Consider the following 56,307-nt stretch of genomic DNA (forward strand, 5'->3'; position numbering starts at 1 on the left):
TGCGCCGGGTCGGTCCAGCGCACATCCACGTTTCCTTCGCTGCTCAGCGCGCGTGGCGCTTGAGGGTCGGTGACATTACGCACGCGGGCCTGCACACCGGTCGCCGCGAGCAGTCCTGCCAGCAACAGGCTGGCGCCGTAAAGGCTGGAACGTTTCATGGAAAGTCTCCAAGCGGAAGGTACATGGCGTACCGGGTGTTCCAGCAGTGTGGGGGTGCGCTGGATCGCCCGCAACGCGGCAGCAACCGGGCATGCATCGGTGTTGCGCGCGGTTAATCCACGACCGCGCCGCCATGACGGCGGGTTCACTGCGCCTGCGCCCGCGCTTCACGGCGCGGACCGGATGATCGCCAGCATGGACACCCACTCTTTCCGCACAAAGTCAGCTTCCTCGGCGCCGGCACACATGCCGTCGGATGTGCGCCTGCAGTTCATCGACTGGGCAAAGCAGCACGGCCACAACCCGTCCACCGGTGCCGCCGCGTTCGTCGCGTTGCAAAGCGATGTGGATCTGGATCTGGCAACCCGCGGGATGCGTCTGGAGCCGGGTGCCGACCCACGGGATGCACTGCGTGAGCATCTGGCGGCGTTGGCCCGGCAGGGTGATGTGGCGGTGCAGTTCCCGCCGGTCTATGCCTACACCTCGGCCAATGGGCTCGACTATCGCTACTCGTTGATGCTGGTCATCGCCGAGGATTGCGTCGAGTGGACCGGGCGGGTCTGGCAGGATCTGGATTACCAGGGAATGCTGACCGGTCGCGGCCAGGGCCCGCGTGCCAATTACACCCAACTGGCGCGCATGGCGCTGGAACACGAGCTGGATCAGGAGCGTCCCCGTTATGTCCAGGCCTGAACTCGAACTGCAACTGCCGCTCGACGCCCAGGTCGCTTCCGGCGTGGACGGTTTCAGCCTGCGCTGTCGCAGCGAATGCGCCGAGCTCGGGCTATCGCGCGTGCGCTTGTTGTTGCTGGATGCCGACCATGCGCGCTCGACCGCCTGGCGCGAAGAAGCCCAACGCTGGATGGATGAGCAGCTGCGGCGCGAGGGGCAATGGGTCCTGCGCGGCGTGATTGCCGGCATCGTGTTGCTGGCCGCCGCTATCGCGCTGTCTGCGGCCTTGCTGTGGTGAGGCGATTCGGGATTGTGGGTGAATCGTGAATCCGGTCAGTTGCCCGTGCACCCGCTGACGACATCGGGCGTGTTTTCATCTGCCCGTCATCCGCATCGGCATCACCCGTGGACCCCGATTTGAGCACTTCCAGTCCCAGCCCTGAATTGGCCGCCGGCCTGCCTGCCGCCATCGCCGAGCCGTTCCTGGATCCTGCGATGTACCACGAGATCTTCCATAACGTGGACGCGGGGTTCTGCGTCATCGACATGGTGTTCGATGGCGACAAAGCCGTCGATTACGTGATTCGCTCGACCAATGGCGCGTTCGAGCGCTACACCGGTCTGACCAACGCGGTGAACGTCTCCGTGCGCGGCATGCTCGCCGAGCATGAGCAGGAGTGGTTCGACCGCTACGGACACGTTGCCCGCACCGGCAACCGTATCCATTTCGAAATGCAGGCCAAGGCGTTGCGGCGCTGGTATTCGGTGGACGCGTTCCGGGTCGGGCAACCGGAGCAGGCGCGGGTGGCGGTGCTGTTCATGGACATCACCGAACGCAAACGCGTCGAGCGCGAGCTGGCCGAGAGCGAGGCGCGCTTCAGCGCACTGGCCGATGGCTTGCCGATGCCGGTCTGGGTGCTGGACGCACAAGGCGTGGTGCGTTTCGTCAACAGCGCTTACGGCGAATTTTTCGGTATCGATATTTCCAGCGGCACGGTCTCGGCGTGGAGCGAATTGCTGCATCCGGACGATCTGTCGATCTTCCAGTTCGAACTGGCCGCTTCCCTGGAAGAACAGCGCGCGTTGCATGCGCTGGTACGTGCGCGCCGCCACGATGGCCAGTGGCGCTGGATCGAAATGGCCGCCACGCCGCGGTATTCGGCCGATGGTCGCTTCATCGGTCTTGCCGGCAGCAGTCCGGATGTCACCGAACAGCGCGAAATCGAATTGGCGCGCGAACAATTGCTCGAGTCCGAGCGCACTGCGCGCAACGAGGCCGAGAGCATGGCGCGGTTCAAGGACGAGTTCCTGGCCACGCTGTCGCACGAATTGCGCACGCCATTGACCACGATTCTGGGCTGGAGCGAACTGCTGCTGCAGCGGGTCGAAGAAGGCCAACCCACCTACAAGGGCCTGTCGGTGATCGCCAGTAGCGCACGCGCGCAAAAGCGGTTGATCTCGGACATGCTCGATCTCAGCAGCATGCTGCTGGGCAAGGTGCAGCTGGAGGTCGAATCGCTGGATCTGGCCGAGCAGGTGCGCGAAGCCCTGACTACCCAGGAGCTGGCTGCCGAAGGCAAGGACCAGGTCCTGGAAGTGCACGTGCCGGACACCTCGTGCCTGGTACTCGGCGATGCCACGCGGCTGCAGCAAGTGTTGTGGAATCTGCTCTCCAACGCGATCAAGTTCACGCCGGCGCATGGCCGCATCGACGTCACCATCGAGCGCGACGACGGCCATCTGCTGGTGTCGGTACGCGACTCCGGCGACGGCATCGCCGCCGAATTCCTGCCGCATCTGTTCGGGCGCTTCCGCCAGGCGGACGGCACCACCACGCGCCAGCACGGCGGTCTGGGCCTGGGCCTGGCGATCGTGCAGCAATTGGTGGAAATGCATGGCGGCCAGGTGGGCGCCACCAGTGGCGGGCGCGGCAAGGGCGCCACGTTTACCGTGCGCCTGCCCGAGCATATTCCCGATCAGGCAAAACGGCCGCGGCGCGAGCTGCGCCGGCGGCTGATGTCCGAGCAGATCATCGAAGCTCGCGCGCTCAATGGCCTGCGCCTGCTGGCAGTGGAAGATCAGCCGGACATGCTCGATTACCTGCGCCGCCTGCTGGAAGAGCAGGGCGCCGAAGTGGTCACTGCCGGCAGCGCCACCGATGCACTGGCCCTGATCGATCATCGCGGTTACGCACGCTTCGATCTGATGCTCACCGACATCGGCATGCCGGGCATGGATGGCTACGGACTGATCCGCACCGTGCGCGAAAACCTGGGGCTGGATGCCAGTGCATTGCCGGCGGTGGCAGTGACCGCACTGGCGCGCGACGACGATCGCAAGCGCGCGTTGGACTCCGGTTTTCAGGAGCATCTGGCCAAGCCGTACAGCGTCGCGCAACTCGTCACCGCCGTGCGCGCGGCGCGCGAATCGGTGGAGTGACCCACGCGCGGCATCCATGTCGCGCGATCATGCGTAGCCAGGCGATTGCATGCGCAAGACGCTGTTTTGTGCGTCTTTCACAGCCAGTGGCCTAGCGTGGCAACTCCTTCTTCGGAGATGCCACGATGTCCAAATACGCCCCGCACGTTTATTCGGAACAGGTACAGATCGCAACGCTCGAACACTGGGTGTCGCTGCTCGGTGGTCAGGAGCGTGTGCAGATCGAACTGGACGATGGCAGCATCATCAGCGGCACGGTTGCCGTACGCCCGACCATCCAGACCTATCTGGACGCTCAGCAGCGCGAAGGCATCAACGGCCAGTTGCGCCTGGATCATCTGGATGCGGCGCAGGAACCGCAGTGGATCTGGATGGATCGCATCGTGGCGGTGCACCCGCTACCAGTGGGCGCCGCTCCGCAACCTAGGCCCTGACGCCTGCATTGACGATGTGTTTACTTCTCGACGTGGTGTTGACGGCATGATGGCCGACTGTCGCAACTGTTCAGGATTGCCCCCGCAATGAATGCACCCTCGTTGAAGCTCGCTCGTTGGCCGCTGTCGTTACTGACTGTCGCCGTTCTCGTCGCCTGCGGCGATACCGCCACGCTTGCCATCGAACAGGGAACCGGACCCAACCCGCAATTGCCCGAGCCGGTCAAACGCCTGATCCCCACCGTCAAGGTGGCGCCGGTCAAACGCTGGACCGAGAACGCCAAGCCGATCGCTGCCGACGATCTGCAGGTCGCCGCGTTCGCACGCGATCTCGACCACCCGCGTTGGGTCTATGTGCTGCCGAACGGCGATGTGCTGGTGGCCGAAACTGCAGAACCGCCCAAGCCGGACGATGCCGAAGGCGGTGGCGGGATCCGCAAGAAAGTGCAAGGCGCGATGATGAGCAAGGCTGGCGCCGTGGTGCCCAGCGCCAATCGCATCACGCTGCTGCGCGATGTTGATGGCGACGGTGTGGCCGAGGTGCGCACGCAGTTTGTCAGCGGTCTGTTTTCGCCGTTCGGCATGGCCTTGGTCGGCGATCGTTTCTATGTCGCCAATGCCGATGCGCTGGTGAGCTTTCCGTACAAGGCCGGCGATACGCATATCACCGCCAAGCCGACCTTCGTGGCCAATCTGCCTGGCGGTCTGAATCATCATTGGACCAAGTCGCTGCTGGCCAGCGCCGATGGCAGCAAGCTGTATGTAGGCGTGGGCTCCAACAGCAATGTGGCCGAAAACGGCATGGAAGCCGAGCTCAACCGCGCTGCGATTCTGGAGATAGACCCGACCACCGGCAGCAGCCGCGTGTTCGCCAGCGGGCTGCGCAATCCGGTCGGCACCGCGTGGGAGCCGCAGGGCAAATCGTTGTGGGTGGTGGTGAACGAGCGCGATGAAATCGGCAGCGATCTGGTGCCTGATTATCTGACCTCGGTGCGCGATGGCGGCTTTTACGGCTGGCCTTACAGCTATTACGGCCAGCACGTGGACGAGCGGGTCAAGCCGCAGAATGCCGAACTGGTGGCCAAGGCGATCAAGCCCGATTACGCACTCGGGCCGCATACCGCCTCGCTCGGTCTGAGCTTTGCCAGCGGTACGTTGCTCCCCGAGCGCTTCCGCCAGGGCGCTTTCATCGGCCAGCATGGCTCCTGGAATCGCGATCCGCCCAGCGGCTACAAGGTGCTGTTCGTACCGTTTGTCGACGGCAAGCCTAACGGCACGCCGATCACCGTGCTGGACGGTTTTCTCGACGCCGAAGGCAATGCACAGGGCCGTCCGGTCGGTGTGGCGCCCGACAATAGCGGCGCGCTGCTGGTGTCCGACGATGTGGGCAATGTGATCTGGCGGGTGACTCCGAAGGCACGCTGATCCCAATGCGCTGATCCAGGCGTTCAAAAAGAAAACCGGGCCCAGGCCCGGTTTTTTTCATGCGCGTTCTCACTCAACACAATCAGACTCAAACACAATCAGGTCGCTTGAGCGCAATTAGCGCGGCGCCTCCGGAGACGCACTGAAGCGACGCGCGTAGCCACGCTCCTCGGTGATCCGGCTGATGTCATCGTCGGCCATTTCCGGTGCGCCATAGACCGCATAGGCCAAGCTGCCATCGTCGCGTTCGCCCACCTGATGCAGGCGATAACGCGGCCTGCCGGCGCCGGTGTTTTCGGGGTAATGCATCGGTGGTGGGGTGTCGTCCAGATCCATTTCGCTGTTGTCGACAACTCCACCTACGAATAAGGCTCGCATCGCGTCTCTCCGGTGTGGGCGTGCTTTCAGCCTAGGCGTGCAGATGTTGCGTGCGCATCAATAGTCCGTATAGACATTGGAAGGTATGCCGTTGCCAGGTCACGCAATTGGAATCGGCTTGGAGTGGCTGACAGAACTACTTCACTCTGGTCGATTGCAAAGCGGAGGATTTGGCATTCCCTGCAGAGCGGCTGATCTGCGGTTTTGCTGCAGGGCCCTTGCCCGCCCACCATCGCGGGACACGCTGCAAGTACATCCTTGTAAGCCCTTACGCGGCATCCATGCCGCGTAAGGTCCCGCGACGGTGAGCGGGCAAGGACCAGTTGGGATGGTCGGTGTGTGGTCTTAAGCAAAGCCGGCGAGTCGATTGCGGGGCGGCTGATCTGCGGGTTTGCTGCAAGGCCCTTGCCGGCCCACCATCGGGGGACACGCCGCAAGTACGTCCATGTAGGCTCTTACGCGGCATCCATGCCGCGTAAGGTCCCGCGACGGTGGGCGGGCAAGGACCACTCGAGTTGTTCGGTGTGCAGGTTTTCAACAAAACAGCCGACTCACTTTCTGGTGCGGTGTCCTCACCGCTTGCGGGACCGTGTGGCGGCATGGATGCCGCCACCGAGCCCCCAGGGTGAAGTGACCCCCAAAAGCTGGACAGTTGGGCGATCAGGCGACCAGCTTGCTCTGCTCCCGGTATTTTACCGGACTCAGGCCCTTCAATTTGAGCTTGATCCGGTCTTCGTTGTAGTACCTGATGTACTCCACCAGCCCGGCTTCCAGACTTTCGACGCTGTCAAAGCTGTTTAGATAAAAGAATTCGGACTTCAGCGTCCCGAAGAAGCTCTCCATGGCCGCATTGTCCAAGCAGTTGCCGCGTCGGGACATGCTTTGTTTCAGAGAGTGCTTTTCGAGTTGATGCCGGTAGTTCTCGTGCTGGTAGTGCCATCCCTGGTCAGAGTGGATCATCGGCCGAGCGTCGGGCGAAAGTTTTTTGATTGCCTGATCCAGCATCTGGCCCACCAGGTCGAATACCGGTCGGCGTTTCATCTGATAGGCCACGATTTCGCCGTTGTACAGATCCATGATCGGTGAAAGATAGAGCTTCATGCCCTGCACCTTGAACTCGGTGACATCGGTCACCCACTTCTGGTTGGGCATCTGAGCTTCAAACTGGCGGCTCAGTTCGTTGGCTACGATGACATTGGCTGCGCCCTTGAATGCGCGATAGCGCTTGATGCGCACCCGCGATCGCAGCCCCAGTCCGGCCATCAGGCGCTGCACCCGCTTGTGGTTGATCCTCTCACCCTGATTGGCCAGTTCCAGTGCGATGCGGCGGTAGCCATAGCGCCCTTGGTTTTCATCGTAAATCGCGCGGATGCGCTCACACAGGTCGATCTCACCTTCATCGGGACGGGCCAGGGCACGAATCTGGTAATAGAACGTGCTGCGCGATAGCTCGGCCGCCTTGAGCAAAAGCGGCAGTGCGTAGGTCTGCCTCAATCCGTGGACGGCTTGCGCTTTGCGCGCTGCGCCGCCTGCTCTTCCTGGATCAAGGCATCGAGTTTTTTTAAGTAGGCCGTCTCCGCACGCAGGTAGGCCACTTCCTTAAGCAGCTCATCGCGGCTCATGTCCTCGGCGGGCTTGGACGAGCGTTTTTTTTTCATCGGCTTCTGGGGCGGCGATAACGCTTGGGCGGCGCCGTCAGCATACAGCCGTTGCCAATGCGCTACCGCACCGGCGCTGCCTATCTGGAAGTAGGTCGTGGCCTCGCGCGCAGACATCCCCTCTTGGCGCATCTTTTCAAGAACTTCCAGCTTGAACGCAAGATCATAGGAGCGGGCCTTGCGGTGAAACCCGCGCCAACCGTGCAACTGATAGGTCGCTGCCCAACGCCTGACCGTGGAGAACTCCAGACCATGACGGCGAGCCACCGCCTTGACCGAGATGGAGGTCTTGCAGGCCTCCTTGGCGACCTGAAGTTTGAAGCGAGCGTCATATCTGTGCATGAAATCCTCGGAGTTGGACGGAGTGTCCAACTTCCGGGGGTCACTTCAGGGACGGGTTTACGGCGTGTCCCGCGGGCGGTGAGGGCACCGCGCCCGCGACCACCAGGCTTGATCAAGCGGCGGCGCCGGGTAGCCGGCAGCGGTCCCTTACAATGGCCGCCTGTTCCCGACCCGATGATCCGATGGCTGGCCCGCACGACGCCCCGCTTCAAACCCTATTCCTGCCCTTCGCCCAGGGCGTGCTGCCGTGGCCCAACGGCCCGGTGTTGTTCCTGCGCGCGCGGGATGGTTTTGCGCTCAGTGAGCATGCCGCTGCCGATACGCTGACCTGCGAGCAGAGCTTTCGGCCGTTCGCCGAGGCGTTGGAGCGCAGCGGCTGGAACGTGCGCGAAGAGAGCGAGATCGAAGCCGACAGCACCCGCTACGCTCTGGTGCTGGTGCTGCCGCCGCGTCAGCGCGAGGAAGCGCGTGCACTGTTTGCGCGCGCCGTGGCGCTGACCGCGCCGGGTGGCCGCGTGGTGGCCTGCCAGTCCAACAACGAGGGCGCGCGTTCGGGCGAAGCCGATCTGCGCCAGCTCACCGGTCTGGCCGGCAGCCTGACCAAGCACCATTGCCGCACCTACTGGAGCGCCCCGTTGCCCGCCGACACCGATGTGCAGCTGCAGGCGCGCTGGGCCGCGCTGGATGCGCCGCGCACCATTCTGGACGGGCGCTTCGTCAGCCGCCCGGGCGTGTTCGCCTGGGACCGCATCGATCCTGCCTCTGCGCTGTTGGTCGAGCATCTGCCGACCACCCTGGCCGGGCACGGCGCCGATCTGGGTGCGGGCTTTGGCTATCTGTCGGCCGAAGTGCTGGCGCGTTGCCCCAAGGTCACCGCGCTGGATCTGTACGAGGCCGAGGCGCGCGCACTCACCCTGGCGCAGCGCAATCTGCAGGGCATCGCGCATCCGGCGCAGCTGCAGTACCACTGGCACGACGTCACCGCCGGCCTGGTGGGGCAGTACGACTTCATCGTCAGCAATCCGCCGTTCCACACGCCCTCGCGTGCCGATCGCCCGGATATCGGGCAGCGCTTCATCTCGGTGGCCGCGCAGGCACTGCGCCCGGGCGGGCAGTTGTTGCTGGTCGCCAACCGGCATCTGCCTTACGAATACGTGCTCAACGAAAGCTTCGGGCAGGTACGCGTGGCTGCCGAACGCCACGGTTTCAAGCTGATCTCGGCCATCCGCGGCCGTGGAGCGCGCGCATGAAGCTGGTCAAGCACATCGCCAATCTCGGTTATGGCAGCCGCAAGCAGGTGACCCAGCTGTTTCGCCAGGGCGCGGTCACCGATGTCCAGGGCGAGGTGCTGTATGCCGACGACCAGGTGGAGCACGACGCGATCCGCATCGATGGCGAACCGCTGGATCCGCCGCCGGGTTTCAGCCTGTTGCTGCACAAACCCAGCGGCTACACCTGCTCGACCAAGGACACCGGCCGGTTGATCTATGAGCTGCTGCCGCTGCGCTTCCGTTCGCGTGCGCCGGTGCTTGCGCCGGTGGGGCGGCTGGATCGCGAAACCAGCGGCATGCTGCTGATGACCGACGACGGCGCGTTGCTGCACCGGATCATTTCGCCCAAGTCCGCATTGGACAAGGTCTACGACGTCACTCTGGCCGAAGACTTGCGTGGCGACGAAGCCGCGCTGTTTTCCAGCGGCACGTTGCTGCTGGAAGGCGAAACCAAACCATTGCTGCCGGCCGAACTGGATGTGCTCGGCCCTCGAGAAGCGCGCTTGACCTTGCACGAGGGCCGCTACCACCAGGTGCGGCGCATGTTTGCCGCCGCCGGCAATCATGTGGTGGCGCTGCACCGCAGCCGCATTGGCGGGCTGTCGCTGGACGGTCTGCCGTCCGGGCAATGGCGCACGCTGGAAGCGCCCGATCTTGAGGTGTTGTTCGGCCGCAGCGAGCAGGCATGATCCATGCCCCACAGGTCCCGCAAGCAGTGAGAACACCGTACCCGCCAACGTGTTGGTGTGCTGACGGGAACCAGGAAGACGGCCGCGCCCGCCTGGCGGTGCACGTCGTTTTGTCGCCCCGCTCCAAGTAGCTAACCTGCGACAGACTTTAGACGTACTGCATCTTGCGCGACATGCCGCCATCGACGACGAAGTCCTGCCCGGTCACAAAGCCGGACAGCTGCGGCGACAGCAGATACACCGCCAGCTGTGCGATGTCTTCCGGCGTGCCCACCCGGCCGGCCGGGTGCTGGGCATGGTCGCGACGCGACAGTTTGGGCGTGCGCCTGCGCTGCGGTGCACGCCAGGCATCGGTGCTGATCCAGCCCGGGCTGATGCTGTTGACGCGCACCTGGGGGCCTTCGCTCAGCGCCAATGCATGCGTGAAGGCCACCAGGCCGCCCTTGGCGGCGGCATAGGCTTCGCTATGCGGCTCCGACTGCCAGGCGCGGGTGGAGGCGATATTGACGATCGCGCCGCCGCCCTGGGCTTGCGCCAGTGCAGGCAAGGCCTGCTTGCTGCACAAAAATGCGCCATGCAGGCTCGCCAACCGGCGATTCCATTCGTCCCACTCCAGTTGCGGCAAGGGCGCGACATGCGGATCGGCCACGCCCGCGTTGTTGACCAGGCCATCGAGGCGACCGAAGCGTTTGAGTGCGGTGGCGATCAAGCGCGTTGCCTGTGGTTCGCGCGCGGCATTGCAACGCACGAAGGCGCTGCGTTGCGGCAGTGCCCATTCCTGCAGACAGGCCTTGCCGGCGTCCGCATCCAGATCGCCGATCACCACGCTGCCGCCTGCGCCCAGCACTGCCTGCGCAATGCCGCGGCCGATGCCTTGCGCGCCACCGGTGATCACCACCACGCGGTCCTGCAGCGGGGACGGGTTCCATGCGGAAACAGCCGGAATCAAGGGCATCGGAGCATCGCATCAGTGAGGTCGTCGGCACTGTAACGCGTGCGTTGTGGTGGTCGCAGCAAGACGCGCGTGCGATCTGTCGCTGCATCGGCCGCGCTTGCGCGCGCGCCGTGTCTCGGCTGATCAGTGCGTCGATGCGTTCAACAGACGTTCCCAGCCATCCTGGCCCAGGCGTTCCAGCGTCTCGATATTGCGCTCGACGATCACGTCCGGGTCGGGGAAGGCGGCCACCGCACGCTCCACGCTGTCTTCGCGCAGCAGGTGCAAGGTGGGGAAGGGCGAGCGGTTGGTGAAGTTGGCCACATCGTCCACCGCCGCGCCTGCGAACTGATAGTCCGGATGGAAGCTGGCCACCTGCAACACGCCGTCCAGATCCAGCGCTTCCACGGCCGCATCGGCGTTGTCGAGGAAGTCGTTGTAATCCAGGAAATCGGTGAGCACGTCAGGGTGCACGATCAAGGTGGTGTCGATCTGCTCGGCCGGGATGTCGCGCAGCAACACCAGTTCTTCGGCCAGTTGTTCGAGCAGCGCTTCGGGCGTGCTGGCGTCGCTGAGGACCAGGCGCACCTGCTCCTTGACGTACACCGCCTTGGCGAACGGGCACAGGTTCAAACCGATCACCGCGCGCTCGATCCACTGGCGGGTGGCGGTCAACGGGTCAAGCGTGGAAGGCGTGGACGTCATCGTGGCGGCGGCGTGATGGAGCGCCAGTGTATGCGATCGGTGTTTTCGCGGCCCGCGCGCGGTTGTTCCGGCGCCCCGGTCAAGCAGGCGCGAGCGATGGCGGTGCGCACTGTCACTGCAACGTGCAGTTCGGCCTTGGCGCCGCTGCCCTATCGAGTTTCGGTTTGCGCAGGAGCTGCCACATGCGCACGCACAAACGCGATCGATGCCTGTGCAACCGCATCGGCGAGCGGCGTCTTGTGCGGCGAGCCGATCGCATGCGCGCCGGTGTCGAAGGCCATCGCCTGTTTGCGGCTTGCCGCGGTGCCGAGCGCATCGAACATGTCCAGCATTGCCGGCACCGAGGCGGTTGGATCTTCCTCGCCGTTGGCTGCGCGGTAGTAGCCAACAAACACCGGGCAGCGCACGCGCGACCACGGAGGGTCGGCGGCTACGCTCGCGAACAGACTGCGCAGCGCGCGGAATCCATCCGGGTGGATGATGTTCGACCAGAATGCCAAGGATGCGGCGTTGCGTGGGCGTGGATCGGTCAATGGCGCCTGCGCCGCGCAGACCTGATCGAGCAGTGCAGGGTCGGCAGGCCGGATGCCGGGCGACCATGCGACGACCGCAGCCACCGCATCGGGCTGTTGCGCCGCAAGCCATAAACCCAGCGTGCCGCCCATGGACGAGCCGACGATCGCCACGCGCTCGCCCATCCGCTGCGCCTGCGCCCATGCTTGCAGTGCCGAGGCCTGCAGCGTGGCAGGCGTGAGTCCTTGCATCGCATCGGCTGCGCTGCATCCATGGCCAGGCCAACGATGCACGTACAGGTTGGCGCCCAATGCATCGGCCATCTGTTCGGGCAGTGCGCCGGCCTCGCCCGGGCTGGCGGTGAAGCCGTGCAGGTACAGCAGCGCCAGCGGCGTGCGTGTCTGCGCCGCATGTTGCCAGTGGCAGCGTGCGGCGTTGCCAGGCTTGAGGTCAGTGCTGTCGATGGTTAGCTCAGTCGCGGAAATTATCGAACTGCAGCGGAAGCTCGAAATCGGCTTTCTTCAGCAGCGCCATCGCATCTTGCAGATCGTCGCGCTTCTTGCCGCTCACGCGCAGCTTGTCGCCATTGATCTGCGCTTCCACCTTGAGCTTGGCTTCCTTCAATTTGGCCACCAACTGCTTGGCCTGCTTCTGCTCGATGCCCTGCTTGACGGTGACCTTCTGGCGCGCACCGGCCAGATTGGTTTCCATATCGCCGAACTCCAGGCAACGCACGTCGATGCCGCGTGCCAGCAGGCGTGCGCGCAGGATGTCGGTCATCTGCTTGACCTGGAAATCGCTGGGCGCGGACTGGTTGATCACCTTGTCGTCTTCCAGCTCGAACCTGGCTTCCACGCCCTTGAAATCGAAGCGCGTATCCAGCTCGCGATTGGCCTGATCCACCGCATTGGTCAGTTCGTGCTTGTCGACTTCGGAGATCACGTCGAAGGAAGGCATGCAAAGCTCCTGCTATCTGAAAACAGCCGCCATTCTAGGGCATCGCGTCGTGCGTGCTGTCGAGACGGGGGGTTGGCGGTCGGTGCGTGGGCGCAGCGATAATGCGTCATGCCCAACACCCGTTCTCCGCTTCCCGCCATCGCCTGGATGGTGGCCGCCGTGGCCTGCTTCTCGCTGATGGATGCGGGCATGAAGCTGTTGTCTGCGCATTACCCGCCGCTGCAGGTCACCTTGTTGCGTGGCGCCGCCTCGCTGCCGTTCGTGCTGATGTGGGTGTTCGCCACCGCCGGGCCGCGTTCGATCGTGCCGGTGCGCTGGGGGCTGCATCTGCTGCGCGGGGTGCTGGGCATGGTGATGATCGGTTGCTTCGTCTACGGCCTGAAGCGCATGCCGCTGTCTACCGCCTACACGCTGTATTTCGTTGCCCCGTTGCTGGTGGCGGCGCTGTCGGTGCCGTTGCTGGGTGAGCATGTGGGGCCGCGACGCTGGACCGCCATTGGCATTGGTCTGGTCGGGGTGATCGTGGTGCTGCGCCCCGGGGTGGACGGGCTGATCTCGCTGCCCGGCCTGATGGTGCTGCTGGCGGCCACTGCCTACGCCATCGCGGCCATCACCGTGAGCTTGCTGACCCGCACCGACACCCCGCAGGCGATGGTGGTGTGGTTTCTGCTGTTCATGGCGATCGGCGCCGGTGTGCTGGCCATCCCCGGCTGGGTGCCGTTGCGGGGCGAGCATGCCTGGCTGATCGCCGGCATGGGCTTGGCCGGGGCGCTGGGGCAGATCGCGCTGACCCAGGCCTTCCTGTGCGGCGAGGCCTCGATGATCGCGCCGCTGGAATACACCGGCCTGGTCTGGGTGATCGGCTGGGATTGGCTGCTGTGGCAGACCCTGCCAGACAACTGGACCTGGACCGGCGCCGGCATCATCGTCGCCAGCGGGCTGTATTTGCTGCGCCGGGAGCGGATTCGTCAGGCGGATCGCGCGCCGCCGTTGGATAGGCTGTAAGTGGGGATTCGGGATTGGGGATTGGGGATTCGCAAAAACCGAAGCGCCTTGCCCTTGCTCTTGCGAATCCCGAATCCCGAATCCCGAATCCCGAATCCCGAATCCCGAATCACAGCCGTTAGAACCTAATGGAATATCGTCCGCAAACATTGACTGGTAGGCTTCACGACCCCCCAATCGGCCACGCGCGGTGATCCAGTTTCAGCGCCTGCACAAGTCTTATTCCGTTAACGGTCGCCAGATCGTGGCGCTGCACCCGCTCGATCTGCGGATCGGCCCCGGCGAAGTGTTCGGCATCATCGGCCATTCCGGCGCCGGCAAATCCACGTTGATCCGGCTGATCAACCGGCTGGAAGAACCCAGCGGCGGGCGCCTGCTGATCGGCGACGAGGACGTCACCGCGCTGGACAGCCTGGGTCTGCGCACGCTGCGCCGCCGTATCGGCATGATCTTCCAGCACTTCAATCTGCTGTCATCGCGCACCGTGGCCGGCAATGTGGCGTTTCCGCTGGAACTGGCCGGCACCCCGCGCGCCGAGGTCGATGCGCGTGTGGCCGAGCTGCTGGCGCGGGTGGGGCTGGAGCAGCACGCCAACAAGTATCCGGCGCAGTTGTCTGGTGGGCAGAAGCAGCGCGTCGGTATTGCGCGCGCGCTGGCCACCCGCCCGCAGATCCTGCTGTGCGACGAGGCCACCAGCGCGCTGGATCCGCAGACCACCGCCTCGGTGCTGCAACTGCTGGCGCAGATCAACCGCGAGCTGGGCCTGACCATCGTGTTGATCACCCATGAGATGGACGTGATCCGCCGCGTCTGCGACCGCGTGGCAGTGCTGGACGCCGGCAAGCTGGTCGAAACCGGCCCGGTGACCGAGGTGTTCCTGCATCCGCAGCACGCCACCACCCGGCGCTTCGTCTCCGAAGCCGAGCACGTGGACGAAGCCGAGCTGCATCGCGACTTCGCTGCGGTGGGCGGGCGCATCGTGCGACTGACCTTCCTGGGCAACGGCACCTACGAACCGGTGCTTGGCCGCATCGCGCGCGAGACCGGCGTGGACTACAACATCCTGTCCGGGCGCGTGGACCGCATCAAGGACACCCCGTACGGCCAGCTCATCGTCGCCTTGACCGGCGGCGACCATAACGCGGCACGTGCCGGCTTCGTCGCAGCCGGTGTGCAAGTGGAGGATCTGCGCGTATGACTCTGTTGCTCGCCGCTGCCGATGGGTTCTTCCGCAATCTCGATGCCGGCAAGTGGGGCGATATCGGCCAGGCCACGCTCGACACCTTGCTGATGCTGGCCGGCGCGCTGCCGCTGACGTTGTTGATCGGCCTGCCGCTGGGCGTTGCGCTGTTCCTGTGCGGCGCCCCCCAATTACGCCGCCGCCCGGTGCTGTACGGCGCACTCGCGGCGCTGATCAATCTGCTGCGCTCGGTGCCTTTCATCATCCTGATGATTGCGATGATTCCGCTCACGCTGATGCTGATGGGCACCTCGCTGGGCGTGCGCGGCGCGATCCTGCCATTGGTGGTCGGCGCGGCACCGTTCTATGCGCGGCTGGTGGAAACCGCCTTGCGCGAGGTAGACCGCGGCATTATCGAAGCCAGCCAGGCGATGGGCGCCACCACGTGGCAGCTGGTGCTGCGCGTACTGCTGCCCGAAGCGCGCCCGGGGCTGATTGCCGGCGCCACCGTGACCACCATCGCGCTGATCGGCTTCACTGCGATGGGCGGTGCGATCGGCTCGGGCGGCCTGGGCGATGTGGCCTATCGCGAAGGCTACCTGCGCTCGCATTCGGATGTGGCGCTGGTCACCGTGATCGCCTTGCTGGTGCTGGTGCAGCTGCTGCAGATGCTGGGCGACCGGCTGGTGGCGCGTTACAGCCGGCGCTGAGGTCGCATGCGGCTGGGTGCTGGTGCGGCGCAGAGGGCGCCGTTCCAGTATTGCCGCCTGCCGCACCCGCGGTCTGCTAGGTTTAGCTCCTGCGGCAGCGCCGCATTCCTCCTCCCACGGACCCTCTACATGAGCACATTCGCGTTTCGTTCCCTCCTGGCTGCGGCCACGCTGGCGTTGGCCTCCTGCGGCGGTAACGGTGGCAGTAGCGGCGGCGACACGCTGACCGTGGCCGCCACGGCAGTGCCGCATGCCGAGATCCTGGAAGTGGTCGAACCGTTGCTGGCCAAGCAGGGCGTCAAGCTGGACGTGCGCGTGTTCAACGACTACGTGCAGCCCAACGACCAGGTCGTGCAGAAGCAGATCGACGTCAATTACTTCCAGACCGAGCCGTATCTGGACGCCTACAACCGCGATCGCAAGAGCCAGCTGGTGACCGTGGTCGGCGTGCATATCGAACCGTTCGGCGCGTATTCGCGCCGGTTCAAGACGCTGGCCGAGCTGCCCACCGGTGCGGATGTGGTGATTCCCAACGACCCGAGCAACAACAGCCGCGCGCTGATCCTGCTCGACAAGGCCGGCGTGATCAAACTCAAGGATCCGAGCGACGCCCTGTCCAGCCAGCGCGATATCGTTGAAAACCCCAAGCAGCTGAAATTCCGCGAGCTCGATTCGGCGATGCTGCCGCGCGTGCTCGACCAGGTCGATCTGGCGCTGATCAACACCAACTACGCACTCGACGCCGGCCTCAACCCGACCCGCGACGCGCTGGCGATCGAAAGCAAGGACTCGCCGTACGTGAACTTCCTGGTGGCGCGCCCGGACAACAAGGACGATGCGCGCGTGCAGAAGTTGGCCAAGGCCCTGACCAGCCCGGAAGTGAAGGCCTTCATCGAGCAGAAGTACAAAGGCGCGGTGTTGCCGGCGTTTTAAGAGCGGTCATCCACACGGCTGCGCAGTGGCCAGGCGGGTGCGATCGGTACCCGTCGCAGCACACATCTCGCGTGCACTGCGGTCCTGAGCGCGCCGTCCACGTCCGACTGACGTGCGCCCGCGACGTTTTGCCAACCACTGTTCGCCGCAACTGAGCATCTGATGCCACTTCTCCTTGCTATTCCGCTGGCCGTGATCATCGCTCTGGCGGTGTTCGCGGTGCTGTTTCCGTTGTCGCTGGTGCAGCGCTTCCGTGTCGGTACTGCGCGGCGACAGGCCCGTGGATGGTTGTTGATGATCAATCTGGCCTCGGCTGCGCTCTCCAACGTGTTGTTCGTGATTTTCGCGCTGGTTGCTGCGGCGTTCTGGCCCGGCACGATCAGCCACGCCGCATTCGGCTGGGCCTGCGGGCTGGCCTTGGGTCTGCTGGCGTTGCGGTTAACCCGCTTCGAGCGCACCCAGCAGGGCCTGTTTTACCGGCCCAATCTGTGGCTGGTGCTCGCAGTGACGGCGTTGGTGGTGGTGCGCGTCATCGCCGGCATGGTGCAGGGCTGGCGCAGCGCCTGGCAGGGCGTGGCCTGGCCCACGGAAGGCTGGCTCAGTCATGCCAGCCTACTGGGTGCGGCCGGCGTGCTGCTCGGTTATGCGCTCGCGTATGCCACCTTGCTGTGGTGGCGTTGGCGCAGTGCGCGCCTGCGCGGCAGCGTTTACTGGCGTTGAACTGGTGCCTGCACGTGAGCGCATCTCGATGCTTCGCTGGCACTGGCACTGGCACTGGCGCCGGCACAGGCGCCGCTCACACTTGCGCGGAATAGGCACTGGTGCGGTAAGCCCGCCTGTCCTGCCTGTCCTGCCTGGCCTTCGCACATAGAACGCGCGCAAGATGCAGCGCTCCGAAATGTGTGGAGCGCCACGATTCCCACGCATAAAAAAACGGGCCTTGCGGCCCGTTTTTCTTCAACTGACACCTTGGCTTGCTCGAACGTGCTTAGAAGCGCGCGCCGACGCCGAAGCCGACGGTCCACGGATCCAGTTCCAGCTCGCTGCCGGTGCCCTGGCCGCCTTCGCGCAGTTCCGGACGCGAACGCATGTAGCGGGCGTCGGCACGTGCGAACCAGGTGGAGTTGATGTTCATGTCCACGCCGACGGTGCCGATGACACCCTTGGCGGTGTCCAGGCCCACGTGCTGGCCGCTGGCCGAGGCCGCGTCGATCTTCTCGTTGCTGAAGTTCGACTCGTAGTAGCCCACGCCCACGAACGGGCGGAACACGTTATCGGCCTGGCCGAAGTGGTACTGGCCGCTGATGGCGATCGGCTGCTGCTCGACGGTACCGACCTTGCCCACGCCATCGGCGTTGACGCGGTGGTTGAACTTGTCGGCTGCGCCCCACAGTTCAACGGCCCAGTTGTCGTTGATGTAGTAGCTGGCGCTCAGCGTCGGCGCCGGCCCGCCATCGACGTCCAGGCCCGGGGCCGGGTCGTTCTTCGGCTTGATCAGGGCCACACCGCCGACCACTGCCCAATGCTTGCCAGAGGCGCTATCGGCGCTGGTGGAAGCCGAGGAGGTGTCACCGGTGTAGGTGGTGTCTTGTGCAAAAGCGGACGGCGCAAACGCAAGTGCGGATACAGCAGCCAGGCTCAGGATGGAAATGGAACGCATTGGGGGTCTCCTCGTGTTCTTGTTGGGCCCGTGGAGTGGGCCGCGCCAAAGCTATTCCTGAAAATCTGAATCCACGCCCACCCGCAGCTCGCTAAAATTTCGTTTGTTCAGCAAGTTTCCGAAGAAGGCCGTGGTTGCGACATGCAAGCTGAAAAAGACATTCACCCAGGTGCGATCGCCGTGACGAAAAACGACGTGTTGCAAGGCCTGCCAGCGCACATTCCGGACGATTGCCGTGTCTTGGTGCTCGGTTCGATGCCCGGCAACGCCTCGCTGGACGCGGCGATGTACTACGCGCACCCACGCAATCGGTTCTGGCCCTTGATGCAGGTTTTGCTGAGTATCGATGCAAGCGTTGCGTATGCCGAACGTCTGGAGGCGTTGGCGCACTGCGGCGTCGGCTTGTGGGATGTGATCGGCCAATGCGAACGGCGCGGCAGCCTGGATACGGCCATCGTCGCCAGCAGCATCGTGGTCAATCCGTTGGCGGCGCGCCTGGCGACGCTGCCGCAGCTGCGCGCGGTGGCCTGCAATGGTGCTGCTGCGGCGCAGGCGTGGCGTCGGCACGTGCAACCGCTGTTGCCAACGCAGTTGCAGGCAGTGCCGGTCTGGGCGTTGCCGTCCACCAGCCCGGCCAACGCAGCGTGGTCGTTGCAACGTTTGTGCGACGCCTGGCAGCCGTTGCACGATGCCCTGGACTAGCGACGTTGGCCAGGCATGCATCGACGTGGTGATCGAAGACATGCCCATGATCGAGACACGAGCGAGGTGCATGGTGCCGGTCGAGCGATGTGCACGCATTTTAACGGCTTGAACCAACGCGCATACCAACTGCAGCGCCGATTTGACCGGCTGCGGCGCCGCTATCGGCCATAAGTCATGCCAGCGTCCGGCACAGGCACACGTCCGGCACGCGCGGGCATGCTGAACCCAATGCACAACGGAGCGGCGCGATGACGAGCAAGCACGGATTGATGATGGCGCTAGGGCTGCTAGCAGGCATGTTCGGTGTCGTGGACGCGGCAGCGGCCAAAGACCTGCACTGCGAAGTCAGCAGCGACTACGATCTCACGCTCAACCCGCGCAGCCTGATCCTGATCCGCGAATCGGGCACGCCGCAGCGCCTGGTACTGCGCCAGGGCGCTTTGTTCGTCGACGACCGCTGGGTGGCGCTGAGCGCGGACGATCGCGCCCGCTTGATCCAGTTCGAGCGCCAGACCCGCGAGGTGGTACCGCTGGCGCAGCAGGTCGGGCGCGAAGCGGCCGATATCGCCGTCACCGCGCTGGGCGAGGTGGCGGCCGGTTTCAGCCGCACCCCGGAGACCACGCGCACCCAGATGGCGAACGTGCGCGAGAAGATCGATACGCGTTTGAAGCAGAGCTTCAGCAAGAGCCAGCTCACCACGATCGACATCGATGACGACATCGGCGCCATGGTGGCCGAGCTGCTGCCGCAACTGATCGGCGATGTCGTCGCCGGTGCGGTGCAGTCGGCATTGACCGGTAACGATGTGCAGCTGCGGTCGCTGGACGGCGTGGAAGCGCGCATCGAGCGCCTGATCGAGCCGCAGGCGCGTGCGTTGCGGCCGCGCGCGCAGCAATTGTGCGAGCGGGTGGAAGCGCTCGATGGCCTGGACAATGCGCTGGCGTATCGTTTGCCCTCGGGCGAGCCACTGCAACTGTTGCGGGTCGATCGACGCGCCTCGAAATGATCCAGCGCGTGCGTGCGCAAACGCTGCATCCCACCCGGCGTGCGACTTTTTCCACGGCAATGGTTGGCGCTGCGGCCCGCAGCCGGCCACAATAGGGGTTTCCCCATTCTGTTGCCGGAGTTCCCCCGTATGGCCGAAATCAAGGAAGCACTTGTCCCCGATATCGGTGACTACAGCGATGTCCCGGTAATCGAGGTGCTGGTGTCGGTCGGCGATACGGTCAGCAAGGACCAGAGCCTGGTCACGCTGGAATCGGACAAGGCCACCATGGAAGTGCCCTCGTCGGTGTCCGGCGTGGTCAAGGAGATCAAGGTCAAGGTCGGCGATTCGCTGTCGCAGGGCGCGCTGGTGGCGCTGATCGAAGTGGCCGATGCCGGTGCCGAAACCGCGGCTGCCCCCGCTCCGGCGGCTGCGCCCGCTGCTCCGGCCAAGGCCGCGCCCGCTGCCGCCCCGGCGCCGGCCGCCAAGGCCGAGCCGGCGGCGCCTGCCGCATCCTCGGAAGGCGGCCTGATCGAGGCGCTTGTGCCCGACATCGGCGACTACACCGACATCCCGGTGATAGAAGTGCTGGTCGCGGTCGGCGATACCGTCGCCAAGGACCAGAGCCTGGTCACGCTGGAGTCGGACAAGGCCACGATGGAAGTGCCGTCCTCGGCCGCCGGCGTGGTCAAGGAACTCAAGGTCAAGGTCGGCGATACGCTCTCGCAGGGCAATGTGGTCGCCATCATCGCTGCCAGCGATGGCGGTGCCGGTGCGGCGCAGTCCCCGGCCAAGCCCACCACCGATACCGCCGAAACGGCGGGCAAGGTCGAGCCGGTCGCCGTGTCTGCGGTACCGGACAAGCTGGCCCAGCGCGAGATCGCGCAGGTACAGGGCGCGCGCTCCAGCGAGGCGTCGCAGCCTGCACAGGGCGGCCAGCCATCGGCCGGCAACCCGTCCAGCCCGCCGGTGACCTTCGACGCCGACAGCGTGCTGCCGTCCAAGGTGGCCTATGCCAGCCCGGTGGTGCGCGTGTTCGCGCGCGAGCTCGGCGTGGATCTGAACCAGCTCAAGGGCAGCGAAAAGGGCGGCCGCATCACCCGCGAGGACGTGCAGCGCTTCGTCAAGGCCGCGCTCAGCGGCGGCGCGGCTGCCGCGGCAGGTGCAGCGCCGGCCGGTGGCGGCAACGGCCTGAACCTGCTGGCTTGGCCGAAAGTGGACTTCAGCAAGTTCGGCGAGACCGAAACCCAGCCGCTGTCGCGCATCAAGAAGATTTCCGGTGCCAACCTGGCACGCAACTGGGCCATGATTCCGCACGTCACCCAGTTCGAATCGGCCGACATCACCGACCTGGAAGCGCTACGTGTGGCCCTCAACAAGGAAAACGAGAAGGCCGGCATCAAGCTGACCATGCTCGCCTTCCTGGTCAAGGCCAGCGCTGCGGGTCTGAAGAAATTCCCCGAGTTCAACGCCTCGCTCGATGCGGCCGGCGAAAACCTCACGCTGAAGAAGTACATCAACATCGGCTTTGCCGCCGACACCCCGAACGGCCTGGTCGTGCCGGTGATCCGCGACGTCGACAAGAAGGGCGTGCTGCAGATCGCGCAGGAAAGCGGCGAGCTGGCCAAGAAGGCGCGCGACGGCAAGCTGGGTCCGGCCGACATGAGCGGCGGCTGCTTCTCGATCAGCTCGCTCGGCGGCATCGGTGGTACGGCGTTCACGCCGATCATCAATGCGCCGGAAGTGGCGATCCTGGGCGTGTCCAAGTCGGCGATGCAGCCGGTGTGGAACGGCAAGGAGTTCGCACCCAAGTTGATGCTGCCGCTGTCGTTGAGCTACGACCACCGCGTCATCGACGGCGCGCTGGCCGCACGCTTCACCACCTACCTCAGCCAGGTGCTGGCCGACATGCGACGCGTCCTGCTGTGAAAGCGGCGCTGCTGACGCTCGCCCTGCTGGGCGTGTTGCCGTGCACGGCTGCGGCGGCACGCGAGTGCGAGAGCACGCTCGGGCGCGGCTGGCCGCCGGCGGTGGGCAACTATGGCACCGCGGTCACCACGCTGCTCGATGCTGGTGGCAAGCCAAGCCTGTCGTTGCTGACGCTGCCCACCCGCGGCGTGGAAAGCGGCGTCTCGCTGCTGCCGGGCAAGGACGGCGCCGACTGGACCCTGCGCCACAGCCGCGCTGACGAGCGCGTCTACAGCTGGGTCAGCCAGAGCGATCGCGGCAGCGTGCAGTTCCGTACCGAGCAGACCCCGGAAACGGTGGAAATTCCGATTCCGGCAGCGTTGGCAAAGCGCCTGGTCAGCAACTGGACCGCTGCACTGACCCGGCTCGCACCCACCGGACGCACCGCGCCGGTAAGCGAGGGCGAGGTGCTGTCGTTCCAGGTCGATGGCGTTCGCTACAGCGGCGCGCGTCCGGGCTGCGGCGCCGGCGAGTTGCTGGTGCAGCAGGCCGCGTTGCTGATCGAAGCCAGCGAAGGCAAGGAAAAGAAGCGCGACAAGCGCTGGACCCAAATCGAATCGTCGCTGGATGAACTCCAGCAGACGCTTGCCGGCACGGCCGGTTGAGCCACAGGAGAAGCAAATGGCGGTCATTGAAATCAAGGTTCCCGACATCGGCGATTACAGCGATGTCCCCGTCATCGAAGTGCTGGTCGCCGTCGGCGACAGCGTGGTCAAGGATCAGGGCCTGGTAACGCTGGAGTCGGACAAGGCCACGCTGGAAGTGCCGTCCTCGGCCGCCGGTGTCGTCAAGGAGCTCAAGATCAAGGTCGGCGACAACCTGTCCGAAGGGGCGGTCGTGCTGCTGCTGGAAACCGAAGGCGAGGCCGCCGCGCCCGCCAAGGCCGACACCAAGCCGGCTGCTGCAGCACCGGCCGCTGCGCCGGGCAGCAAGCCGCCGGTGACACCCTCGCATCGCGCCCCGGCCGAACCTGCGCCGTCCAAGCCGGCGCTGGCCAGCGGCAAGCCGGCCGATATCGAATGCAAGATGGTGGTGCTCGGCGCCGGCCCCGGCGGCTACACCGCCGCGTTCCGCGCCGCCGACCTGGGCCTGGACACCGTGCTGATCGAGCGCTACGCCAGTCTCGGCGGGGTCTGCCTCAACGTGGGCTGCATCCCGTCCAAGGCGCTGCTGCATGCCGCCGCGGTGATCGATGAAGTGGCGCACGCCGGCGATTTCGGCGTGGACTTCGGCCAGCCCAAGATCACCCTGGACAAGCTGCGCGAGTACAAGGAAAAGGTGGTCGGCAAGCTCACCGGCGGTCTGGCCAGCATGGCCAAGCAGCGCAAGGTGCGTACCGTCACCGGCGTGGCATCGTTCGTGTCGCCCAACGAGCTGGAGATCGTCGGCGACGACGGCAAGACCCAGCTGCTGCGCTTCGAGCACTGCATCATTGCGGCCGGCTCGCAAGCGGTGAAGCTGCCCAACTTCCCCTGGGACGACAAGCGCGTGATGGACTCCACCGACGCGCTGGAGCTGCACGACATTCCCAAGACCCTGCTGGTGGTCGGCGGCGGCATCATCGGCCTGGAAATGGCCACGGTGTACAGCGCGCTGGGCAGCAAGGTCACCGTGGTCGAGTTCATGGACCAGCTGATGCCGGGCGCCGACAAGGACTTGGTCAAGCCGCTGGCCGACCGCCTGAAGAAGCAGGGCGTGGAAGTCCATCTCAAGACCAAGGCCACCGACGTCAAGGCCGACGCCAGCGGCATCACGGTGTCATTTGAAGCCGCGACCGAAGGCGAAAAGCCGGGTCTGCAAGCGACCGCCTACGATCGCGTGCTGGTCGCTGTGGGCCGCACGCCCAACGGCAAGAAGATCGGCGCCGACAAGGCCGGCGTCACCGTCACCGAGCGCGGCTTCATCCCGGCCGATCGGCAGATGCGCACCAACGTGCCGCATATCTTCGCCATCGGCGACATCGTCGGTAACCCGATGCTGGCGCACAAGGCCACCCACGAAGGCAAGCTGGCCGCCGAAGTGGCTGCCGGCGAGAAGAAGGAATGGGTGGCGCGGGTGATTCCGTCGGTTGCCTACACCAACCCGGAAATCGCCTGGGTCGGCGTGACCGAGACCGAAGCCAAGGCCAAGGGCCTGAAGGTCGGCGTGGCCAAGTTCCCGTGGGCCGCCAGTGGCCGCGCGATCGGCATCGGCCGCACCGAGGGCTTCACCAAGCTGATCTTCGACGAAGAGACCCATCGCGTGATCGGTGGCGCCATCGTCGGCGTGCATGCCGGTGACCTGCTGGCCGAGATCGGCCTTGCGATCGAGATGGGCGCCGAAGCCGAAGACATCGGCCACACCATCCACGCGCATCCGACCCTGAGCGAATCGGTCGGCATGGCCGCCGAGGTCTACGACGGCACCATCACCGACCTGTATATCCCGAAAAAGAATTAAGCCACGCGCGTAGCGTGCACTGCCAACGACGCCCCGCCTTGCGCGGGGCGTCGTCGTTTCTGCATGCTGCCGGGAGCGGCTGCAGGATTCGGCCGCTCCTACGGAGAGGCACTGCATGCGCTACGGAATGCTGGGCGCGTGTTGATGGTCTGCGCTGTCGAGGATCCGGACCAGGTGGATGCGCGGCGTGCCAGCGTAGGTGAGATGCCGTTGGCCGATGAGGTGTGCGTCGCCGCGCAGCTCTACCCAAGGCCATAGCGGTGCATTCGGCACGTGGCAAAAACCGAAAAGGCCCGCGAAGCGCGGGCCTTTTGGTGTAACGCTGCTTGATGCGCGCTGCGTGCAGATCAGAACGCGAGCGTCACGCCTGCAACCGGACCCTTGAACTCCTGCTTCAAACCGATCAGACCGTCGCTGCCGCGCTGGTCGACGTCGAGCTTGAACCAGTCGTAGCCGGCGAACAGGCCGAAGTTCTTGGTGAAGCGGTATTCGGCAATCGCGTTGGCGCGGCTCAGGTCGCCGTCGTAATCGTCGAAGTTGCCCCAGCTGGTGTTGAGGTACTGGCCCTGCACGTTGAACAGCCAATGCTCGCTCGGACGCGCGGTGAAGCGGATACCGACCACCGGCGCCACGCCGTCGGCCTTCTCGTTCAGCACGTCGCCGCTGAACACGCTGCCCAGATCGGCATAGGCGTTGGCTTCGACCTTGGCGTATTCGGCACCGAGCTGCAGGCCCAGGCTGAATTCCGGCGAATCGATGACCGAGTAGTCGTACACCAGGGTGGCGACCTGATACTTCAGCTCACCCTTGATGAAGCTGCCGGTCGGCACGGTGACGCCGCCGCCGCTCAGATCCTGGGTCAGGGTCTCGCGGCGATCCTTGTCGTACTTGAAGTAATCGAAGATCAGGCGCTGACGGGTGCTGATGCGGAACACGCCATCGATGCGCGGCTCCCATTCCTTGCCGCCGAGCTTGAAATCTTCATTGACCGACACGTTGTTGCCTGCCACCAGCGTGTTGCCACGGATGGTGTTGTCGTTGTCGACGTTCATCGCACCGAGACGAATCTGGAAGCGATCATCGGTGTCTTCGGCATGGGCAGGCGCGGCGTAAGCGGCAGCCAGTACGCACGGGATGACCAGTGCGAGAAGGTGTTTCATGGGGAGCTCCATAGTTCCAAGAGAGGCAGGCAACCGACCTGTGGCGCGCACTATCGATAAAACGGTGTCGTTCACAAGTGAACGAGCTGTCGATTCAATGTGAAGGCCGAAATAGCAATCGGACAAAACGGTCCGGTGCCGCGGACAGTTCGACTTTAGTCGTGCGCCGCGCAATCGAGGCGCCAATAACGAAACGATGAGGCTGGTATCGCGCCAGGAACGCATCGATTGGACCGCCGATGGGAAGGTCGCAGGGTGCGACAAAATGCGTAAAAAGCAGGAGCCCCGGTCTCCCGGGGCTCCTAGACGCGACCTGCGGCAGTACCTTTCGACGAGGATGTGCAGGCCTCGTAGGTTATGACCGTCTGTTTGTGGCAAAGTTCCCACCCGTTGCCGCAGCACCTGTATGGTGCGCCGCAGCAGCTAGTGACTTCTGCCGGTTGTCTCGCAATTTGTCCCATTGCTATACTTTCGCGGCTCGACGAGGCGCATCTGCGCTTCCCACTCATTCACACGTAAGGTAACCGTAGTGCTGAACTCCGTTGACGCGGGTCGGCGGTTGATGCTGCGCGCTGCGGTATATCCGCTTGCCGCTGTAGCTATAACCAGTCTGGGGTTGCTGTTGGTCGGTCCCCGTTACGCTGCCGGTCTGGCGTTGACCGGGTTTGCGACGGTGCTGGGCGGCTGGGTCGCAGCACGGACCGCGCTAGGGGGCGGGATCCAGGCGGCAGGTATTGCCATGGTCCGGTTGATCCTGGCGATGGTGTTGAAGTGGGTATTGGTTTTCGTGGCGCTGGCGCTTGGCTTCGGCCTGTGGCGGCTGCCTCCTCTGGCTTTGTTGGCGGGTATCGCCATCGGGCTGATTTTTCAGGTTCTGGCTCTGGCCAGGCGTTGATTCGAACTTAAAGGGCTCCGGACACATGGCGGGCGAGGCAGCAACACCTACCTCCTATATCCAGCATCACTTGCAGAACCTGATCTATCCGGTTCGCGAGGGTGGCGGTACGTTTTGGACCATTCACGTCGACACCCTGGTCATGGCCGTGTTGATGGGCCTGGTGATGGTCGTCGGCTTCTGGACCGCGACCCGCAATGCCACCGCCGGCGTGCCCGGCAAGTGGCAGGCCTTCGTGGAAATCTGCCTGGAGTTCGTCGACCGGCAGGCCAAGGACACCTACCACGGCACCAGCAAGCTGGTGACCCCGATCGCGATCACGATCTTCTTCTGGATCCTGTTGATGAATCTCATCAAGATGATCCCGGCCGACTTCATCGCCATCCCGCTGGGCTGGGCCGGCATCCACGCCTGGAAGCCGGTGCCGACCGCCGACGTCAATGCCACCTTGGGCATGTCGATCAGCGTGTTCTTCCTGATGATCTTCTTCTCGCTGCGCTCCAAGGGCGTGGGCGGGATGACCAAGGAATTCCTGACGGCGCCGTTCGGCAAGTGGATGATGCCGTTCAACCTGCTTTTGAACATCGTCGAGTGGCTGAGCAAGCCGATTTCGTTGGCGATGCGACTGTTCGGCAACATGTTCGGCGGCGAGATCGTCTTCCTGCTGATCTGGGTGCTGGGCGGTGCGGGCATCGCCGGCATGGTTGCTGGCGGCGTATTCGGCCTCGGCTGGATGCTGTTCCACCTGTTGGTGATTCCGCTGCAGGCCTTCATTTTCATGATGCTGTCGATCGTGTATCTGAGCCTTGCCGAAGACAGTCACTGAGTTTGCTGCACCCTTCATCTGCTTCATCCCGATTCATCCATCACCCTTAGAAACTTTCGTTCGGAGATCACCATGTACCTCGCCGTCCTGACCAACCTCGCTCAAGTCCAGAGCTCCACCGTCCTCGCCGTCGGCATCATGATCGGCCTGGCCGCGCTGGGTGCCGGCCTCGGTCTGGCCATCATGGCTGGCAAGTTCCTGGAATCTGCCGCGCGCCAGCCGGAACTGATCCCGGTGCTGCAGGTCCGCATGTTCATCACCGCCGGCCTGATCGACGCCGCGTTCATCATCAGCGTCGCTGTCGGCCTGCTGTTCGCCTTCGCCAATCCGCTGGCCCAGGTGTTCATCGAGCGTCTGTCGCAGGCTGCTGGCTGATCCAGCGGTAGCAGGATGTGGAGGCAACCGCGTGCGGTTGTCTCCGCGGATGAAGGTCGGAAAGCGTCGCCATGCGGCAGCGCTTTCACCCCTAAAGAGCGATTGAGCGACCCATGGACATCACCCTTACCATCTTTGCCCAGGCGCTGGCCTTCGCCGGTCTGATCTGGATCGTCGCGACCAAAATCTGGCCGCCGCTGCTGCAGGCGATCGAAGAGCGTCAGCAAAAGATCGCTGAAGGTCTGGCTGCGGCCGATCGTAGTCAGAAGGATCTGGCGCAGGCGCAGGAAAAGGTCAACGAAGCACTGAAGGACGCACGCACCAAGGCCAACGAGATCATCGATCAGGCCCATGCGCGCGCCAACCAGATCATCGAAGCGGCCAAGCACGAGGCAATTGCCGAAGCCAACCGTCAGAAGGATCTGGCGCAGACCGAGATCGACGCGTCCGCCACGCGTGCCCGCGAGGAACTGCGCAAGCAGGTGTCCGTGCTGGCCGTCAGTGGTGCCGAGAAGCTGCTCAAGCGCGAAATCGATGCCAACGCCCACAAGGCGCTGCTCGACGAGCTGGCGGCGGAGATTTAATCGATGAGCCAGGCCCTCACACTTGCCCGTCCCTACGGCCGTGCCGCGTTTGCGATCGCGCGTGAGGGCGGTACCTTCACACTCTGGTCCGATGCGCTGGCGTTCTCGGCGCAGGTGGCCGGCGACCCGCGCGTGGCTGCATTGCTGCTCAACCCGGTCTTGCGCCAGGAACAGGCGGTGACGTTACTGGCGCCGCCAACGGCGAGCGAAGACTATCTGCGTTTTCTTGGCTTGCTGGCCGATGCGCAGCGTTTGTCGGTGCTGCCGGAAATCGCAGGCTTGTACGAACAGCTGCGCGCCGAGGCCGAACATGTCGTCAAGGCGACAGTGACCTCGGCAACCGAAATGACCGCGACCGAGCTGGACACGATCGCTGCTGCGCTGAAGAAGCGTTTTGGCCGCGAGGTGGACATCACCACCGCGGTGGATGCTTCGTTGATCGGCGGCGCGGTGATCGACACCGGCGACGTGGTCATCGACGGCTCGCTGAAGGGCAAGCTTGCGCGTCTGCAAAGCTCGCTCGCCCACTGAATTCACATAAACGCATGGCCCTCGCGGCCGGCACCTAGGACTGAACGATGGCAACCACGCTCAACCCCTCCGAAATCAGCGACCTGATCAAGACCCGCATCGAGACGGTCAAGCTGTCCGCGGAGTCGCGCAACGAAGGCTCCGTGACCAGCGTGTCCGATGGCATCGTGCGCATCTTCGGCCTGGCCGACGTGATGCAGGGCGAAATGATCGAACTGCCCAACAACACTTTCGCGCTTGCGCTGAACCTGGAGCGCGATTCGGTCGGCGCCGTGGTGCTGGGCGATTACGAGAACCTGCGCGAAGGCGACGTGGCCAAGACCACCGGCCGCATCCTGGAAGTGCCGGTGGGTCCGGAGCTGCTCGGTCGCGTGGTCAACGCGCTGGGCGAGCCGATCGACGGCAAGGGCCCGCTGGGCGCCACCCAGACCGCACCGGTGGAGCGTGTTGCGCCCGGCGTGATCTGGCGCAAGTCGGTCGACCAGCCGGTGCAGACCGGTTACAAGTCGGTCGATGCGATGATCCCGATCGGCCGCGGCCAGCGCGAGCTGGTCATCGGCGACCGCCAGACCGGCAAGACCGCGCTGGCGATCGATGCGGTGATCAACCAGAAGGGCACCGGCATCAAGTGCGTGTACGTGGCGATCGGCCAGAAGGCCTCGACCGTTGCCAACATCGTGCGCAAGCTCGAAGAGAACGGCGCGCTGGCGCACACCGTGGTGGTGGCGGCGACCGCGTCCGAATCGGCCGCGATGCAGTACATCAGCCCGTATGCCGGCTGCACCATGGGCGAGTACTTCATGGACCGCGGCGAAGACGCGCTGATCGTCTACGACGATCTGTCCAAGCAGGCCGTGGCCTACCGCCAGATCTCGCTGCTGCTCAAGCGCCCGCCGGGTCGCGAAGCCTATCCGGGCGACGTCTTCTATCTGCATAGCCGTCTGCTCGAGCGCGCTGCGCGCGTGTCCGAGGAGTACGTGGAGAAGTTCACCAACGGTGCGGTGACCGGCAAGACCGGTTCGCTGACCGCGCTGCCGATCATCGAAACGCAGGCCGGCGACGTGTCCGCGTTCGTGCCGACCAACGTGATCTCGATCACCGACGGCCAGATCTTCCTGGAAACCGACCTGTTCAACGCCGGTATCCGCCCGGCCGTGAACGCCGGTATCTCGGTGTCGCGCGTCGGTGGTGCGGCCCAGACCAAGATCATCAAGAAGCTGTCCGGCGGTATCCGTATCTCGCTGGCGCAGTACCGCGAGCTGGCGGCGTTCGCGCAGTTCGCCTCGGATCTGGACGAAGCCACCCGCAAGCAGCTCGAGCGCGGCCAGCGCGTCACCGAGCTGATGAAGCAGAAGCAGTACGCGCCGATGTCCATCGCCAACCAGGCACTGTCGATCTATGCCGTCAACGAGGGCTACCTCGATGAAGTGCCGGTCAACAAGCTGCTGGCGTTCGAAGAAGGCCTGCACGCGCACTTCGCCAACACCCAGGGTGAGCTGATCTCCAAGATCAACAGCACCGGCGGCTGGGACAACGACATCGAAGCTGCCTTCAAGAAGGGCATCGAAGAGTTCAAGACCACGGGCAGCTGGTAAATCCAGCTGCGGGAATCGGGAATAGAGAATAGGGAATCGTCAAAGCGGGTTGGCTGTGCCAATTCCCGACTCACGATTCCCCATTCCCACTAAGCGAGCGAAGCGAGCGAGTATGGCAGGCGGACGCGAAATCAAAACCAAGATCAAGAGCGTGCAGAACACCCGCAAGGTGACGCGCGCGCTCGAAATGGTCTCGGCCTCCAAGATCCGCAAGGCGCAGGACCGCATGAAGACCTCGCGTCCGTACGCGCAGGCGATGAAGCAGGTGATCGGACATCTGGCGCAGGCCAGCACCGACTACCAGCATCCGTTTCTGGTCGAGCGTGAGCAGGTCAAGCGGGTCGGCTACATCGTGATCTCTTCCGACCGCGGCCTGGCCGGCGGTCTGAACAACAACCTGTTCCGCAAGATGCTGGGCGAAGTGCGCCCATGGCAGGACAAGGGCGCCGAGATCGACGTGGTGACCATCGGTCAGAAGGCCTCGGCGTTCTTCCGTCGCATCAAGGTCAACATGGTCGGCAGCGTCACCCATCTGGGCGACAGCCCGCACATCGAGCAGTTGATCGGTGTGATCAAGGTGATGCTGGATGCCTTCACCGAAGGCAAGGTCGATCGCGTGTATCTGGTCTACAACCGCTTCGTGAACACGATGACGCAGAAGGCCAGCTTCGATCAGCTGCTGCCGCTGCCGGCCGCCGAGCACAAGGTGGCCCATCACGATTGGGATTACCTGTACGAACCCGATGCCGCCAGCGTGCTGGAGCACGTGATGACGCGTTACATCGAGTCGCTGGTGTACCAGGCCGTGCTGGAAAACGTGGCCTCCGAACATGCCGCGCGCATGGTGGCGATGAAGGCCGCCAGCGACAACGCCAACAAGATGATCGGCACCTTGCAACTGGTCTACAACAAGGCGCGTCAGGCGGCGATCACCCAGGAAATTTCGGAAATCGTCAGCGGCGCGGCCGCCGTATAGCCGGGAATAGGGAATGGAGAATCGGGAATGGTCGAAGCAGCAGCACTTGATCTTCCCATTCCCGACTCCCGTTTCCCTATTCCCGACACAAGAATCGAACAGACATTAGTGGAGTTATCCAAATGAGTCAGGGCAAGATCGTTCAGATCATCGGCGCGGTCGTCGACGTCGAATTCCAGCGCCATGAAGTGCCGAAGGTCTATCACGCGTTGAAGGTCGAAGGCACCGAAATCACCCTGGAAGTGCAGCAGCAGCTCGGCGATGGCGTGGTGCGCACGATTGCGCTCGGCTCCACCGACGGCCTGAAGCGCAACCTGCTGGCCACCAACACCGAGCGCGCCATTTCGGTGCCGGTCGGTGCCGGGACGCTGGGCCGCATCATGGACGTGCTGGGTCGCCCGATCGACGAAGCCGGCGACGTGCAGGCATCGGACCATTGGGAAATCCACCGCGCTGCGCCGTCGTACGAAGACCAGTCCTCCAGCACCGAGTTGCTGGAAACCGGCATCAAGGTCATCGACCTGATGTGCCCGTTCGCCAAGGGCGGCAAGGTCGGCCTGTTCGGCGGCGCCGGCGTCGGCAAGACCGTCAACATGATGGAACTGATCAACAACATCGCCAAGGCGCACTCGGGTCTGTCCGTGTTTGCCGGCGTGGGCGAGCGTACCCGCGAGGGCAACGACTTCTACCACGAGATGAAAGACTCCAACGTGCTGGACAAGGTTGCGATGGTGTACGGCCAGATGAACGAGCCGCCGGGCAACCGTCTGCGTGTGGCGCTGACCGGCCTGACCATGGCCGAGTACTTCCGCGACGAGAAGGACGAGAACGGCAAGGGCAAGGACGTGCTGCTGTTCGTGGACAACATCTACCGCTACACGCTGGCCGGCACCGAAGTGTCCGCGCTGCTCGGCCGCATGCCGTCGGCAGTGGGTTACCAGCCGACCCTGGCCGAGGAGATGGGCGTGTTGCAGGAACGCATCACCTCGACCAAGAGCGGTTCGATCACCTCGATCCAGGCCGTGTACGTGCCCGCGGATGACCTGACCGACCCGTCGCCGGCGACCACCTTCGCCCACCTGGATTCCACCGTCACGCTGAGCCGTAACATCGCCTCGCTGGGCATCTACCCGGCCGTGGATCCGCTGGATTCCACCAGCCGCCAGATGGACCCGCTGGTGATCGGCCACGAGCATTACGACACCGCCCAGCGCGTGCAGCAGACCTTGCAGAAGTACAAGGAACTGAAGGACATCATCGCGATCCTGGGCATGGACGAACTGAGCGAAGAAGACAAGCAGTCGGTGTCGCGCGCACGCAAGATCGAGCGCTTCTTCAGCCAGCCCTTCCACGTGGCCGAAGTGTTCACCGGCTCGCCGGGCAAGTACGTCTCGCTGAAGGACACCATCCGCGGCTTCAAGGCGATCTGCGACGGCGAATACGACCACCTGCCGGAGCAGGCGTTCTATATGGTCGGCAGCATCGAAGAAGCGGTCGAGAAAGCCAACAAGATGAGCGCCAAGGCCTGATGGATCCCAGCCGCTATGCGGCTGGAATCGGGAATCGGGAATCGGGAATCGTAAAGGCGGGTTGTCGGCGAGTTGGAAAGACGGGAATCACGAAGAGTGCGCAGCCAACCGCTCTTCCCATTCCCGATTCCCGACTCCCGATTCCCCGCCTCACTACAGTGAGGCACCATGAGCACTATCCGTTGCGACATCGTCAGCGCCGAGAAGGAAATCTTCCACGGTGAGGCGACGCTGGTCGTGGCCACCGGCGAACTGGGCGAGCTGGGCATTGCGCCCAAGCACGCGCCGCTGATCACGCGGCTGAAGCCGGGCAAGGTGGTGGTCACCACCGCCAGCGGCGAGCAGCTGGACTTCGCCATTTCCGGCGGCATCCTGGAAGTGCAGCCGCAGGTGGTGACCGTGCTGGTCGACACCGCGGTGCGTGCCCAGGACATCGATGAAGCTGCGGTACGCAAGGTCAAGGAAGAGGCCGAACGTCTGTTAGCCAACCGTGGCGACGCGGTGGATGTGGCGGAAGCGCAGCGTCGGTTGGCAGAGGCGACCGTGCAGTTGCAGGCGCTGGAGCGCTTGCGTCGTACGCTGAAGCACTAAGCGCACGATGGCGTGCGCCCTCGCGGCGCGTGCCAGCGTGATAACAGATGTGTAGCCACACGCAGGTGTGGCGACGGAATCGCCGACCATCGTGTCGGCGTTTTCGTTTTTGGGGATGCGCCTGCGTGGCGCGGTCCACCTGCACCGGGGGAGCAGGCACACTGCGTGCCTTGCGCGATGCCGCCTGCTGCAGGCGGCGCGGCCTCTCACCCATGCACGTTGAGGAACACCCAATGACCCGCACGATCGATGGCTTTCGCAGTTACGCGCTGACCGGCCTGCTGGCCGTCGCACTGCTGGGCTGCGCACTGCCGGCGCGTAGCCAGCCGCCGCTGGATCCGTTGCTGGATCGCATCGTGCAGCGCAATGCGATCGGCGATGCGGTGGCGCTGAGCAAGTGGGACAGCGGCAAGCCGGTGCTGGATCAGACCCGCGAGGCGGCGGTACTGCAGAGCGTGCGCGATCAGGCCGCTGCGCACGGGCTGGATGCCGACGATGCGGCGCGTTTCTTTGCTGCGCAGATCGAGGCCAACAAGGCAGTGCAGTACGCACTGTTGAATCACTGGCGCGAACGCGGACGCGCGCCGGACACCGCACGTCCGGATCTGGCGACGTTGCGTGTGCGCCTGGATCGGCTGCAAGGCGAATTGCTCGATGCATTGGCCGACGTTGCACCCTTGCGCGCGGCACCCGAGTGCCCGGCCAGCACCGCGCGCGCAGCAGCGCATTACGCGGCGCAATGGCAACTGGATGCGCTGCATCGCGCCGCACTGGTGCGTGGTTTGGGCGATTTCTGCCACTGATCTGGCTTGATGGGTGGGGTGTGCACTTGCCCGTTCGATGCCACGAGGCTGGCTGACGAATACGCCGACCATGCGTGCTTGTCGCTTGGCGAGGCATCGCCTTGCTGGATCGCCAACCTAGTGTGCGCGCGAGGATGTCACTGCCGTTCGTCCCCTCGGGAAGGGGCGCTCCATCCATTGGCGATAGATGAGTGCGGCCACTCCTGGGCGGGCTTTCCGCGCACACCAACGTCGATTGACCCGCCTGGCGCGGCGAGACGGCAGCACCCTTGCGCGCGCATGCGTGCATCGCTCAGCGATACACCACATGCCGGCCAAGAAAAAACGACACGATCGCCAACCCGCCTTCCACCAGCGGTTTGGCCAGCCAGGCCTGACGCAGGCCGAGCAGATCCACCGTCGCCGACAGCAGCCAGGTGCTGATGAGTGTGAGCACCAGCCACATCACCGCAAAGCGCCGGAAGCGCTGCCAGCCCAGACGTGCACCGCCTTCCCGGGCGAAGGTGTAGCGGCCGTTGAGCCAGAAGCCGAGCACTGCACCGCTGATGCGCCCGAGCAGATTGGCAGGCACTGTCGGCATGCCCGCCGCCGTGGCGGCAATGAAGATGCCGCAATCCACAGCCAATTGCAGGGCGCCAATCAGGATGAACTGGCTGCCTTGGCGGAACAGACTCATGCGGGCCGGGTGATCGTGAGAGGGCGCTCATGCTAACGGCAGCGGCGCTTAAAAATCGTAATCACCAAAAGACGGCGATGCGGTAACGACGCGCTGCCGAGACAGCGACTAGAATTTGTCCATCTCACGTTTTGGAACGCTTCGATGACTTTGCCCCTGCACGTCGTGATCCTGGCCGCGGGAGAGGGCAAGCGCATGCGCTCGTCCCTGCCCAAGGTGCTGCAGCCGCTTGCCGGCCAGCCGATGCTGGCGCACGTGATCGCCACTGCGCGGCAGTTGCAGCCAGCCGCGATCCATGTGGTGCACGGGCACGGTGGTGAGCAGGTGCAGGCGGCGTTCGCTGTGCAAAGCGATCTGCACTGGGCCGAGCAACGTCAGCAACTGGGCACCGGGCATGCGGTGCAGCAGGCGATGCATGCGATTCCGGACGCAGCCACGGTGCTGGTGTTGTACGGCGATGTGCCGCTGATCCAGTCCAACGACTTGCTGCAACTGCTGCACGCACCCGGGCGCATGGCGGTGCTGGTGGCCGATGTGCCCAATCCCACCGGTTACGGCCGCATCCTGCGCGATGCCGAAGGCAAGGTCGCCGCGATCGTCGAGCAGAAGGATGCCAACGACGAGCAGCGCCGCCTCCGCACCATCAACACCGGCATCCTCACCGCCGAATCCACGGCGCTGCGTCGTTGGCTGAGTGGTTTGTCGAACCAGAATGCGCAGGGCGAGTTCTACCTCACCGATGTGTTTGCCAGCGCCGCGGCCGATTTCACCCCGGCCGACATGGTGCATGTGAGTGATCCGCAGGATGTGGAAGGTGCCAACGACCTGTGGCAACTCGCGCTACTGGAGCGCGCCTGGCAGACACGTGCGGCACGTGCGCTGTGCCTGCGCGGCGTGCGCATGGCCGACCCGGCGCGCGTGGAGCAACGCGGCACGGTGACAGTGGGCAATGACGTGCAACTGGATATCGATGTGATTCTGGAAGGCGAGGTGACGCTGGGCGATGGCGTGGTGATCGGCCCGTTCGTACGGCTGCGCGATGTCACGCTCGGCGCGGGTACGCAGGTGCGCGCGCACTGCGATCTGGAAGGCGTGGTGACCGAGGGCGCAGCGATGATTGGCCCGTTCGCGCGACTGCGGCCTGGCACCGTATTGGCCGACGGCGTGCATATCGGCAACTTTGTCGAGACCAAAAAGGTCACGATGGGCGTGGGCAGCAAGGCCAACCATCTGACCTATCTGGGCGATGCGGTGATCGGCAGCAAGGTCAACATCGGCGCCGGCACCATCACCTGCAACTACGACGGCGTCAACAAGTCGCGGACCACGATCGGCGATGGCGCCTTTGTCGGCTCCAACAGCGCGTTGGTGGCACCGGTCGCCATCGGTGCCATGGCCAACATTGGCGCAGGCTCGGTGATCACCCGCGATGCGCCTGCCGGCCAGCTCAGCGTGGCGCGTGCGCGTCAGACCGTGATCGAAGGCTGGGAGCGTCCGACCAAGAAATAGCGGTGGCTGCATGCGGCTTGGTCGTACTGCACCGCATGCTGCACCTGCGCGGTGCAGCGACGATACTGGCGGCCCACGCACGTCGCCAACGATTACGAGGTGCCCGATGCAAACGCGACGCGACGCACTGCTGTTGATGGTGTTCTTGGCAGCGCTGCTACCAGGCGCGGTATCTGCACAGACCTTTCGGCTGTATCTGGCGCCGGATGGCAACGACACCGCAGCGGGCACCAGTGCCTCGACGGCGTTGCGTAGTTTGAGTGCAGCCCAACAGCGCTTGCTCGAACGGCGCCCCACCGGCGCGGTGGATGTGGTGATTGCCGCGGGCATGTATTTGCGGCAGTCGGTGCAATGGACATTCACCAACGGCGCGTCCATTCGCTTCATCGCAGCATCCGATGCCGCCACGCCACCGTGGTTCGATGGACGCGGTGGCGCGACCTGGTTCACGCTGAAGGGCGGCGCCAATGCCGCCACGTGGCTGACCTTCGCCGGTTTGAAAGTCAGCAATTACTGGATGGCAATGGATCTGGGCAGCAGCAAACGTAGCCAGGACGGCAACAGCGGCAACGTGATCCGCAATATGACCTTCGAGCGGATCGGCGGCATCCATGGCAGCAGCAGCGAGGCTGCGTATTCGTTCGCGGCGATCCGCTTGCAGAATTCGCGCGACAACCGTATCGAACGCAATCGCTTCGTGTCGATCGAAAACGACACCAAGACCTCGGGCTTCATCCATGCGCTGTATCTGGCGCGTCACTCCTCCGGTAACCGCATCGAAGGCAATACCTTTACCGACGTCAACGGCGATGCGGTACGCACCCGCGATGCTTCGGACAACACGTATGTCGGTGCCAACCGCTTCGTCCGGGCCGGCAAGTACGCGGCGTTTTCGGACTGGATCAAGCCTGAAGGCGAGTGTCCCTCGCAAGGTGGGCAGTTCTTCGACAACACGGTGGATGCCGGCTATTACGGCGCGATCGACGCCACGCGAACGACGGGTGCAGACGATGCCTGTGGTGCGTTGAAGAAGCCGCGAATCGAAGAGCGTGGCACGCTTCGTGGCGAGTGAAGCCCTCATCAAACGGTTGCTCGCTACAGCTTGCAGCGAACTAACCGGCCACCGCAGACGGCAGCAACAAGGTGACGCATAATCCGCCGTGTTCGCGATTGTGCAGCGAGATGCGTCCGCCGTGGGCTTCGGCGATCTCGCGGGTGAGCGCAAGCCCGAGCCCGGTGCCGTTGCGCTTGGTCGAGTAGAACGGCATCAGCGCGTTATGCAGCACGGCCTCGTTCATGCCGTTGCCGCGGTCCAGCACCTCGATACGTAGCCACTGCGGCACCCGGGTGACGCGTACGGCGACATCGCTGTTAGGCGGCTGCGCTTCGCTGCAGGCTTCGTGCGCGTTCTTGAGCAGGTTGAGCAATGCCTGTTCGATCTGCGCCGCATCGATACGGCTGGAGACATCGCTCAGCGCGCCTTGCAGCTGAAACGGAATCTGCTGCCGCAAACGCTCCAGAAACGGCGCCCATTCGATGGTCTGCAGCTGCGGTTGCGGCAACTTGGCAAAGCGTGCATAGCCGCGGATGAAGCCTTCCAGATGACGTGCGCGTTCTTCGATGGTTTCGAACACCGTGCCGAGCCGGTCGGTGCGCTCGCGACGCAGCAACTCGGCGCCGGAGTGCGCCAGCGAGGCGATCGGTGCGAGCGAGTTGTTCAATTCATGGCTGATCACGCGGATGACCTTCTTCCAGGTCTGCACTTCCTGGCGCCGCAACTCGGTGGTCAAGGTGCGGATCAGCAACAGCTCGTGGCCGCGACCGTTGAGATGGAAACTGCGGCGTGACAGGTGATAGATCTGCTCGTCGTCTTCGTCATCGCCGTCTTCGCGTACTGCGAACAGACAATCGCCGCCGCGCGCGAGTGCATCGCGCAATTCGTTCGGCATGCGGCCGAGCACGTCGTCCAGGTGCTGGCCTTCGAGTTTGCGGCCGTCATGCAGCAGCTTGCGCGCAGCATTGTTGGAGAAACCAATACGGCGCACGCCATCGCCGCCAACTACCACCAGCAGCATCGCCACGGGGGTGTTTTGCAACATGGTGTCGAGCATCAGCTCGCGCTGCACCAGATTGCGCCGTTGCGCGCGCAGCACCTCGCCCAGCTCTGCGTGCGCCTGCACCAGCTGCGCCAGCTCGTCGGTGCCGCGCCAGTACACGCCGAAGTTGTATTCGCCATCGCGGTAGCTGCTGGTGGTGCCGGCCAGTGCGCGGAACAGCGAGCGCATCGGCGCTGTGGCGCGTTGCAGGCTCCACCACATCGTCGCCAGCAACACGATGGCGGAGATCACCGCCACTTCCCAGCCGCGATCCAGCCAGTACGCGGTGAACCAAGGCAGGGCGGCGGCCAGCACCAGCACCGGCAGCAAGCGCAGGAACAGCGAGAAGGTGAAGGAACGTGGCTGCCACATGCTCAGGCTTACTCCTGGCTGATGCCGTAGCGGTCCATGCGCCGGTACAGCGCCTGCCGGCTCAGCCCCAGCTCGGCAGCGGCCTGGGCGATGACGCCTTGCGCGCGCGCCAGTGCCTGCTCGATCCGGGCGCGATCCGGCTCGCCGGCGGTCGGCGCGGCCGGGCGCGCTGCGGCCGCGCGTGGCAGGTTCAGATCGCTGGCCTCGATGCGCGCACCTTGCGCGAGCAGGGACGCACGTTGCAGCACGTTGCGCAGCTCGCGCACGTTGCCGGGCCAGGCGTGCCGCTGCAAGGCATCACGCGCCTGGGTGGACAAGGGTTTTTCGCCGGCCAGGAAGTGCTCGGCCAACGGGCCGATATCGCCGGGGCGTTCGGCCAGGGCCGGCAACGCGATTTCCACCGTATTGAGGCGGTAGTACAGATCCTCGCGGAAGCTGCCCTCGCGGATCATCGTTTGCAGATCGGCATTGGTGGCGCTGATCACGCGCACCTTGGCGTGGCGTTCGCGATTGGAGCCCAGGCGCTCGTAGCGGCCGGTTTCCAGCACGCGCAACAACTTCATCTGACCTGCCAATGGCAGGTTGCCGATTTCGTCGAGAAACAGCGTGCCGCCATCGGCCGCTTCGAACTTGCCTTCGCGCGCCTTGTTCGCACCGGTGTAGGCACCAGCCTCGGCACCGAACAATTCTGCTTCGATCAATTCACCGGGCAGTGCGCCACAGTTGAGCGCGATGAACGGGCCGTTCTTTGCCGGCGAGTTGGCCTGAATGATCTCGGCGATCTTCTCCTTGCCGCTGCCGTTGGGGCCTGTGATCAGCACCGGCAGGTCCGAGCGTGCGACCTGGCAGGCGAGCGCGATCGCGCGTTCGCTGGCCGGGTCGGCGAACACCGCGCCGCGTAGATCGTAACGTTGGGTCAGCTGCTCGCGACCGCGCCGCTCGCGTTCGCGACGGCGTTCCAGTTCGCGGCGTGCTTCGGAGAGTTCCAGCAGGTTGTTGACCGTGGTCAGCAGCTTGGTGTCGTCCCAGGGCTTGGCGATATAGTCGGCCGCACCGGCCTTGACCAGGCCCACCGCGCTGCCCAGATGAGTCCAGGCGGTGAGCAGAATCACCGGTAGATCGGGGTGGCGCTGACGGATCTGCGCAAACAGCGCTTCGCCCTCTTCGCCGGAGGTGGTGTCTGCGGTGAAGTTCATGTCCTGGATCACCAGATCGAACCCTTGCTCATCCAGCAGTGCTAACCCGGCCTGCGGCGAATGCGCATGCCGCGCTTCGATGTCGTGTAACGAAAACAGCACCTCCAGCGCGGTGGCCACGGCGGTGTTGTCGTCGATGATCAAAATCTGCGGCATCGCGTTGCTCGATGATGGGGGCTGGCAGGAAGGGCTATCAGAACAGGATTCGGTGCGTGGCGGAACTGTGCGAGCAACGGAGTGCGTGTGCCTGACAGACCTCAGCCAGACGGGGCTGATTCCGGCAATGCAGTGATCGTCTGATCAGTGCAACGAAGTTGGCAACACAGATACGTCGATGCCGACCTCAAGCGCAGGTCCTGGCGCCATGTCGGACCTCAGGGCGAGGCAGGAGCCTGTGACGCAGACGCCTTGGGTAGAGGGGGCGGTGGCGGCGGAATCAGCGGTGCCTAGGCGACCGCTGTCCATGTCACGCTGCGTGATGCCATCTGGCAGGATCTGCGCAACATTGCTGCGTTCTGCGCGCCAGCGGGTCGACATAGCGACCGCTGACGCACCGTCATCCCCTCACGCGCTACGCGTGGCCACCGCTGGCGGCACCATCGCGGCGCGACGTGCAGGCCAGAACACGGCCAGCTGGCCCAGCACCCACAACAACAATGCGCCGATCGGCAAGTACATGACAGGCAAGCGTGGCAGCTCGTAGCGCGCCATCAGCCAGAGGTTGATCGAGTAGGCCATCAACATGCCGAGCACGATGCCGATCGAGGCGAGCAGGAAGTTTTCGATCTGAAAGTAACGCAGGATCTGGCCTCGTGTCGCACCCAGTGCGCGGCGGATGCCGATCTGCTTGGTGCGTTGCTGCACCCAGAAACTAGCCAAGCCAACGATGCCCAGCGCGGTGACGATCAGCAGGGCAATACTCATGGTGACCAGTAGCCAGGACATAGCGCGATCCTGGCGATAGTAGTCGCGACGCATGTCTTCCAGCGTCTTCTGCTCCTGGATGATGCGGCTTGTACTGTTCTTCTCCAGAATTGCAACCGCTTGACGCAGTACTTCCTGCCGTCGTTCTGGATCCGTCCGTAGCAGGTAGCGATGTCCATCCTTATAGGAGATTTTGATGGGAGACAGCATCGAGTCGTCATAGACGGCATCACCGCCGAAGTCGTTGACACGTGCGAAGTGCTCCACGATGCCGACGATCTTGCTCGGCGTGTCTCCGGTGTAGATGGATTTGCCTAAAGCCGATTGCCCTGGAAACAACTTTTCTGCTGCGCTCTTGCTAAGAATGACGCTGGGAACCTTGGCCTTGTCATCATCATTCCAGCTGAATTCACCTTCGGTGAAACGTCGTCCCTGCACCAATTTCAAGCCTAGCGTATCGAGCGTTTGAGCATCGCCATTGTAAGAGTTGACGTCGAGGGTCGAGACCCGTTGATCAGCGGTCAATTTGAGGCCTGTGACCCATAAGCTATCGCCAAAAGGGACCTGGCTGACAGAGGAGGCGAACTTGACGCCGGGGATCCTGCGTAGCGCAGCCAGGTCCGTTTCGGTCAGTGCATTTGCGTTCTCGTCGAGCCCGATGCCGGCGATACTGATGCTGACGATCTCATTTTCGGCCAAACCACTGGGACGTTGTATGCGCTCCAATCGGTTACCGATGAGGAAGAGCGCATTCGAAACGATGGCGCAGCTGAGCGCAACCTCTAGGACGATCAGCGCGGCGGCCGTCTTATGGCGCCGCAGCGTGGACAGGATGGGGCGGATTTCCATGGAAGGTTTCCTTGATGGTTGCTGGCTGCGGCCGGCGGCGTGAAACGCGCTCGGCCGAAGGCATCACTGAGACTTGAGTTGGATGGCAGGAGCGACCTGACAGGCACGCCACGCCGGCAGCATTCCCGCCAGTACGCTCGCCAGCAAGGCTAGTAGGAATGTGGTGAGCAACATGGCCGGATCCAGGTGGGCAAGATCTGCGTAGCTGGTCGGCTGTTGTCGCATTCCCCAGAGTCCAAGACCGGCCAGGCCGAGACCGAGAATCCCGCCGGTCAATCCGATCGCTCCTGCCTCCACCAATGCCTGTGCGAAAATGCTGCGCTTGGTGGCACCCAGAGCCCTGCGTACCCCGATTTCTCCACTGCGCCGCATGAACTTGGCCAGCATCAGGCCCACGGTGTTGACAAGGCAGACCAACAGGAAGCCGAATGCCAGCCAGGTCTGCAGGCGGACATCGCTCGGTACCACTTTCTTGAAGTCCAGCCATTCCATCAGACTACGCAACTGCACATTGGTAGGTCGCTCAAAGCGTCCTGCTCGCCGTTGCAGCTCCGAATAGTTCTCCAGATATTGCAGATACGCTGCAGCCTTCTGTGGCGTTTCCAGCTGTACCCAGTACTGGATCCAGGCACAGGGCTCATTGATGTCGTCCCCACTTGCGCTACCTCCCGCCCCCCAGCAGGAACGCGAGCCGCTGGTCGCGAACTTCTGTTCGATCGCCGTGCTGAAAGGGATGAAGATCTGCTCCAGTTTGGCGTAGCCACCGTTGTTGAGGTCATAAAATTTCGGCGTGAGACGCCAGTCGCGCAGAACACCGACGATGCGTAAGTCCTTGTGATCCACACGCACGGTGCGTCCCACGCTGTTTTCGCCACTGAAGAGTTTTTTGTTCAGCGCTTCGGACAGAACCGCCACGCGCGCACGGTTGCTGTCATCGCTCGTTGACCAAGCGCCCCCATAGAGAAAAGGGGTGTCGAACATCGGGAAAAAGTCGGTTGACGTATAGCGTGCGTCAAGCGAGAACGGGCGCAGGGAAGCGTTGTCTGGCTCCACAGCGACATTGCCGCCACTCATCATCGCCTGGCGATCGGCGCGTTTCTCGCGTAACAGGGCCTCGGCATCGAAGCGGGTCAGTTGCTCAAGTGCTTCCGTACCACGGTGATCACGTGAGCGGGCATCCAATTGTGGGATGAAAATTGTTTGGCTTCGGCCGGGCAACGGATCGCCAGACAGAACATAGAACACCGTCAAGGTGGTCATGCTGGCGCCGATGCCGAGTGCGATCGCCAGCACCATCAGCGCGGTGAGTATCTTGTTGCGGCGGAAGCTGCGCACCGCCAGAGTGAAGTAATAGCCGAACATGAAAGTCTTCCTTTAGTCGGCCAGGGTGGGCGCTGTCACGGGCGCACGCATCAGGCTGGGATTGCGTTCCAGATCGGTGGCCTGGCCGTCGACGATGTGCACATTGCGCTGCGCGCGTGCGGCCAGTTCCGGGTCATGGGTGACCATCACGATGGTGGTGCCCTGGCTGTTGATCTCTTCCAGCAGTTCCATCACTCCGCGTGCCATCTGCGAGTCGAGATTGCCGGTGGGTTCGTCGGCCAGCAGCAGGCGCGGGCTGCCGGCCAGTGCGCGGGCGATGGCGGCACGCTGCTGCTGACCGCCGGACAGCTCGGTGGGGTAGTGCTTCAGGCGCGAGCCCAGGCCGACCTTGGTCAAGGCCTCTTCGATGCGCTGCTTGCGCTCGGCGGCGGGCATGCCGCGATAACGCAGCGGCACATCGACGTTGTCGAACAGGTTGAGGTCGGGGATCAGATTGAAGCCCTGGAAGATGAAGCCGATCTTCTGATTGCGCAGGCGCGAACGTGCATCGTCGGACAGATGGCTGACGTCTTCGCCATCGAGCAGATACTGCCCGCTGGTGAAGGTTTCCAGCAGCCCGGCCAGGTTGAGGAAGGTGGTCTTGCCCGAGCCGGAGGGGCCGGTGACCGCGACGAATTCGCCTTCGCGCACATGCAGGTCCAGCGAGCGCAGCGCGTGCGTCTCCACCTGTTCGGTGCGGAAGACCTTTGAGACCGATTGCATCTTGAGCATTGCCGAGTCCTTTGCGTAGGAGATGTGTGCGAAAGAGATTTAGAGTGGCTAAGAAAACGTGGCAAGCAGTCGCCAGGTGGCTGCGGACTGCTGCGCAGGGGTATTGGTTGCCGCTGTCAGTGAACGGTGACGCGCGGCGCATCGCCGAAGTTATCTGCACCGGACACCACGACGCGGTCGCCCACCTGCAACCCTGAAAGCACCTGCACCTCGCCCAGGCTGCTGACGCCCATGCGCACCGGGCGGCGCACTGCGGTGTTGCCATCCATCACGTAGGCGTAGCTGCCGCCGGATTGTTCGACGAACGGGCCGCGCTCGACCTTGAGGACGTTGCGGCGGGTGTCCATCACCACGCGTGCGCTCATGCGCTGGCTCTGGCGCAGGCCCGGCGGCTGCTTGTCGGCAAAGCGGATGCGCGCAGTGACTTCGCCGTTGACCACTTCCGGAGACACCGCCGAGATGGCACCCGGAAACGGCTCGCCACTGCCGCTGGTGAGCTGGGCCGGCATGCCGATCGCCAGATCGCGCGCGAAGCTCTCCGGCACCTTGATCTCGACTTCGAACTTGGACAGATCCACCACGCCCAGGATCGGCGCATTCGCAACGACCTGGGTGTGCTGCACCGCCTGCACCTGGCCGACCTGGCCATCGAACGGGGACAATAACGTGAGTGCATCGACCTGGCGTTGCACCTCGGCCACCACCGCGCGTTGACGGTCGGCGAGCAGGCGCTTGTTGCGCGAATCCAGATCCGCACCCTGGCTTTTCAGCGAGGCATCGCGCTGCGCGTGCTGCAGGTCGATATCGGTCTTCTTCAAGGTGTCCTGCGCCTTGGCCAGTTCCACCTGCGGCACGGCGCCGCCATCGTAGCCGCGCTGATAGCGCTCCAGGTCGCGTGCGGCGGCCTGCTTGTCGATCTTGGCCTGGTCGGTGAGCTTGCTGGCGTTGGCGCGGGCCAGCGTGGCATCCAGCCCGGCGCGGCTGGATTCGGCTTCCAGACCGGCCAACGTGGCCTGCTCCTGCGCCAGCTTGCTGCGCAGTTCCGGGCTGTCGATGCGCGCCAGCTCCTGGCCCTGCTTGACCACGTCGCCGGCCACCACGCTCAGCGTCACCGTGCCGGCCGAGATGGCGTACAGCACCGGGCTGTTGGCGGCGATGACGCGGCCGTCGGCGGCGATGTCGCGCACCAGGTCGCCCTGGCTGACGGTGGCGATACGCACCCGGCTGGCATCGAACGAGCGGCTGCCGGCGCTCCACGCAGTGACCGCCCAACCAATACCGGCCAACACGGCGACCGCAGCGATGCCAGGCCATAGCCAACGGCGCCACGGCGCGCTCTGGGCGGATGTACGGAGAACCTGGTCCTGGGCAGAGGTATCGCGAATCATGATCGGCTGGCTCGATGGCGTCACTGCGATGAAGCAGGACCTGTGCCAATTGCCAAGTGGCTGAAAGTAAAGGTCTTTGTGCTCGGGTGGCAGATGTCCGCAGTGTCCGCGGACACCAACGCGGACACGCTGTCCGGGCACGGTCATGCAGCGGACAAGATCGGACACGCTAAAATGCGCGGCTTCGTCTTCAAGGGTTGTCCTATGTGCGGCATTGTCGGAGCGATCGCCGGGCGCGATGTGGTCCCGGTCCTGATCGAAGGACTCAAGCGTCTTGAGTACCGTGGCTACGATTCCTCCGGCATTGCGGTACTCGATGGCGCGCAGCTGCGCCGCGTGCGTCGTACCGGGCGCGTGGTGGAGATGGCGCAGGCAGCGCAGGCCGATCAGTTCGGTGCGATGCTGGGCATCGGCCACACGCGCTGGGCCACCCATGGCGGCGTCACCGAGGCCAACGCGCACCCGCACATCAGTGCCGGCGTGGCGCTGGTGCACAACGGCATCATCGAAAATCATGAAGAGCAGCGCGAGAAGCTGCGCGCGCTCGGCTACACCTTCGAGTCGCAGACCGATACCGAAGTCATCGCGCATCTGATCCATCATCATCTGGGCAGCGCCGGCGATCTGCTGATCGCGCTGCAGCGCACGGTCAAGGAACTCACCGGTGCCTACGCGTTGGCGGTGATGAGCCAGGCCGAGCCGGAGCGCTTCGTGTGCGCGCGCATGGGCTGCCCGTTGCTGATCGGCGTGGGCGACGGCGAGAACTTCGTCGCCTCCGATGTCTCGGCCATCGTGCAGGCCACTCGCCAGGTGATCTTCCTGGAAGAGGGCGACACCGCCGAATTGCGCCGCGATGGCGTGCGTATCTTCGATGGCAACGACGCGCCGGTCCAACGCCCGCTGCATCTGTCGGACGTGTCGCTGGCATCGCTGGAACTGGGGCCGTTCCGCCATTTCATGCAGAAGGAAATCCACGAGCAGCCGCGCGCGCTGGCCGACACCATCGAAGCGGCGATCGATGCGAAAGGATTCCCCGCCTCGTTGTTCGGCCCGAACGCCGAAGCGGTGTTGCGCGACATCGAAGGCGTGCAGATCCTGGCCTGCGGCACCAGTTACTACGCCGGCATGACCGCGCGCTACTGGATCGAGGCGATCGCCGGGCTGCCGTGCAGCGTGGAGATCGCCAGCGAATATCGCTACCGCGCTGCCTACGCCAACCCGAAACATCTGATCGTCACCATCTCCCAATCCGGCGAAACGCTGGACACGATGGAAGCGTTGAAATACGCCAAATCGCTGGGGCATCTGCACACGCTGTCGATCTGCAACGTGCCAGAAAGCGCCATCCCGCGCGCCAGCGAACTGGTCTGTTACACGCGTGCCGGCGCCGAGATCGGGGTGGCCTCGACCAAGGCGTTCACCACGCAGCTGGCGGTGTTGTTCCAGCTCACCATGGTGCTGGGCAAATTGCAGGGACGCATCGGCGAAACAGAAGAAGCGGACTATCTGGAGCAGCTGCGCTTTCTGCCCGGCAGCGTGCAGTACGCCTTGAATCTTGAGCCGCAGATCATGGCCTGGGCCGAGCGCTTTTCGGCCAAGGAAAACGCGCTGTTTCTCGGCCGCGGCCTGCATTACCCGATCGCGCTGGAAGGCGCGCTCAAGCTCAAGGAAATTTCCTATATCCACGCCGAAGCGTATCCGGCCGGCGAGTTGAAGCACGGCCCGCTGGCGTTGGTGGATGCGGCGATGCCGGTGGTGGTGATCGCGCCCAATGACCGCCTGCTGGAGAAGGTCAAATCCAACATGCAGGAAGTGCGCGCACGCGGCGGCGAGCTGTTCGTGTTCGCCGACCAGGACAGCCACTTCAGCGAGTCCGAAGGCGTGCATGTGATCCGCACCCCGCGCCACGCCGGCGTGCTGTCGCCGGTGATCCACACCATCCCGGTGCAGCTGCTGGCGTATCACACCGCGCTGGCACGCGGCACCGATGTGGACAAGCCGCGTAACCTGGCCAAGTCGGTGACGGTGGAGTAGGCGCGGTTGATCGAAAGCTGCGCTCGCTGCAAGGGCGCAGCCGGCGGTGGGAATCCTGCCGGCGACCGCCGATGCAGCACGGCAAGGGCGGGGCGTCATGCATGTGCATCGCGCCTTCGCGACCGCAGAACCCGGATGTCCAGCGACATCGGGCGCGCCGGGCAGCGGCCATCCTAGAGAGGCGCACGCGTTTGAATGCGAACATGGATCACACAGTCGGGTTCGCTTGATGCCGATGTCTCGCTGCGCGAGCCAGGTCACTTTTTCGGACAGGTCGTGCTGTTGCGCGCTTTCGTCAACATGCCGAGGCATCGACACAGCGAAGTGTCTCGGATCCACCCGGCCGTTGCGATGAACATGCGGCCTCGATGCCGCCGGCATGTGGCCACGCACCATGCCGCCATCTGCGCTCGTCGGCACGGGTCGCATTAGCGCTCGACGCCCGGCACTGCCAACCGTTTGGCCCGGAATATGCTTCTGTCTTGGCGAGGGTCCCACCACGCAGGAGGACGTATGCACGAGTCTTTCAAACAGGGCGCGCCGGCCGAGTTGTGGCAGGCGTTGGTACATGAGGCAGGGCAGCGCATCGCGCGGCCGCTGGACGAATCGCGGGAGCATTATCTGGTGTTCGTGTTGCTGCGTTTCCAGCGCGATACGCATCTGCTTTCGCGCACGCAGGCATTGGCGTGGTTGCATGCGCAGGAACAGATGGGCAGTCTGCGTGCCGATCTGCTGCGCGATGTGGGTGATGGCTGTCTGCTGATTGCCGGGCTGTTTCCCGGCGTGGCGCAACGTCGCCGGCTCAGCGTGGACTACTTCATCGACCTGGGACGCGGCGCCTATTCCGATGTGGCCGACACGCGTTGCAGCGATGCCGGCCTGTTCGCGCAACTGGCCGACAACTATCGCGAGTTGGTCCACACGCTTGCCGCACTGCGCCCGCCGCACGAGTGGCAGCGCAGTACTGGCGGACTGTTGCATGCATAGATAAGCGCCACTTCCGGGGCGGTCCCTACAGATGTGGGGACCGCCCCGACTGCCAAGTGCGCGTGATGCGCCCACACTATGTTCGCAACTGAGCGTTCAAGCCGACTGCGGATCGTTGTTCGATTGACCAGGCACTGTGCTATCGGCCGCTGTCCGCGCGGTCTGACAGTGTCTTGTCGCATTGCGTGGGGGACACGCAATGCGACGCCATTTCCAGTGGAAGGACTCTATGAAAGCATTGATTGCGGTGGCGATTTCGGCACTGAGCGGCGTTGCGATGGCTGGCGATGTTCCGCCCGGTTATGCGGGTGTGGGCGGGATGACCTTGCAAGAAATCGACCCGGCCATCTATGCCTACCACTACGACCACGGGTTTGTGGGCGAAGACGCGATGGGGTGGGATCCTGCGCTGCAGTTCGCCTGGTCGCGCATCGCTGCGGCCAAGGTCTGCGGCCAGCAGCCGGTCGAGCAGGAGGCCATCGTTACCAAACTGGTGGCGCAGTACGGCCAGGATGCGGTCGTACATCAGATCAACGGCATCGAATTTCATGAAGTACAGATGCGTGCTTCCAGCGCGTTCTGTACGGCCACGCGTGGGGCAGAGGCGGTGGCAGTGGTACCTGCATTTGTCACTGGCGATTTTTCGACAGCGACGGCCTATGCCGCCGCTGCGGCTGCCGGCACGGTGTTGGTCGCTGCAACAGAAGAGCAGTCCGTTTCACAAACGCAAGCTGATGCCGTCATTGCATCGTCGGCGGATTGGGCGTTGCAGCTTCCGTTGCATGCCAGCATGCGTGTTGGTTCCAACGGCCTACCCAATGGCGACGAAATGTTGCGCGTGGTGCGGCGGGGACACACCGGGGCGGTGGTGGGTTTGCAGATCGCCACCAGCCTGTTCGCGCGCGGCATCGCAGTGTCGTCCTTTGGTAAGGGGCAGCTGAAAGGCGAGAAGATGCAGGCCGTGGGGAATCCCGGATATCAATTGCAGCGCGATGCGGTCAATGCGCGTCTGAAGAGCTACTTCACCGGGCATCCGGCAGCACTGCCGGTGGATCCATTCCCGTTGCAGGTGCTGATGTCCGACTGGCTGCTCGTCTACCAGAGCCTGGCCGATACCACGTCGCCCTACGAGCTGCGCTATGCAGTGACGATCGGCGGTGAGCGCTCGGGCCTTCTGAAGCGCAAGGCCAGCCCGGTCAATCTGGACTGTGCACCGACACCGCGTACCGCCTCGCTGGAGGAGTGGGAAGCCAACGACTACGCACTGGTCAAGGAGGCCGCGCAGGCCTACAGCGAGGAATGTGCCGCAAGATTTGCCGAGCAGTTGCCGCAATGGTTTCCGGACAGAGAGGCTGTTGCCGCCTCCAACTGACGCAGTGCGCTGTACTGGATGGCGGCTGCCTCCGGGCGCATCGGGTTCGTTCAAAGGTGATGGTAGTGTTCTTTGCTGACGCACATTGTTGGAACGCGCCGTTTTGTAACAACTGCCCAGAGCTCGCACGCATAAAAAATGCCCGGGAATCCCGGGCATTTTTTGTTCTGCGTTAGGCCAGCGGCGTATTGGAAATGATCTCTACCCAATAGCCGTCCGGGTCCTTGATGAAGGCCAGGTGCTTCATGCGGCCATCTTCCAGGCGCTTCTGGTACGGCACATTGAGAGCGTCGAAACGCGCGCAGGCGGCGTGGATGTCCGGTACCGAGATGCAGATGTGGCCGAAGCCGCGCGGCTCGCTGTTGCCGTCGTGGTAGACCGGGCCGTCCTGGGTTTCGGTGCCGTGGTTGTGGGTGAGTTCCAGTACGCCGGGGATGCCGGCCATCCACAGACGACGTTCGGTATCTTCTTCGGGGATTGCAGTGTTTTCCGGCAGTAATGCCAGAAAGTACAGACTGAACTTTGCATCGGCAAAATCGCGCGCATCCAGCAGGCGGAAGCCGAGCACACGGGTGTAGAAATCCAGCGAACGCTGGGCATCCTTGACGCGCAGCATGGTGTGGTTGAACACGAAGCCGCTGGTGTCGGCAGGCGCGGCGCTGGCGCCGGGAACGTGTTGCAGGTCGGTCAAAGGCATTGCGGTCTCCTCGATGGAATGGGGGAGCAGGTCTGGCTGCGTTGGACGCCGATAGTAGCGAGGCAATGGTTGTCGGTATGTCTGCATTGCGTCAGCCGGTGATCCGACCGCGCCGCGTTCTGGTTGATCGCGGCAGAGAGCATGACCTGCACGGCTCAAGGTAGTGGCATGGGCCCGACTCCGAACGGTCGGGCCCATGCGCACAGCGGCTGTCTCAGAACCAGATGCGCACGCCGGCAACGAAGCGGCTGTCGCGCGTTGGTTCGTCTTCGATCGCGGTGCGTCTGGCGGTGTCACCGAAGCTGCGGCTGTGTACCCAGCCGATATAGGGCGCGAAACGGCGGGTGATTTCGTAGCGCAGCCGTAGGCCGAATTCGGCCTGCTCCACTCCGTTGTCGATGTCGCGCCGGTCATCGTCGGTCAGGGCGATACTGACTTCCACGCGCGGTTGCAGGATCAGCCGGTTGGTCAGCAGCACCTCGTACTCGCCTTCCAGTCGCAGTGCGGCACGGCCGCCGCTGCCGATGTAGAGCGTGGCTTCGGTCTCGAACTTGTAGGGCGCCAGTCCCTGCATGCCGAACGCGGCCCAGCTGCGATGCTCGCCCGCGCCGATAGCCTGACGTGCGCCAATCAGCAGGTCCCACCATGGCGAGATGGCGTGGCCATAGAACGCCTCCACCGATGCGTCCTGCGTGCGCCCGTCGTGCCGCTCGCCTTCGCTGCGCAGCCACAGCCGGTCGATGTCGCCACCGATCCATGCGCGTGCTTCCCAATCCTGACCACTGCCGCGGTTGGTATTGGACGCTTCCAGTCGATCGAGCAACACGTAGTGATTGATGCCTGCCGCGTGCATCGCATGGTGCTGCAGAGGTGCAAATGCCGCAGCGATCTCTTCGGCAGTGGGCTCGGGAATAGGCTCGCGCGGCAGTGCGCTGGTGGTGGGCGATGCCGGCGTTTGGGTTGCCGCTTCCATGTGCAGCGCATGCTGCATGTTGGTGTGATCCATCGGCCCATGCTGACCTGGCCCATGTTGCATCGACGCGTGCCCCATCGACGCATGGTCCATTGCCCCATGGTCCATGTCTGCCTGGGGCTGCTGGCGGTGACCCGGTTGTGGAGTCGTAGAGGCCTGGTGTGCTGCATGCTTGACGTCGGCGTGCTGCATGCCTGCGTGATGCATCGATGGCGGCGATGTCAAAACGTCGGCTTGCACCGGGCGTTGCGCAGGTGTGCTGTCGGCAGCGTCTGCCGATGGCGACGCGGTGCCGGTGTGTTGCAGATGCGCGTGATCCATCTGCATCGCATCTGCGCTCTCCTGCGCAGATGGCGGCGATGCCTCTGTCGCGGTGGACGTCTGCGGCTGGGCAGCCGTTGCGTGGTCGGCCATCTGCATTGCATGCGTGCCATCGGCATGCGCGGATGAATCCATCGCCTCAGGCACATGCTCCTGTGCAGTAGCCGATGCGCTCAGCAGCAGTGCGAGCAGCACCACGTCTTGCGTACGAAGCGCGCTCATGCCTCCACCCGCACTTCGCGCATCATGCCCGCTTCCATGTGGTAGAGCAGATGGCAATGGTAGGCCCAGCGGCCCAGCGCATCTGCACGCACGCGGTATGTGCGGCGGGTGCCTGGCGGCATGTCGATGGTGTGCTTGCGTACCTGGAAATGGCCGTTGGCATCTTCCAGGTCGCTCCACATGCCGTGCAGGTGAATGGGGTGCTGCATCATGGTGTCGTTGACCAGCACGATGCGCAGCCGCTCGCCGTACTGCAGCCGCAAGGGCTCTGCCGAAGCGAAGGCGATGCCATCGAATGACCAGGCGAATTTTTCCATATGGCCGGTCAGATGCAGCTCGATCTCGCGCCCGGGCTCGCGCCCATCCGGATCCTCGAACACGCTGTGCAGGTCGGCGTAGCACAGTACGCGGCGGCCGTTGTCGCGCAGGCCAACGCCGGGGTCGTCCAGGCGCGGCGCAGTGGCATTGCTGCGCATGTCGATCAGCGGATTGCCGTCTTCGCTGGCGGGGTGGTGCGGTGCCTTGCTCTGCGCATTGTTGTTTGCATGCCCGTGCATCTGCATGGTCGGCATCGCCATCGCGTGCGCTGCGTGTGGATCGCCCTGCATCGCATCACCGCCGTGCATGGCGTGATCTGCATGCGCCATGCCATCGCCATGCCCCATATCCTGCATGGTCAGGATCGCGCGCCGATCCAGTGCCGGAATCGGCGCCTGCAAGCCATGCCGCACCGCCAGCGTGCCGCAGGCAAATCCGGTACGACCCATGTCCTGCGCGAACAACGTAAATGCGTCCTGGCCGATGGGTTCGACAATCACGTCGAAGGTTTCTGCAGCAGCTATGCGCAGCTCGTCCACGCTCACCGGGTGCACGTATTGGCCATCGGCCGCCACCACGGTCATGCGCAGACCGGGAATGCGGATGTCGAAATAGGTCATCGACGAGCCGTTGATGAAACGCAACAGTACCTTCTCGCCGGGCTTGAACACCCCGGTCCAGTTGCCTGCCGGCGCGACGCCGTTGAGCAGGTAGGTGTAGGTATTGGCGTTGACGTCGGACAGGTCGGTGGGGGTCATGCGCATGCGCCCCCACATGCTGCGATCGGCCAGCGTTGCGCGCACGCCGTCTTCGCGCGCATCGCGCAGAAAATCGCCCACGGTGCGCTGCGCGTAATTGTCGTGGCTGGGCATCTGCTTGAGCCGGCGGAACAACGCGGCCGGCTCCAGGTCGGTCCAGTCCGAGAGCAACACCACATGCTCGCGATCGTGCCGATACGGCGGCGGTGTCAGCGGGTCGATGACGATCGCGCCGTACAGGCCGGCCTGCTCCTGAAACATCGAATGGCTGTGGTACCAGTAGGTGCCGGACTGGCGCAGCGCGAAGCGGTAGTGATACTCCTGGCCCGGCGCGATGCCGTCAAAGCTCATGCCCGGCACGCCATCCATGTTGGCCGGCAGCAACAGGCCGTGCCAATGCACCGAGGTAGGCTGGTCGGCCAGCGCGTTGCGCACGCGCACGCTCACCATGTCGCCCTCGCGCCAGCGCAGCGTGGGCGCGGGCAGGCTCTGGTTGACGGTAATGGCGGTGCGCGTGCGCCCGGTGAGGTTGACCGGCATGCGGCCGATCTGCAGCGATTGGCTGCTGCCGCGCAGGACCGGCGTGCTTACCGGGTTGGACGCACGCGCATCGCTGCGCCACAGGCCGGTGCTTGCGACAACACCGCCCAGGGCGATGCCCTGAACGAAGCGGCGCCGGCTCAGGCCGCCGTTGGAGGGTGGATCGAAAGAAGTGGGATCGAAAGACATGACATCTCCGCTGCGGCCCACCGAGGAGGGCGGACGCATCGCATCGCTTAGAAACCCCGCGCAGCAAGCACGCGGGCCCGATGACGGCCCAGGCCGTCAGCGCTCAGGCGATGGGAGGTCGAACCGGTTGCTCGGGCAACGGGCTGCTGCATCCTTCGGCCAGGTTGGCCGGCAACGACGAGTGACCGAGCAGGCCTGCGGGCACCGCAGGCAGGGTCAGCAAGGCGAGGCTGCAATGCTGCAGGCAGTCGCAACTGCCCAGCTTGCAGCAATCTGCCGCGTGCGCGTGCTTGGCGTTGTCGTGGGTAGGCACGGCGGCAGTCGGCTGCATGTCGGCATGGCACGGCATTGCGGCCGGCAGGGAAGCGTGCGCAGCTGACGCAGCCGGCGCCATCGCACCCGAGGCCATCACCGGCATCGCCATGCCCACCGACGCCCACGCGCCGGTGGCCGTATTGGCAACCAGGCACAGGCACAGCAGCAGGCGGAGCAGGCAACGCAGCACAGGCGGTCAGGGCAGGCGAACAGGTGCGATGAGCATAGCATCGGCTCCCAGCTGTCCGCCCGATGACCCGCCGGCCGTGGCCGCGCGCCTGGCAGCGGTAGAATTGGGGCTTCCTTCGTCGCACAGTCCTGCCATGTCGCAGCGCCAGTGGGTGGCCGCCGCCATCCAGAAGATCGAAGCCGATTTCAACCGTTCGGCCGACACCCACCTGATTCCGATGGACCTGCCGGGCTATCCGGGTATCGACCTGTATTTCAAGGACGAGTCCAGCCACCCCACCGGCAGCCTCAAGCATCGGCTGGCGCGCTCGCTGTTCCTGTACGCGCTGACCAACGGCTGGCTGCGTGCGGGGCGGCCGGTGATCGAGGCCTCCAGTGGCTCGACGGCGATTTCCGAAGCGTATTTCGCACGCTTGCTGGGTGTGCCCTTCATCGCGGTGATGCCGGCCTCGACCTCGCCCGAAAAGATCGCCGCGATTCAATTCCAGGGCGGCCGCTGCCATCTGGTCGAGCGTGCCTGCGATCTGGACAGCGCCTCGCACGAGCTTGCGCGCGAGACCGGCGGGCACTTCATGGACCAGTTCACCTACGCCGAGCGCGCCACCGACTGGCGCGCCAACAACAACATCGCCGAGTCGATCTTCAAGCAGCTGGCCGACGAACCGCATCCGATTCCCGAGTGGATCGTGTGCAGCCCCGGCACCGGCGGCACCAGCGCCACGCTTGGCCGTTACGTGCGCTATCGGCGCCACGCCACCCGCATCCTGTGCGTGGACCCGGAAGTGTCGGTGTTCTTCGACGGTTATTGCCGCGCGGTGGACGGGCAGTGCCCCAAGGAGCTGGCCATCACGGGCGGTTCGCGTATAGAGGGCATCGGCCGCCCGCGGGTGGAGTCCAGCTTCATCGCCAGCTGCGTGGACATGATGATCAAGGTGCCCGACGCCCTGAGCCTGGCGGCGATGCGCCATGTCAGCGCCACGCTCGGCCGCCGCGTCGGTGGTTCCACCGGCACCAACTTCGTCGGCGTGCTGCAGGCCGCCCAGCGCATGCGCGAGGCAGGCCGTAGCGGCTCCATCGTCACCATCCTGTGTGATGCCGGCGAGCGCTACGCGCACAGCTATTACGACCCGGCCTGGTACGCGGCGCGCGACATCGACGTTACCGACAGCGATGCGGCCATTGCCGTCGCTGTCAACGGCGGCGACTTGCCCACGTTGCCTTGTGCGGCGCTGGAATGACCGCCATATCCTTGGAGCTGCCATCAACACTGCTGCGCCTCACGACGTTTTGCTAGCCACACGTGTTGATTCTTGATCCAGTCACCCGTCATCCAGTCCACCGCCGGAGCGCCCCATGACCAACCCGCTGCTCGACCTGTCCGGACTGCCGTCCTTCGATGCGATCCGCCCCGAACACGTGGGTCCGGCAATCGATCGCCTGCTGGCCGACGCCGAGGCCGCGGTGAAAGCGGCCGAGCAGGTCAGCCCGGTCAGCTGGGACAGCTTCGTGGTGCCGCTGGACGATGCCACCGAGCGGCTGTGGCGCGCCTGGGGGCAGGTGGGCCATCTGCAGGCGGTGGTGAACACGCCGGAACTGCGCGAGGCCTACAACGGCAATCTGCCCAAGCTCAGCCGCTTCGGCAGCGCGCTGGCGCAGAACCTGGCGCTGTATGCGCAGTACAAGGCGCTTTCGGAATCGCCGGAAGCGGCGCACTACGACGCCGCCCGCCGCAAGGTCTTGGAAAATGCGCTACGTGATTTCCGCCTCGGTGGCGCCGAGCTGGATGACGCGTCCAAGGCGCGCTTTGCGCAAGTGCAGGAAGAGTTGTCCGCGCTGGCGGCCAAGTTTTCGCAAAACGTGCTCGATGCCACCGATGCATGGGCGTACGTGACTGAAGACGAAAACGAGCTGTCCGGCCTGCCAGCCGAAGTGATCGCCGCCGCGCGCGCTGCTGCGGAAAAAGACGGGGTGCCGGGATGGAAGCTCACCTTGCAGATGCCGTGCTACCTGCCGGTGCAGACCGATGCGGACAATCGCGAGTTGCGCGCGCGCCTGTATCGCGCCAATGCCGAGCGCGCCTCCGAGTTCGGCGATGCAGCGCTGGATAACAGCGCCAATATCAACCGCATTCTCGCCCTGCGCGCCGAGCTGGCGCGGCTGCTTGGATTTGCAAGTTATGCTGAGTATTCCGTTGCCACCAAGATGGCGGAAAGCCCGGATGAAGTGATGGGCTTTCTGCGCGATCTGGCCGTGCGCGCCAA

54 protein-coding genes (2 of these 54 running past the window's edge) are annotated in these 56,307 nt (G+C 64.3%); 34 read left to right on the top strand and 20 right to left on the bottom strand.

Annotated elements, in window-relative coordinates; all coding sequences use genetic code 11:
• A protein-coding gene (locus tag NYR97_RS12155; RefSeq protein ID WP_176340310.1) for a DUF3016 domain-containing protein crosses the window boundary here: on the bottom strand, positions 1–158 show its 5' end (the start). The gene continues 418 nt to the left of window position 1, outside the view; only the first 158 of its 576 coding nucleotides appear in the window; the start codon lies at positions 156–158; the stop codon falls past the left edge of the window.
• Between the two features lie 247 nt (positions 159–405).
• Between NYR97_RS12155 and NYR97_RS12160 the strand changes: the two genes are divergently transcribed.
• From NYR97_RS12160 to NYR97_RS12180, 5 genes are all read left to right on the top strand, one after another.
• Entirely contained in the window at positions 406–852 is a 447-nt protein-coding gene (locus NYR97_RS12160) for a hypothetical protein (RefSeq protein WP_168957219.1), read from the top strand.
• Positions 839–1,129, top strand: a complete 291-nt coding sequence (locus NYR97_RS12165; protein WP_023902429.1) for a hypothetical protein — start codon at positions 839–841, stop codon at positions 1,127–1,129. The genes NYR97_RS12160 and NYR97_RS12165 overlap by 14 nt, the downstream gene beginning before the upstream one ends.
• Positions 1,130–1,236: 107 nt before the next feature.
• Entirely contained in the window at positions 1,237–3,270 is a 2,034-nt protein-coding gene (locus tag NYR97_RS12170) for a PAS domain-containing hybrid sensor histidine kinase/response regulator (RefSeq protein ID WP_316693349.1), read from the top strand.
• Positions 3,271–3,395: 125 nt separating this feature from the next.
• Positions 3,396–3,704 carry a DUF3247 family protein gene (locus tag NYR97_RS12175; RefSeq protein WP_205392561.1) on the top strand — a complete coding sequence of 103 codons (309 nt, stop codon included), beginning with the start codon at positions 3,396–3,398 and terminating at the stop codon, positions 3,702–3,704.
• Positions 3,705–3,791: 87 nt separating this feature from the next.
• Positions 3,792–5,129 (top strand): PQQ-dependent sugar dehydrogenase, encoded by a 1,338-nt coding sequence (locus tag NYR97_RS12180; protein WP_316693353.1) that lies wholly within the window; start codon positions 3,792–3,794, stop codon positions 5,127–5,129.
• Between the two features lie 117 nt (positions 5,130–5,246).
• On the opposite strand, the gene NYR97_RS12185 is transcribed toward NYR97_RS12180, so the two are convergent.
• On the bottom strand, positions 5,247–5,507 hold the full coding sequence (locus tag NYR97_RS12185; RefSeq protein WP_006452568.1) for a hypothetical protein: 261 nt from the start codon (positions 5,505–5,507) through the stop codon (positions 5,247–5,249).
• 660 nt (positions 5,508–6,167) lie between these two features.
• Positions 6,168–7,507, bottom strand: a protein-coding gene (locus NYR97_RS12190) for an IS3 family transposase (protein WP_205394725.1) whose coding sequence is annotated in 2 segments (ribosomal slippage) — positions 6,168–7,072 and positions 7,072–7,507 — 1,341 coding nt in all. Because the reading frame shifts where the segments join, the coding sequence is not laid out codon by codon here.
• 182 nt (positions 7,508–7,689) lie between these two features.
• Here NYR97_RS12190 and NYR97_RS12195 point away from each other — a divergent pair.
• Both NYR97_RS12195 and NYR97_RS12200 read left to right on the top strand, forming a co-directional pair.
• Positions 7,690–8,757 (top strand): class I SAM-dependent methyltransferase, encoded by a 1,068-nt coding sequence (locus NYR97_RS12195; protein ID WP_210762281.1) that lies wholly within the window; start codon positions 7,690–7,692, stop codon positions 8,755–8,757.
• Entirely contained in the window at positions 8,754–9,467 is a 714-nt protein-coding gene (locus NYR97_RS12200) for a pseudouridine synthase (RefSeq protein WP_316693358.1), read from the top strand. The genes NYR97_RS12195 and NYR97_RS12200 overlap by 4 nt, the downstream gene beginning before the upstream one ends.
• Positions 9,468–9,615: 148 nt before the next feature.
• Here NYR97_RS12200 and NYR97_RS12205 read toward each other — a convergent pair whose 3' ends face one another.
• The 4 genes from NYR97_RS12205 to NYR97_RS12220 all read right to left on the bottom strand — a co-directional run bounded on the left by NYR97_RS12205 (position 9,616) and on the right by NYR97_RS12220 (position 12,576).
• Entirely contained in the window at positions 9,616–10,422 is an 807-nt protein-coding gene (locus NYR97_RS12205; RefSeq protein ID WP_316693360.1) for an SDR family oxidoreductase, read from the bottom strand.
• Positions 10,423–10,545: 123 nt separating this feature from the next.
• Complete coding sequence (locus NYR97_RS12210; RefSeq protein WP_316693362.1) at positions 10,546–11,106, bottom strand: DUF1415 domain-containing protein; 561 nt, start codon at positions 11,104–11,106, stop codon at positions 10,546–10,548.
• Positions 11,107–11,255: 149 nt separating this feature from the next.
• A complete protein-coding gene (locus tag NYR97_RS12215) occupies positions 11,256–12,083 on the bottom strand; it encodes an alpha/beta hydrolase (RefSeq protein WP_316698201.1) in 828 nt (275 codons plus the stop codon).
• A 7-nt stretch (positions 12,084–12,090) separates the two neighbouring features.
• Positions 12,091–12,576: a YajQ family cyclic di-GMP-binding protein gene (locus NYR97_RS12220; RefSeq protein WP_006450408.1), complete on the bottom strand. Its 486-nt coding sequence runs from the start codon at positions 12,574–12,576 to the stop codon at positions 12,091–12,093.
• Between the two features lie 108 nt (positions 12,577–12,684).
• On the opposite strand from NYR97_RS12220, the gene NYR97_RS12225 reads away from it, so the two are divergent.
• From NYR97_RS12225 to NYR97_RS12245, 5 genes are all read left to right on the top strand, one after another.
• Positions 12,685–13,581 carry a DMT family transporter gene (locus tag NYR97_RS12225; protein ID WP_316693369.1) on the top strand — a complete coding sequence of 299 codons (897 nt, stop codon included), beginning with the start codon at positions 12,685–12,687 and terminating at the stop codon, positions 13,579–13,581.
• Positions 13,582–13,771: 190 nt separating this feature from the next.
• The gene (locus tag NYR97_RS12230) at positions 13,772–14,779 is read left to right on the top strand and encodes a methionine ABC transporter ATP-binding protein (protein ID WP_316693371.1); all 1,008 of its coding nucleotides are present in this window, start codon (positions 13,772–13,774) and stop codon (positions 14,777–14,779) included.
• On the top strand, positions 14,776–15,471 hold the full coding sequence (locus tag NYR97_RS12235; RefSeq protein ID WP_205392555.1) for a methionine ABC transporter permease: 696 nt from the start codon (positions 14,776–14,778) through the stop codon (positions 15,469–15,471). Before NYR97_RS12230 ends, NYR97_RS12235 begins: the two co-directional genes overlap by 4 nt.
• Before the next feature lie 129 nt (positions 15,472–15,600).
• Positions 15,601–16,404 (top strand): MetQ/NlpA family ABC transporter substrate-binding protein, encoded by an 804-nt coding sequence (locus NYR97_RS12240; RefSeq protein ID WP_316693376.1) that lies wholly within the window; start codon positions 15,601–15,603, stop codon positions 16,402–16,404.
• Between the two features lie 162 nt (positions 16,405–16,566).
• Positions 16,567–17,124, top strand: coding sequence for a CcdC protein domain-containing protein (locus NYR97_RS12245; RefSeq protein ID WP_316693378.1), 558 nt, complete (start codon positions 16,567–16,569; stop codon positions 17,122–17,124).
• Positions 17,125–17,392: 268 nt separating this feature from the next.
• Here the strand turns inward: NYR97_RS12245 and NYR97_RS12250 are convergent, their stop codons facing one another.
• Complete coding sequence (locus NYR97_RS12250; RefSeq protein ID WP_006450414.1) at positions 17,393–18,064, bottom strand: OmpW/AlkL family protein; 672 nt, start codon at positions 18,062–18,064, stop codon at positions 17,393–17,395.
• Positions 18,065–18,205: 141 nt separating this feature from the next.
• Here NYR97_RS12250 and NYR97_RS12255 point away from each other — a divergent pair, with 141 nt between their 5' ends.
• From NYR97_RS12255 to lpdA, 5 genes are all read left to right on the top strand, one after another.
• Complete coding sequence (locus NYR97_RS12255) at positions 18,206–18,766, top strand: DNA-deoxyinosine glycosylase (protein WP_316693380.1); 561 nt, start codon at positions 18,206–18,208, stop codon at positions 18,764–18,766.
• 251 nt (positions 18,767–19,017) lie between these two features.
• On the top strand, positions 19,018–19,776 hold the full coding sequence (locus tag NYR97_RS12260; protein WP_425612990.1) for a DUF2884 family protein: 759 nt from the start codon (positions 19,018–19,020) through the stop codon (positions 19,774–19,776).
• Between the two features lie 129 nt (positions 19,777–19,905).
• Positions 19,906–21,684 (top strand): dihydrolipoyllysine-residue acetyltransferase, encoded by a 1,779-nt coding sequence (locus NYR97_RS12265; RefSeq protein WP_316693383.1) that lies wholly within the window; start codon positions 19,906–19,908, stop codon positions 21,682–21,684.
• Positions 21,681–22,328 carry a hypothetical protein gene (locus NYR97_RS12270; RefSeq protein ID WP_316693385.1) on the top strand — a complete coding sequence of 216 codons (648 nt, stop codon included), beginning with the start codon at positions 21,681–21,683 and terminating at the stop codon, positions 22,326–22,328. The genes NYR97_RS12265 and NYR97_RS12270 overlap by 4 nt, the downstream gene beginning before the upstream one ends.
• A 16-nt stretch (positions 22,329–22,344) precedes the next feature.
• Complete coding sequence (gene lpdA, locus NYR97_RS12275) at positions 22,345–24,162, top strand: dihydrolipoyl dehydrogenase (protein ID WP_316693387.1); 1,818 nt, start codon at positions 22,345–22,347, stop codon at positions 24,160–24,162.
• Between the two features lie 347 nt (positions 24,163–24,509).
• Here lpdA and NYR97_RS12280 read toward each other — a convergent pair whose 3' ends face one another.
• Complete coding sequence (locus NYR97_RS12280; protein WP_316693389.1) at positions 24,510–25,322, bottom strand: hypothetical protein; 813 nt, start codon at positions 25,320–25,322, stop codon at positions 24,510–24,512.
• A gap of 529 nt (positions 25,323–25,851) precedes the next feature.
• On the opposite strand from NYR97_RS12280, the gene NYR97_RS12285 reads away from it, so the two are divergent.
• From NYR97_RS12285 to NYR97_RS12330, 10 genes are all read left to right on the top strand, one after another.
• A complete protein-coding gene (locus tag NYR97_RS12285; RefSeq protein ID WP_005920882.1) occupies positions 25,852–26,217 on the top strand; it encodes a hypothetical protein in 366 nt (121 codons plus the stop codon).
• A gap of 25 nt (positions 26,218–26,242) precedes the next feature.
• Positions 26,243–27,043, top strand: a complete 801-nt coding sequence (atpB, locus tag NYR97_RS12290) for a F0F1 ATP synthase subunit A (protein WP_006450422.1) — start codon at positions 26,243–26,245, stop codon at positions 27,041–27,043.
• Positions 27,044–27,115: 72 nt separating this feature from the next.
• The gene (atpE, locus tag NYR97_RS12295) at positions 27,116–27,418 is read left to right on the top strand and encodes a F0F1 ATP synthase subunit C (protein ID WP_002814105.1); all 303 of its coding nucleotides are present in this window, start codon (positions 27,116–27,118) and stop codon (positions 27,416–27,418) included.
• Positions 27,419–27,531: 113 nt separating this feature from the next.
• Complete coding sequence (locus NYR97_RS12300) at positions 27,532–28,002, top strand: F0F1 ATP synthase subunit B (RefSeq protein ID WP_016901014.1); 471 nt, start codon at positions 27,532–27,534, stop codon at positions 28,000–28,002.
• A 3-nt stretch (positions 28,003–28,005) separates the two neighbouring features.
• On the top strand, positions 28,006–28,533 hold the full coding sequence (locus NYR97_RS12305) for a F0F1 ATP synthase subunit delta (protein ID WP_316693452.1): 528 nt from the start codon (positions 28,006–28,008) through the stop codon (positions 28,531–28,533).
• 47 nt (positions 28,534–28,580) lie between these two features.
• On the top strand, positions 28,581–30,128 hold the full coding sequence (atpA, locus tag NYR97_RS12310) for a F0F1 ATP synthase subunit alpha (RefSeq protein WP_316693454.1): 1,548 nt from the start codon (positions 28,581–28,583) through the stop codon (positions 30,126–30,128).
• Between the two features lie 112 nt (positions 30,129–30,240).
• The gene (gene atpG / locus NYR97_RS12315) at positions 30,241–31,104 is read left to right on the top strand and encodes a F0F1 ATP synthase subunit gamma (protein ID WP_205392543.1); all 864 of its coding nucleotides are present in this window, start codon (positions 30,241–30,243) and stop codon (positions 31,102–31,104) included.
• 122 nt (positions 31,105–31,226) lie between these two features.
• Positions 31,227–32,633, top strand: a complete 1,407-nt coding sequence (gene atpD / locus NYR97_RS12320) for a F0F1 ATP synthase subunit beta (RefSeq protein ID WP_006450427.1) — start codon at positions 31,227–31,229, stop codon at positions 32,631–32,633.
• A 168-nt stretch (positions 32,634–32,801) separates the two neighbouring features.
• Positions 32,802–33,224, top strand: coding sequence for a F0F1 ATP synthase subunit epsilon (locus NYR97_RS12325; RefSeq protein WP_006450428.1), 423 nt, complete (start codon positions 32,802–32,804; stop codon positions 33,222–33,224).
• 233 nt (positions 33,225–33,457) lie between these two features.
• Positions 33,458–34,027, top strand: coding sequence for a chorismate mutase (locus tag NYR97_RS12330; RefSeq protein ID WP_210762277.1), 570 nt, complete (start codon positions 33,458–33,460; stop codon positions 34,025–34,027).
• Between the two features lie 292 nt (positions 34,028–34,319).
• Here NYR97_RS12330 and NYR97_RS12335 read toward each other — a convergent pair whose 3' ends face one another.
• Entirely contained in the window at positions 34,320–34,703 is a 384-nt protein-coding gene (locus NYR97_RS12335) for a GtrA family protein (protein ID WP_205392541.1), read from the bottom strand.
• A gap of 144 nt (positions 34,704–34,847) precedes the next feature.
• On the opposite strand from NYR97_RS12335, the gene glmU reads away from it, so the two are divergent.
• Together glmU and NYR97_RS12345 are read left to right on the top strand one after the other, a co-directional pair.
• Positions 34,848–36,212, top strand: coding sequence for a bifunctional UDP-N-acetylglucosamine diphosphorylase/glucosamine-1-phosphate N-acetyltransferase GlmU (gene glmU / locus NYR97_RS12340; protein ID WP_316693461.1), 1,365 nt, complete (start codon positions 34,848–34,850; stop codon positions 36,210–36,212).
• Positions 36,213–36,318: 106 nt separating this feature from the next.
• Positions 36,319–37,284, top strand: a complete 966-nt coding sequence (locus NYR97_RS12345; RefSeq protein WP_316693463.1) for a right-handed parallel beta-helix repeat-containing protein — start codon at positions 36,319–36,321, stop codon at positions 37,282–37,284.
• 40 nt (positions 37,285–37,324) lie between these two features.
• Here NYR97_RS12345 and NYR97_RS12350 read toward each other — a convergent pair whose 3' ends face one another.
• The 6 genes from NYR97_RS12350 to NYR97_RS12375 form a co-directional block, all read right to left on the bottom strand.
• Positions 37,325–38,680, bottom strand: a complete 1,356-nt coding sequence (locus NYR97_RS12350; RefSeq protein WP_316693465.1) for a sensor histidine kinase — start codon at positions 38,678–38,680, stop codon at positions 37,325–37,327.
• Between the two features lie 8 nt (positions 38,681–38,688).
• Positions 38,689–40,032, bottom strand: a complete 1,344-nt coding sequence (locus NYR97_RS12355; RefSeq protein WP_316693468.1) for a sigma-54-dependent transcriptional regulator — start codon at positions 40,030–40,032, stop codon at positions 38,689–38,691.
• A 408-nt stretch (positions 40,033–40,440) separates the two neighbouring features.
• Positions 40,441–41,649: an ABC transporter permease gene (locus NYR97_RS12360; protein WP_210762273.1), complete on the bottom strand. Its 1,209-nt coding sequence runs from the start codon at positions 41,647–41,649 to the stop codon at positions 40,441–40,443.
• 63 nt (positions 41,650–41,712) lie between these two features.
• On the bottom strand, positions 41,713–43,011 hold the full coding sequence (locus tag NYR97_RS12365; protein WP_316693471.1) for an ABC transporter permease: 1,299 nt from the start codon (positions 43,009–43,011) through the stop codon (positions 41,713–41,715).
• Between the two features lie 12 nt (positions 43,012–43,023).
• The gene (locus NYR97_RS12370; RefSeq protein ID WP_316693473.1) at positions 43,024–43,743 is read right to left on the bottom strand and encodes an ABC transporter ATP-binding protein; all 720 of its coding nucleotides are present in this window, start codon (positions 43,741–43,743) and stop codon (positions 43,024–43,026) included.
• A gap of 116 nt (positions 43,744–43,859) precedes the next feature.
• Entirely contained in the window at positions 43,860–45,131 is a 1,272-nt protein-coding gene (locus NYR97_RS12375; protein ID WP_316693475.1) for an efflux RND transporter periplasmic adaptor subunit, read from the bottom strand.
• 204 nt (positions 45,132–45,335) lie between these two features.
• Here NYR97_RS12375 and glmS point away from each other — a divergent pair, with 204 nt between their 5' ends.
• From glmS to NYR97_RS12390, 3 genes are all read left to right on the top strand, one after another.
• On the top strand, positions 45,336–47,165 hold the full coding sequence (glmS, locus tag NYR97_RS12380) for a glutamine--fructose-6-phosphate transaminase (isomerizing) (protein ID WP_316698204.1): 1,830 nt from the start codon (positions 45,336–45,338) through the stop codon (positions 47,163–47,165).
• Positions 47,166–47,678: 513 nt separating this feature from the next.
• On the top strand, positions 47,679–48,152 hold the full coding sequence (locus NYR97_RS12385; protein ID WP_316693477.1) for a hypothetical protein: 474 nt from the start codon (positions 47,679–47,681) through the stop codon (positions 48,150–48,152).
• Positions 48,153–48,381: 229 nt separating this feature from the next.
• Positions 48,382–49,524 carry a hypothetical protein gene (locus NYR97_RS12390; RefSeq protein WP_316693479.1) on the top strand — a complete coding sequence of 381 codons (1,143 nt, stop codon included), beginning with the start codon at positions 48,382–48,384 and terminating at the stop codon, positions 49,522–49,524.
• A gap of 172 nt (positions 49,525–49,696) precedes the next feature.
• Here the strand turns inward: NYR97_RS12390 and gloA are convergent, their stop codons facing one another.
• From gloA to NYR97_RS12410, 4 genes are all read right to left on the bottom strand, one after another.
• Positions 49,697–50,221: a lactoylglutathione lyase gene (gene gloA / locus NYR97_RS12395; protein ID WP_316693481.1), complete on the bottom strand. Its 525-nt coding sequence runs from the start codon at positions 50,219–50,221 to the stop codon at positions 49,697–49,699.
• A gap of 214 nt (positions 50,222–50,435) precedes the next feature.
• Complete coding sequence (locus tag NYR97_RS12400) at positions 50,436–51,515, bottom strand: copper resistance protein B (RefSeq protein ID WP_425613073.1); 1,080 nt, start codon at positions 51,513–51,515, stop codon at positions 50,436–50,438.
• A gap of 218 nt (positions 51,516–51,733) precedes the next feature.
• Positions 51,734–53,563 (bottom strand): copper resistance system multicopper oxidase, encoded by a 1,830-nt coding sequence (locus tag NYR97_RS12405; protein ID WP_316698205.1) that lies wholly within the window; start codon positions 53,561–53,563, stop codon positions 51,734–51,736.
• Positions 53,564–53,645: 82 nt separating this feature from the next.
• Positions 53,646–54,047 carry a CopL family metal-binding regulatory protein gene (locus NYR97_RS12410; protein ID WP_316693483.1) on the bottom strand — a complete coding sequence of 134 codons (402 nt, stop codon included), beginning with the start codon at positions 54,045–54,047 and terminating at the stop codon, positions 53,646–53,648.
• Between the two features lie 133 nt (positions 54,048–54,180).
• Here NYR97_RS12410 and NYR97_RS12415 point away from each other — a divergent pair, with 133 nt between their 5' ends.
• Positions 54,181–55,284: a PLP-dependent cysteine synthase family protein gene (locus NYR97_RS12415; protein WP_316693486.1), complete on the top strand. Its 1,104-nt coding sequence runs from the start codon at positions 54,181–54,183 to the stop codon at positions 55,282–55,284.
• A 115-nt stretch (positions 55,285–55,399) separates the two neighbouring features.
• Positions 55,400–56,307: the 5' portion of a M3 family metallopeptidase gene (locus NYR97_RS12420; RefSeq protein ID WP_316693488.1), read on the top strand. Its footprint extends 1,117 nt past the window's final position; 908 of the gene's 2,025 nt are visible here — the first part of the coding sequence; its start codon is at positions 55,400–55,402; its stop codon lies beyond the right edge, outside the window.

Source organism: Xanthomonas hydrangeae (assembly GCF_032697525.1).
Taxonomy (GTDB): Bacteria; Pseudomonadota; Gammaproteobacteria; order Xanthomonadales; family Xanthomonadaceae; genus Xanthomonas; species Xanthomonas hydrangeae.

Excerpts from the sequence above, each read along its gene's own strand:
- NYR97_RS12160 (WP_168957219.1), top strand. The coding sequence starts at position 406 with ATGCCGTCGGATGTGCGCCTGCAGTTCATCGACTGGGCAAAGCAGCAC.
- NYR97_RS12165 (WP_023902429.1), top strand. The coding sequence starts at position 839 with ATGTCCAGGCCTGAACTCGAACTGCAACTGCCGCTCGACGCCCAGGTC.
- NYR97_RS12175 (WP_205392561.1), top strand. The coding sequence starts at position 3,396 with ATGTCCAAATACGCCCCGCACGTTTATTCGGAACAGGTACAGATCGCA.
- NYR97_RS12180 (WP_316693353.1), top strand. The coding sequence starts at position 3,792 with ATGAATGCACCCTCGTTGAAGCTCGCTCGTTGGCCGCTGTCGTTACTG.
- NYR97_RS12185 (WP_006452568.1), bottom strand. The coding sequence starts at position 5,507 with ATGCGAGCCTTATTCGTAGGTGGAGTTGTCGACAACAGCGAAATGGAT.
- NYR97_RS12195 (WP_210762281.1), top strand. The coding sequence starts at position 7,690 with ATGGCTGGCCCGCACGACGCCCCGCTTCAAACCCTATTCCTGCCCTTC.
- NYR97_RS12200 (WP_316693358.1), top strand. The coding sequence starts at position 8,754 with ATGAAGCTGGTCAAGCACATCGCCAATCTCGGTTATGGCAGCCGCAAG.
- NYR97_RS12205 (WP_316693360.1), bottom strand. The coding sequence starts at position 10,422 with ATGCCCTTGATTCCGGCTGTTTCCGCATGGAACCCGTCCCCGCTGCAG.
- NYR97_RS12210 (WP_316693362.1), bottom strand. The coding sequence starts at position 11,106 with ATGACGTCCACGCCTTCCACGCTTGACCCGTTGACCGCCACCCGCCAG.
- NYR97_RS12220 (WP_006450408.1), bottom strand. The coding sequence starts at position 12,576 with ATGCCTTCCTTCGACGTGATCTCCGAAGTCGACAAGCACGAACTGACC.
- NYR97_RS12225 (WP_316693369.1), top strand. The coding sequence starts at position 12,685 with ATGCCCAACACCCGTTCTCCGCTTCCCGCCATCGCCTGGATGGTGGCC.
- NYR97_RS12235 (WP_205392555.1), top strand. The coding sequence starts at position 14,776 with ATGACTCTGTTGCTCGCCGCTGCCGATGGGTTCTTCCGCAATCTCGAT.
- NYR97_RS12240 (WP_316693376.1), top strand. The coding sequence starts at position 15,601 with ATGAGCACATTCGCGTTTCGTTCCCTCCTGGCTGCGGCCACGCTGGCG.
- NYR97_RS12245 (WP_316693378.1), top strand. The coding sequence starts at position 16,567 with ATGCCACTTCTCCTTGCTATTCCGCTGGCCGTGATCATCGCTCTGGCG.
- NYR97_RS12250 (WP_006450414.1), bottom strand. The coding sequence starts at position 18,064 with ATGCGTTCCATTTCCATCCTGAGCCTGGCTGCTGTATCCGCACTTGCG.
- NYR97_RS12255 (WP_316693380.1), top strand. The coding sequence starts at position 18,206 with ATGCAAGCTGAAAAAGACATTCACCCAGGTGCGATCGCCGTGACGAAA.
- NYR97_RS12260 (WP_425612990.1), top strand. The coding sequence starts at position 19,018 with ATGACGAGCAAGCACGGATTGATGATGGCGCTAGGGCTGCTAGCAGGC.
- NYR97_RS12265 (WP_316693383.1), top strand. The coding sequence starts at position 19,906 with ATGGCCGAAATCAAGGAAGCACTTGTCCCCGATATCGGTGACTACAGC.
- lpdA (WP_316693387.1), top strand. The coding sequence starts at position 22,345 with ATGGCGGTCATTGAAATCAAGGTTCCCGACATCGGCGATTACAGCGAT.
- NYR97_RS12280 (WP_316693389.1), bottom strand. The coding sequence starts at position 25,322 with ATGAAACACCTTCTCGCACTGGTCATCCCGTGCGTACTGGCTGCCGCT.
- atpB (WP_006450422.1), top strand. The coding sequence starts at position 26,243 with ATGGCGGGCGAGGCAGCAACACCTACCTCCTATATCCAGCATCACTTG.
- atpE (WP_002814105.1), top strand. The coding sequence starts at position 27,116 with ATGTACCTCGCCGTCCTGACCAACCTCGCTCAAGTCCAGAGCTCCACC.
- NYR97_RS12300 (WP_016901014.1), top strand. The coding sequence starts at position 27,532 with ATGGACATCACCCTTACCATCTTTGCCCAGGCGCTGGCCTTCGCCGGT.
- NYR97_RS12305 (WP_316693452.1), top strand. The coding sequence starts at position 28,006 with ATGAGCCAGGCCCTCACACTTGCCCGTCCCTACGGCCGTGCCGCGTTT.
- atpA (WP_316693454.1), top strand. The coding sequence starts at position 28,581 with ATGGCAACCACGCTCAACCCCTCCGAAATCAGCGACCTGATCAAGACC.
- atpG (WP_205392543.1), top strand. The coding sequence starts at position 30,241 with ATGGCAGGCGGACGCGAAATCAAAACCAAGATCAAGAGCGTGCAGAAC.
- atpD (WP_006450427.1), top strand. The coding sequence starts at position 31,227 with ATGAGTCAGGGCAAGATCGTTCAGATCATCGGCGCGGTCGTCGACGTC.
- NYR97_RS12325 (WP_006450428.1), top strand. The coding sequence starts at position 32,802 with ATGAGCACTATCCGTTGCGACATCGTCAGCGCCGAGAAGGAAATCTTC.
- NYR97_RS12330 (WP_210762277.1), top strand. The coding sequence starts at position 33,458 with ATGACCCGCACGATCGATGGCTTTCGCAGTTACGCGCTGACCGGCCTG.
- NYR97_RS12335 (WP_205392541.1), bottom strand. The coding sequence starts at position 34,703 with ATGAGTCTGTTCCGCCAAGGCAGCCAGTTCATCCTGATTGGCGCCCTG.
- glmU (WP_316693461.1), top strand. The coding sequence starts at position 34,848 with ATGACTTTGCCCCTGCACGTCGTGATCCTGGCCGCGGGAGAGGGCAAG.
- NYR97_RS12345 (WP_316693463.1), top strand. The coding sequence starts at position 36,319 with ATGCAAACGCGACGCGACGCACTGCTGTTGATGGTGTTCTTGGCAGCG.
- NYR97_RS12350 (WP_316693465.1), bottom strand. The coding sequence starts at position 38,680 with ATGTGGCAGCCACGTTCCTTCACCTTCTCGCTGTTCCTGCGCTTGCTG.
- NYR97_RS12355 (WP_316693468.1), bottom strand. The coding sequence starts at position 40,032 with ATGCCGCAGATTTTGATCATCGACGACAACACCGCCGTGGCCACCGCG.
- NYR97_RS12360 (WP_210762273.1), bottom strand. The coding sequence starts at position 41,649 with ATGGAAATCCGCCCCATCCTGTCCACGCTGCGGCGCCATAAGACGGCC.
- NYR97_RS12365 (WP_316693471.1), bottom strand. The coding sequence starts at position 43,011 with ATGTTCGGCTATTACTTCACTCTGGCGGTGCGCAGCTTCCGCCGCAAC.
- NYR97_RS12370 (WP_316693473.1), bottom strand. The coding sequence starts at position 43,743 with ATGCTCAAGATGCAATCGGTCTCAAAGGTCTTCCGCACCGAACAGGTG.
- NYR97_RS12375 (WP_316693475.1), bottom strand. The coding sequence starts at position 45,131 with ATGATTCGCGATACCTCTGCCCAGGACCAGGTTCTCCGTACATCCGCC.
- glmS (WP_316698204.1), top strand. The coding sequence starts at position 45,336 with ATGTGCGGCATTGTCGGAGCGATCGCCGGGCGCGATGTGGTCCCGGTC.
- NYR97_RS12385 (WP_316693477.1), top strand. The coding sequence starts at position 47,679 with ATGCACGAGTCTTTCAAACAGGGCGCGCCGGCCGAGTTGTGGCAGGCG.
- NYR97_RS12390 (WP_316693479.1), top strand. The coding sequence starts at position 48,382 with ATGAAAGCATTGATTGCGGTGGCGATTTCGGCACTGAGCGGCGTTGCG.
- gloA (WP_316693481.1), bottom strand. The coding sequence starts at position 50,221 with ATGCCTTTGACCGACCTGCAACACGTTCCCGGCGCCAGCGCCGCGCCT.
- NYR97_RS12400 (WP_425613073.1), bottom strand. The coding sequence starts at position 51,515 with ATGGATCACGCGCATCTGCAACACACCGGCACCGCGTCGCCATCGGCA.
- NYR97_RS12415 (WP_316693486.1), top strand. The coding sequence starts at position 54,181 with ATGTCGCAGCGCCAGTGGGTGGCCGCCGCCATCCAGAAGATCGAAGCC.